The sequence below is a fragment of the Variovorax sp. CF313 genome, assembly GCF_000282635.1.
Lineage (GTDB): Bacteria > Pseudomonadota > Gammaproteobacteria > Burkholderiales > Burkholderiaceae_C > Variovorax.
On sequence record NZ_AKIW01000045.1, the window covers coordinates 1 to 53,168 of the forward strand.

Consider the following 53,168-nt stretch of genomic DNA (forward strand, 5'->3'; position numbering starts at 1 on the left):
ACTCTTTGCGAGCGTGCTGATGGCCGGCGGCCTGGCCGGCTGCATCATGCTGCCTCCGCCCCCTCCACCCATGCTCCATGGTCCCGCGCCGGGCTTTCGCGGCGAAGGGCCGCCGATGAACTACGGCGCGCGCAGGCCGCCGCCGCTCGGCTGGGAAGCCTGCGACGGCGCGCGGGACGGCTGCATGCGCGGCATGCCGGGCCAACCCGACGCCCAGGCTCCAGGAGCCCGTTGATGACCGGGGCGCAATTGCACTCCGGCAACCTCGGCACGGTCATCGCCGGCGTGATCCTCCTCGGCATGGCCGGCGTGGCCTGCATGATGTTTTCGCTGTTCATCACCAACCTGCGGCAGGGCGCGAGGGCGCGCGAGCTCGCGGCGCAGGCCCGCGACGAGGCGCAGCAAAGGCTGGGCGCGAGCCGCGTACAGGACCTGCGGCCGCTGCTCGATGCCGCCCCGGCCTGCCGGGGCATCCGCCTCGACATCCAATTGCCGCCAGAGGCCGTTCCCGTGCTGGCGATAGAGAACGAGCTGCGCGATCTGCTCGCCAAGGTCGCGGCATATGCGGCCAGCGTGATGCGCGCGGGCGCGACGCTGCAGGTTTGCGCCCAGGCGGAGGGCGGGCAGGCGGTGATCCACTGGCGCGACCTCGATGCCGTCGACGTGCGGCCGCCGCTGGCGAGGTTCTTCGACAACGCCCACACGGCGGCAGTCGGTGCCAGCGCCCGGACCTGCGAGCGCATCGCCAGCCACCATGGCGGACGCATCTACTCGGCGCCGCATGCAGGAGGCGTGCTGGGGCTGACGCTGCGCCTGCCGCTGCTGGCCGGCGAGCGCGTTCAGGGATTGACCGGCTGACTGATCGACGCCGGCCGGAACGGGCCTCCTGGAACTCCGCGCCATACTCGCGGTCCCACGGTGCCGCCGCCTTTCTTTCCCGATGCCGAACGTGCGATCCATTGCTTCTCCGACCTCTTTTCTCCGTGCGCTCGCCGCGAGCGCGGCCCTTCTCGCTGCCGGTGCACTGCATGCGCAGGCCTTGCCGGCGGGCGTGCACCTTGGCATGTCGGCCGAGGAACTGCGGGCCGTGCTGCCCGCGGCCGAGCGTGTGCAGCGCCCGCAGCGGCTGAGCGGCGGACTGGCCGGCAGCTGGCGCGCGGCCCCGGTCGAGATGGCGGGGCTGCTGTTCGAGCCGACCTTCTTCTTCGCCGCCTCGGAGCTGCGCCGCGTCGAATACGTGGCGACGGCGCAGGCCACGCCCGACAACGGCGCGGCGGCCTTCGCGGCGCTCGTGCGATGGGGCCGAGGGGCGTTCGGCAATGAACTCGCATCGCACGACCCGGGCAGCGCGTACGCCGCATGGGTGAGCAACGACACCGACGTCTACGTGCAGCAGCAGGCCGGCGATCCGCGCCGCGCGAGCGTGCGGCTGGTCTACAAGGCGCGGCAGCTGCGCGACGGCAGCGAACTCTGAGCGCCGCCGCGCCATGGGAAGTTGTCCTGCAAGCCGATTCGAATCCGTCCGGCCGGCGGCGCCCGGCAGGCGGAGAGACTGCCGTCTCCAAATTCTTCATGGAGACGACGATGCCCGAGGCCAGCGAGGTCCGCATTCCGCAGGACGATGAGCAGATTGATGTCACCGACCTGAAAGAGGTCGACTACTGGACAAAATGGTTCGGCGTGACCGAGGCTCGCCTGCGCACGGCCGTGGCGTCTGCCGGCACGCGCAGGGACGATCTGCGCGTCTACCTCGGGCTACCCTGAAGCGGCTGCAGCCGAGCTGCTTCAGGCTGCGGCCAGCATGCCCCGTTCCTCGATGAACGCGACCACCTCGGCCACGCCGGTGAGCGTCTTGAGGTTCGTCATCACGTAGGGCCGCTGGCGGCGCATGCGCTGCGTGTCCTGCTCCATCACGTCGAGGTTCGCGCCCACGTAGGGGGCGAGGTCGGTCTTGTTGATGACGAACAGGTCGCTCTTGGTGATGCCGGGGCCGCCCTTGCGCGGAATCTTTTCGCCGGCCGCCACGTCGATCACGTAGATCGTGAGGTCCGACAGCTCGGGGCTGAAGGTGGCCGCGAGGTTGTCGCCGCCGGATTCGACGAACACGATGTCGGCGTCCGGAAAATCCTCGAGCATGCGGTCGATGGCTTCGAGGTTGATCGACGCGTCCTCGCGGATGGCGGTGTGCGGGCAACCGCCCGTCTCGACGCCCATGATGCGTTCAGCCGGCAGCGCGCCAGACACCGTCAGCAGACGCTGGTCTTCCTTGGTATAGATGTCGTTGGTGATGGCGATCAGGTCGTACTTGTCGCGCATCGCCTTGCAGAGCATCTCGAGCAGCGTGGTCTTGCCCGAGCCGACCGGGCCGCCGATGCCTACGCGCAGCGGGGGCAGTCTCTTGGTGCGATGGGGGATGTGGTGCAGGGCGGAGGTCATGGAGGGGGTGTCCGGTTCAGCTTCGGAAGAGGCGGGAATATTGTGTTTCATGACGGGCCGACAACACCGCCAGCAGGGGCGCGAAGGCCTGGCGCTGGTCGTCGCCGAGGGCCATGGCGCGGGCCACGGCATCCGGGATTTCCTGCGCCAGCCGCCCCAGGATGCGCTGGCCCGCGCTCTGGCCGAGCGGCACGGCCTTGACGGCGGCGGCGACCATGTTCTCGGCCCAGCCGAAGGCGAAGGCCAGGCAGCCGTCGTGCACCGTGGCGCCGGTGCGGCCGACCGCGAAGGCGAAGGCGATGGGGTAGCTCGCGGGCAGGTCGGTGAATACTTCGGCCGTGTCGGCGTGGTGCAGCTTGAGCCACTCGACGAAGGAGCGGCCCATCTGTTCGGTCTGCAGGAAAAATTCGGCCGATTCGCGGGTGCTCATCACCCACTGATTGAGTTCGCGGATGCGCGGCATGTCGTTGGCGCGCCAGGCCGCGATGGCCTGCGCGAAGGCCGCGAGATCGCCGCGCGCGAAGCTCAGGTGCAATTGGTCGGCGAGCCATTCGGCGGCCTTGGCCTCCGAGTCGACGCCGGCCCATTCCACTGCCGCCTCGATGCCTTCGGAATACGAGAAGCCGCCCACGGGCAAGGCCGGCGAGGCGAGCCAGATGAGCTGCAGCAAGCTGTTGGCGCTGACTGGGTTGGGCATGTCAGTTTTTCACTGCGCGACTTTGTTCGGGGCGCGTGCACAGGCCACCGGGCGCTCCCCTCCGCGAATGTCCCCCGTCGGCGTGAGCGCGCCCCGGATCACGCATGGCCATGCTCGTCGAGCAGTTCCGGCGCGAGCACGAGCGGCTTCGGGCCTTTGCTGCCGCCATGCGAGTGCCCATGGCCGTGGCTGTGACCCCCGCTGTGCGAATGCTCATGCGAACCATAGGCGCCGTTCTCGGGTTCGAAGGCTTCTTCCACCGCCACGACGATCAGGTGCATCGAACGCAGCATGTCGGCCAGCACATGGTCGGGCTCGATCTTGAGATGGTCGGGCCTGAGCTCGATCGGCACATGCCGGTTGCCCAGGTGATAGGCCGCGCGCGTCAGGTCGAAAGGCGTGCCGTGGGCCGTGCAATGCGTGATGCGCAGCACGGGCTGCGGCGCGGCGATGACGCGGACCAGCGAGCCGTCTTCGGCCACCAGCACATCGCCACCCCGCACGGCGGTGCCGCGCGGCAGGAACACGCCGATCTGGCGGCCCTGCGAGTCGGTGGCGTCGAAGCGGCTTTTCTGGCGAATGTCCCAGTCGAGCTCGATGGTGGCGGCGCGCTTGAGCAGAACGGGCGCAAGGCCGCGGCCCTGGGGCATGAGTTTGTTGGCGGTGAGCATGGTGGCTTGCGGCTCCAAATGAGGCGGGCTAATATAACGTTCGTTATAACTTCTGTTCAACGGAGCGTTCAATGTCCGCCCTCAAACTGACTCAGATCGGTAACTCTGTCGGCATCATCCTGCCCAAGGAAGTGCTGGCGAGCATGAACGTGGGCAAGGGCGACACCGTCTACCTCACGCAGGCCGCCAACGGCGGGGTCACGATCACGCCGTACGACGACGAGTTCGAGCGGCAGATGGAGGCGGCGCGCCGCGTCATGAAGAAGCGGCGCAATGTTCTGCGCGAGCTTGCCAAGTGAACGCCGCCAACCAACACTGGGTCTGGCTGAACCTGAGTGTGATCCAGTTGGTCCATGAAGAACAGCTCGCCGAGCATGGTGGTCCCGCCGGTGTGCGTGACGAGGGAATGCTTGCATCCGCCATGGGCCGACCGCAGAACCGCGCGATGTACGAATCTCCCGATGCGGCCACGCTGGCCGCGAGCTACGCATTCGGCATCGCCCGCAACCACCCGTTCGTGGACGGCAACAAGAGAACCGCATTCGTTGCGATGGAAACTTTCCTCGATCTCAACGGATTCGAGCTCCTCGCGTCCGACGAGGACTGCGTACTGAAGACGCTCGGCCTCGCGGCGGGGGAGATCGACGAAGCCTCCTTTGCCCAATGGATTCGCGAGCACCTCGCACCGCGCAGCCCCTGACATTCAAAACAGGAAATACCGCTGCGCCATCGGCAGCAGCTTCGCCGGCTCGCAGGTCAGCAGGTGCCCGTCGGCGCGCACCGCGTAGGTCTGCGCATCGATCTCCATCCTCGGCGTGTAGCCGTTGTGGATCAGATCCTTCTTGCGCACGTTGCGGATGTTCTTCACCGCGCTGAGGTTCTTGCTCAGGCCGTAGCGTTCCTTGATGCCCGAGGCCAGACCGGCCTGCGAGACGAAGGTCAGCGAGCTTTTCGCGAGGGAACCGCCGTACGCGCCGAACATCGGCCGATAGTGCACCGGCTGTGGCGTGGGTATCGACGCGTTCGGGTCGCCCATCGCAGCCATCGCGATGGTGCCGCCCTTCAGGATGGTGAAGGGCTTCACGCCGAAGAAGGCCGGCTTCCAGATCACGATGTCGGCCCACTTGCCGACTTCGAGCGAGCCGACCTCGTGCGCGATGCCGTGCGCAATGGCCGGGTTGATCGTGTACTTGGCGACGTAGCGCCTGGCGCGGAAGTTGTCGTTGCGCTCGTTGTCCTCCGGCAGCGTGCCGCGCTGCAGCTTCATCTTGTGCGCGGTCTGCCAGGTGCGGATGATGACTTCGCCCACACGCCCCATGGCCTGGCTGTCGGAGCTGAACATGCTGATCGCGCCGAGATCGTGCAGCACGTCTTCGGCGGCAATCGTTTCCTTGCGGATGCGCGATTCGGCAAAGGCCAGGTCTTCGGCGATGCCGGCGTCGAGGTGGTGGCACACCATGAGCATGTCGACGTGTTCGTCGAGCGTGTTCACGGTGTAGGGCATCGTGGGGTTGGTGGAGGAGGGCAGGAAGTTGGCCTCGCCCACCACGCGCAGGATGTCGGGCGCATGGCCGCCGCCCGCACCTTCGGTGTGGAAGGCGCAGATGGCGCGCCCGCCCACGGCCGCGATAGTGTTCTCGACAAAGCCCGATTCGTTGAGCGTGTCGCTGTGGATGGCCACCTGCGTGTCGGTGGCGTCGGCCACGTCGAGGCAGTTGCTGATGGCCGCGGGCGTGGTGCCCCAGTCTTCGTGCAGCTTCAGGCCGATGACGCCGGCTTCGATCTGCTCGTGCAGCGCGTGAGGCAGGCTCGCATTGCCCTTGCCGAGGAAGCCCAGGTTCATCGGGAACGCATCGGCCGCCTGCAGCATGCGCTCGATGTGCCAGGGGCCGGGCGTGGCGGTGGTCGCGAAGGTGCCGGTGGCGGGGCCGGTGCCGCCGCCGAGCATGGTGGTCACGCCGGAGGTCAGCGCCTCCTCGATCTGCTGCGGGCAGATGAAGTGGATGTGGCTGTCGATGCCGCCGGCGGTGACGATGTTGCCCTCGCAGCTGATGATCTCGGTGCCCGGGCCGATGACGATGTCCACGCCCGGCTGCACGTCGGGGTTGCCGGCCTTGCCGATGGCGGCGATGCGGCCGTCCTTCAGGCCGATGTCGGCCTTGACGATGCCCCAGTGGTCGAGGATGAGCGCGTTGGTCAGTACCGTGTCGACAGCACCCTGCAAACGCGTGCGCTGCGATTGCGCCATGCCGTCGCGAATCGTCTTGCCGCCGCCGAACTTCACCTCTTCGCCGTAGCCGCCGGCGCGCAAGGTGTAGTCAGCCTCGACTTCGATCAGCAGGCCGGTGTCGGCAAGACGGACCCGGTCGCCCACGGTGGGGCCGAAGATTTCTGCGTAGGCACGTCGCCCGATGGTGGCCATGTTTAAAGCTTCCCTTGAACCAGGCCGCGAAAGCCGTAGACGATGCGATCGCCCGAAAAATCGACCAGTTCGACCGTGCGCTGCTGGCCCGGTTCGAAGCGCACCGCGGCGCCCGATGCGATGTTCAGCCGCATGCCGCGCGCGGCCTCGCGGTCGAAGCCGAGCGCGCCGTTGGTCTCGGCGAAGTGGTAGTGCGAGCCGACCTGGATCGGCCGGTCGGCGGTGTTGCGCACCACCAGCGTGAGGGTACGGCGGCCGGGGTTGAGCGTGTGCTCGCCGTCGCCGGTGAGGAGTTCGCCGGGGATCATGTTCAGACGGCCTGTGCCAGCAGCGACGCACCGAGCACCACGACCGCGGCGCCGGCCACGCGCGGCAGCCATGCGTTGGCGTGACGCAGCGCCCAGCCTACTGCGATGCCCGCGAGGTGCAGCAGCACGGTCGCGCCGGCCATGCCGGCCAGCGTGAGGGCCGCGCCTTCTTCGCTCGCCAGTTCGTGGCCGTGGGCCACGCCATGGAAAACGGCGAACACGCCGACGACCGCCATGGCGACCACGGCCGGCAGGTGAACGCGCGTGGCCACCAGCAGGCCGAGCACCAGCAGCGAGGCCGCGATCATCGGCTCGACCGCCGGCAGCTGCACGCCGGCCAGGCCCATCAGCGCGCCCACCAGCAGCATGCCGGCGAAGGCCAGCGGCGCCCAGAGCAGGTCGGGCCAGGCGCGGCGCGCGGCCAGCGCGCTCCAGAGGCCGACCGCGACCATGGCGGCGAGGTGGTCGGCGCCGGTCAGCGGATGCAGGAACCCCGTGGTGAAGCCGTGGTGCAGGCCGCCGTCGACGCCGGTGTGGGCGCTGGCTGCGAGGGGCAGCACGAGGGCGGAGAACAGTGCGAAGCTTCTGGAAGCAGTGGTCTTGCGCATGGAAAGAATCCTTCTTGTTCGGGGTGTGTCAGACGATCGGCTGGTGGACGGTCACCAGCTTGGTGCCGTCCGGGAAGGTGGCTTCGACCTGGATGTCCGGGATCATCTCGGCGATGCCGTCCATCACGTCGGCGCGGGTCAGCACGCCGCGCCCGTCGCTCATGAGCTCCGCAACGCTCTTGCCGTCGCGGGCGCCTTCCATTACAGCGGCCGAAATCAGGGCGATGGCTTCGGGGTAGTTGAGCTTCAGGCCGCGGGCCTTGCGGCGTTCGGCGAGCAGCGCCGCGGTGAAGATCAGCAGCTTGTCTTTTTCGCGCGGAGTCAGTTCCATGGGATCGGCATCGGGTGGCGGAGGGTGGCGGCCATTATGGGCAAGCCGGCTTCGTTGCAACAGTCGTGCCCTGTTCGCCAAAAGTCGTACGGGTGGCACGAAAGATGCACCGAAACGGTGTGAATCCCGATGCCACACCCACCAGCCCCGACGACGCCCCCCAGCGCATCGTCAAGGTGCGGCGCGACTACAACAGCTGGGTGGCCAGCGAGACGCTGGAGGACTACGCGCTGCGCTACACGCCGCAGCGCTTTCGCAAGTGGTCCGAATGGCGGGTGGCCAACACCGCCTTCGGGGCGGCGTCGTTCCTGATCCTGGAAGCGGTGGGCGCCACGCTGCTGGTGCAGTACGGCTTCGCCAACGCCTTCTGGGCGATCCTGGCGACCGGGCTCATCATCTTCCTGGCAGGCGTGCCGATCAGCGTGTATGCGGCGCGCTACGGCGTCGACATGGATTTGCTCACGCGCGGCGCGGGTTTCGGCTACATCGGCTCCACGCTCACCTCGCTGATCTACGCGAGCTTCACTTTCATCTTCTTTGCGCTCGAGGCGGCGGTGATGGCCTATGCGCTGGAACTGGCACTGGGCATCCCGCCTGTGTGGGGCTACCTGGTGTGCGCGCTGGTGGTGATCCCGCTGGTCACGCACGGCGTGTCGGCCATCAGCCGGCTGCAGCTGTGGACGCAGCCGCTGTGGCTGCTGATGCTGGTGGTGCCTTTTGCCTACGTGCTGGTGCGCGATCCTGGTGCATTTGCGGGCATCGTGCACTACAACGGGGTTCGCTCGGGCACGGGTGGCTTCAATTTGCACCTGTTTGGCGCTGCGCTCACGGTCGGCATCGCGCTGATCACGCAGATGGGCGAGCAGGCCGACTACCTGCGCTTCATGCCCGCGCGCACCGCGGCCACGGCGCGCCGCTGGTGGGGCGCGGTGCTGGCCGGAGGGCCGGGCTGGGTGGTGCTGGGCGTGCTCAAGATGCTGGGCGGGGCGCTGCTGGCCTACCTGGCGCTCACGCACATGGTGCCGGCCGACCGTGCGGTCGATCCGAACCAGATGTACCTCGCGGCCTACGAGTACGTGTTTCCGCACTACGGCTGGGCGGTGGCGGCCACGGCGCTGTTTGTGGTGATCTCGCAGCTCAAGATCAATGTCACCAACGCCTATGCCGGTTCGCTGGCCTGGAGCAATTTTTTCTCGCGCGTGGCGCACAGCCACCCGGGGCGCGTGGTGTGGGTGGTGTTCAACGCGCTGATCGCCTTCATGCTGATGGAGATGAACGTGTTCGAGGCGCTGGGCGACGTGCTCGGTCTGTTCGCCAACATCGCCATCGCCTGGATGATGGCCGTGGTGGCCGACCTCGTCATCAACAAGCCGCTGGGGCTGTCGCCGCCGGGCATCGAGTTCAAGCGCGCGCACCTGTGGGACATCAACCCGGTGGGCGTGGGCGCGATGGCGCTGGCCTCGGTGCTGTCGATCACCGCGCACCTGGGCATGTTCGGTCCGCTGGCGCAGGCCTTCTCGGCGTTGATCGCGCTCGGCACGGCGCTGGTGGCATCGCCGCTGCTGGCCTGGGCGACGGGGGGCAAGTACTACCTGGCGCGCGGCTCCGATGAACACCACGGTGCGGTGGCTTTCGCGCCTGCCGGAGGTCCGCGCACGGTGCGCTGGGCCAAGGTCGAGACCGGCAGCTACCAACGCCTGAAGGTGCAGCATTGCGTGATCTGCGAGCGCGAGTACGAGGGGCCGGACATGGCGCATTGCCCCGCCTACCAGGGCGCGATCTGTTCGCTGTGCTGCACGCTCGATGCGCGCTGCGGCGACCTGTGCAAGCCGCATGCGAGCCTCTCGTCGCAGTGGTCCGGCGTGCTGCGCTGGCTACTGCCGCGGCGCAGCTGGCGCTACCTCGACACGGGGCTCGGCCACTTCCTGCTGCTGATGCTGGTCATCGTGCCGCTGCTGGCCGTGGTGTTCGGCGTGCTCTACCAGCAGGAGCTGCGCGCGTTCGGCGAAGGCGCGCTGGAGCTGGCCTCCGAGGCCGACGTGGCTGCGGCGCTGGCAGGCGTGCAGAAGCTGTCGCTGCGCTCGGGCTTCCTCAAGGCGTACATGGCGCTGCTGGTCATCGCGGGCATCGTTGCGTGGTGGCTGGTGCTGGCGCACCAGAGCCGCAAGGTGGCGCAGGAAGAATCGAACCGGCAGACCCACCTGCTGGTGCGCGAGATCGAACTGCACCGCGAGACCGACCGCGCGCTGCAGGCCGCCAAGCAGGCGGCCGACGAGGCGCGCGAGATCGCGGAGCAGGCCAAGCTCGCGGCCGAGCAGGCCAAGCAGGCCGCCGACCAGGCCAACCAGGCCAAGAGCCGCTACATCAGCGCCATCAGCCACGAACTGCGCACGCCCCTCAACAGCATCCTCGGCTATGCGCAGCTGATGGGCGAAGACCATTCGGTGCCGCCGCACCGCCAGCAGGCGGTAGCGGTCATCAAGCGCGGCGGCGAGCACCTGCTGTCGCTCATCGAGGGCACGCTCGCCATCGCGCACATCGAGGCCGGCAAGCTCACGCTGCATGCGCGGCCGATGCGCTTCGCCGACACGATGCGCGAACTGGCCGATATGTTCGAGCTGCAGGCGGCGGAGAAGGGGTTGCAGTTCCACTTCGATGCTGCAGGCGCGTTGCCCGAGGTGGTGCGCGCGGATGAAAAGCGCGTGTGCCAGATCCTCATCAACCTGCTGGGCAACGCGATCAAGTTCACGGCGGCCGGGCAGGTCACGCTGCGGCTGGCCTATGCGCGCGAGTTCGCGTCGGTGGAGATCGAGGACACCGGACCGGGCATGCCGGCCGGGGACATCGAGCGGATCTTCGAGCCGTTTGCGCGCGGGAATGCAGCGGGCGCATCGGCCGCGCCGGGCGCGGGCCTGGGGCTCACCATCGCCAAGATGCTGACCGACCTGATGGGCGGCGAGATGAAGGTGCAGAGCACGCCTGGCGTGGGCTCGCTGTTCTGCGTGCGCCTGTTCCTGCCGCGCGTGCACGACGCCATGGCCGGCACCGGCCGGCCGCTGCCGGTGCAGCGCGCGCGGCGCGGCTACGAAGGCCCGCGCCGCCGCCTGCTGGTGGTCGACAACGAGGAGGCCGACCGCGACCTTCTGGGGCATGTGCTCGCGCCGCTGGGCTTCGAACTGCGCAGCGCGGCCAGCGGGCACGATGCGCTGGACCTCATCGCCGCCGGCTACCGGCCCGACGCGATGTTCGTCGACCTCGCGATGCCTGGCATCGACGGCTGGGAGACGATCCGCCGCGCGCGCAAGCTGGGGCTGACCGAGGCCTCGGTGGCCATCGTCTCGGCCAACGCCTTCGACAAGGGGCTCGACAACGACGTGGGCATTGCGCCCGAAGACTTCTTCGTGAAGCCCGTGCGCCACTCGGAGCTGCTCGACTGGCTCGAACGCCGGCTCGGGCTGCAATGGACCGACACCGCCGCCGGGCCTGCGCCGGTTGCAGTTGCGCGCCCGCTGCTGCCACCTTCGCTGGAGCGCCTGCGCGTGCTCGAGGAAGCGGTGGGGCTGGGCTACTTCCGCGGCATCATGAACCAGCTCGACGCCATCGACGCGGCGCAGCCCGAATGCAGTGCATGGACTGAGGCCCAGCGCACGCTGGCGCGCCAGTTCCAGTTCGAAGCCATGAGCCGTGCGCTCGCCGACGCCGTCGAAAGCGCCGCATGACACAGACGCCACCTCCCGCCGCGGAAACATCGCCGCTCGCCAGGACGCTGCGCGAGCAGCAGGGCGCCAACAGCGATCTCGTGCTGATCGTCGACGACGTGCCCGACAACCTCGCCGTGCTGCACGACGCGCTCGACGAATCGGGCTATACCGTGCTCATCGCCACCAACGGCGAACAGGCGCTGCAGCGCGCCGCCCAGGCGCGGCCCGACATCGTGCTGCTCGACGCGATGATGCCGGGCATCGACGGCTTCGAAGTGGCGCGCCGGCTCAAGGCCGATGCGGCCACGTCGCACATTCCCATCGTGTTCATGACCGGGCTCACCGAGACCGAACACCTCGTGGCCGCGCTGGAAGCCGGGGGCGTCGACTACGTCACCAAGCCCATCAAGCCGAAGGAAGTGCTCGCGCGCATGAACGTGCACCTGCAGGGCGCGCGCCGCGCGCGGCAGGACGCGCGGCAGGCCGGGCAGGCGCGCAACGCGCTCGATGCCTTCGGCTACGCGAGCATCACCGTGCGCCTGCCCGAAGGCCGGCTGATCTGGCAGACGGCCCTCGCGCGCGACCTGCTGCAGCGCTACTGCGACACGCGCGCGCCCGAGACGCCGCCCGCGGTGCTCGAATGGCTGCGCAGCCACACGCCCGACGCGCGCCAGCGCGGCATCGAGCCGCCGGCGCTGTCCATTGTGCAGGGCGCCAGCAGCCTCACGCTGCGCCTGCACCAGCAGACCAGCAGCGACGACGACGGCGACGAGTGGATGATCGTCATGCGCGAGGTGTCCGACACTGGCGTGATCGAGGCCATGAGCCTGAGCCTGAAGCTCACGGCGCGCGAGGCCGAGGTGCTGTACTGGGTGGTCAAGGGCAAGACCAACAAGGACATCGGCGAGATCCTCGGCAGCAGCCCGGCCACCGCCAAGAAGCACCTCGAGCGGGTGTACGTGAAGCTCGGCGTGGAGACGCGCACGGCCGCGGCCGGCGTGGCCATCAAGCGCATCCGCGAGCTGCAGCCGCAGTTCGAGATCTGAGGTTCGATGGCCGCCGGTTCCCCGCGCCGTGTCATGGCGCCTGCTTGCAGCGTCCCTAGAATGGTTCAAGGTCCACCGGACGCGCGCGATGAAGAACAACAGGCACAACAGGACAACAACCCGACCGACATGCCGCGGCTGGATGCTTGCTGCTTCCTGCCTGTTCGTGAGCCTGGGCGCGAGTCCTGGCGCACGGGCCGCCGGCCATTTCGACGTGGACGACGCCAGCACGCTCGACCCGGGCCAATGCCAGTACGAGACCTGGTGGAGCCGCACGGGCACGGAGCCGGTCACGGGGTTCCACCTCGGGCCCGCCTGCCGGGTGGGTCCCATCGAGCTGGGCCTGAACTTCGACCGCACCTCGGTGCAGGGCGTGCACTCGGTCATCGGCGGGCCGCAGGTCAAATGGAATTTCTACGGGCAGGCGGCGGATGCGCCGTTCAGCGCCGCCGTGTCGGCCGGCATCGTCTCGGACCTGCGGCGCGGCGGCCGCATGGGTGGGCAGTTCGTCGTGCCGATGACGTGGCGCCCGGCCAGCAGCCTGCAGGTGCATGTCAACTTCGGTGCCGACTGGGCGCTGGGCACCGGCCTTCGCACGCCGCGCGGCGGCGCGGGCGTCGAATGGGCGCTGAACGACACCGTGTCGCTCATCGCAGAACGCAACCGTGCGGCGGGCGTCTGGACTTCGCGCATCGGCGGGCGTTTCAGCCTCACGCCGCTGATCAGCGTGGACGTGAGCGCGTCGCGCACCGGGCCGCAGGGCGTGCGCGGCTTCGCGATCGGGCTGAACCACGAATTCACCTGGAAGTGAGCCTGCCGCAGGAGGCGCTGTATCCGATTTCCGCGAATCCCATCGATGGGCCTGGTTGTCGATCGAGTATCCGGCCCTGCGCAATTTTTGATTCCGACTGCAAAAGATTTGGTGACAACCTCCCATGCCTGATCCCGTGACGACATCGCCCGTGCTGGACTTCAAGTTCGCTGCTCCTCCCCTCGATTCCGCGGCTCATCCTTCGGGCAACCCCTTGGGCATGGCGGCACGCAATCGGACACCCAGGCCCGTGCGCAACCCGAACCTGCGCGGCCTGCAGTGCCTGCGGTGCGATGCGCTCTTCCCCCTCGCGCTGGCGCACGACGGATGTCCCGCGTGCAGGCGCGGAGGCCTTCACGTCGCGCTGCGCGCCAGCTACCTGTCCGGCAGCGCCGAAGCGATGCCCATGCCCTACACCTCCGGCTTCGCGCTGGGCGAAGGGCAGACGCCGCTGCAGGACGTGCCCGAGCTGGCGCGGCAGTTCGACGTGGGTCGGCTGGCCATCAAGGACGAGTCTTGCAATCCCACCGGCTCGCACAAGGACCGCATGACCGCGGTGGGCGTGGCGCAGGCGCTCGATTTCGACGTCCACACGCTGGTGCTGGCCTCGTCGGGCAACGCGGCCGTGTCGGCGGCGCACTACGCATGGGCCGCGGGCCTGGGCTGCGAAGTGGCCACCTACGAAGGCATGCCGGCCACCTATGCGCGGCAGCTCGATGCACTCGGCGCGCGGCGCTATGTATTCGCCGACAACGCGGGCCGCTGGGCCTTCGTGCGCGAGCGTGCGCAGCACCCCGGCTACTTCGCGCTGACCAACTACCGCCTGCCCGCGCTGGGCAGTGCGCCGCTGGCAATCGAAGGCTACAAGCCGATCGCGCTCGAATGCGTGGCCGATGGCGGGTTGCCGGACCACATCGTGATTCCCACCGCGCGCGGCGACCTGGCCTGGGGCATCTACGCGGGCTTTCGCGACCTGCTGGCCGCGGGGCGCATCGCACGCCTGCCGAGGCTCTGGCTCGTGGAGCCGTTCCCGCGCCTGGCGCGCGTGCTCGCGGGCGGCCCCCTCAACGACAGCTACCCGGGCCACACCGCGCAGTTCTCCACCGCCGGAGCCACCGTCACCTACCTGCAGTGGCAGGCCGCCGCCGCGACGGGCGGCGGCGCGGTGGTCGTGGGCGACAACGAAGCGCGCGCCGCGCGCCGGCTGCTCTCGGCGTCCGGCATCAGCGCCGAGCTGTGCGCGGCCGGCGGCCTGGCCGCCCTGCGGCAGCTGCGCGAGAGCAACGCCGTCGCGGCCGACGCGCATGTGGTGCTGATGCTGACCGCCAGCGCGGCCGGCGATCCGAGCTGGCCCGACCGTCCTGTCTAGCCTTCGGCCTGCAGCCGCAGTAGGAGGCGAGCCCCTTACTTCGCGTCGCTGTAGACCGTGGCGCGCGACACGCCCATGTGCGCCGCGGCAATCTCGGCGCCCCGGCGGACCTCCAGCATGCCGGCCTTCTTCAGTTCCTGCACCAGCTGCTTGCGGTCGGCGGGCTTCAGCGAGCGCGACGTGGTCGCGCGCGACGCCGCGAACTCGTCGATGCGCGCGTGGATGCGGTCCGAGTGGTTGCCGCCGCTCTCGAGGTGCTCGTGCACATCCTTGTCGTCGATCTTTGTGAACTGCGAGATCGCGCTCTGGAAGCTCTGGAACAGCGTGAGGTCGACGTTGAGGCACAGCGCGGCCACGTATTCGCCGCTGTCGTCCTTGATGCCGATGGACGTGCTCTTGACCTTGCGCCCGTCGGGAAAGGTGTTGGCGTAGTTCGCGATCACCGCCGGAAACTCCGGGTCGCGGATGCGAGCGAGGCCCAGCTCGGTGACCGGCTGGCCGACCTCGCGGCCGCTCAGGCTGTTCTCGATGGCGTAGATCGCGTTCTTCGGGTTGCTCAGGTCGTGCACCACCACTTCGCAGAAGGGCGCAAAAGTCTGGCCCAGGCCTTCGGCCATGTTGCGCAGCATGTCCAGGAGCTGCTTGTTCGGCTTCTTCTTCATGCCGTGGAATGTATCCAGCTCTGGACGGACAATCCAATTCATACAAAAAGTACAGTGTTGGATGTATTATCTAATTTTGTACTGGAGCCCGCGAATGACCGCGAGAGAACGCGCACGCTATGTCGATCCCCGCACCGGCAGGCACTACGACCTGTCCGAACGCCGATGGCGCTCCGACGACGGCCACCCGATGATGGTCACGCCGCTGCCCGGCATCGGGCGCGACGACATCGATTCGCGCGTCCGCTCGCTGTGGCGCTACCGCGCGGCGCTGCCCGTGGCGATCGACCAGCCCGCGAGCATGGGCGAAGGCTGCACGCCGCTGGTGCAGAAGCGGTGGGGCGGCTTCGAGCCTTACTTCAAGCTCGAGTGGTTCAATCCGACCTGCAGCTTCAAGGACCGAGGCGCGGCGGTGATGATGTCTTTCCTGCGGCAGATCGGCGTCGATGCGGTGCTGGAAGACAGCTCCGGCAACGGCGGCGCGGCGATTGCGGCGGCCGGCGCGGCGGCGGGCATGCGCGTGAAGGTGCTCGCGCCGAGCTACACGCCCGCGCCGAAGGTGGCGCAGATCCGGGCCTTCGGCGCGGAGGTACAACTGGTGCCGGGGCCGCGCGAAGAGTCCGAATATGAGGCGGTGCGCCAGTCGGAATCGATCTTCTACGCGAGCCACAACTGGCATCCGTTCTTCCTGCAGGGTACGAAGACGCTGGCCTACGAGCTGTGGGAAGACCTGGGCTTCACCGCGCCCGACAACGTCGTGATTCCGACCGGCGCGGGCAGCAATGTGCTCGGCTGCTGGATCGGCTTCAAGGAACTGCTGGCGGCGGGGCAGATCGCGAAGCTGCCCCGCATCTTCGTGGCGCAGCCGCTGAACTGCTCGCCGATCGATGCGAGTTTCATGGCGGGCGCCGAGACGCTGGTGGAGCGCATCGTGCGGCCGACGATTGCCGAAGGCACGGCGATCAGGCGGCCCGTGCGCCTGCAGGAAATCCTGCAGGCGCTGCGCGAGACGGATGGCAAGACGGTGGCGCTGACCGAGGAGCAGATCGCGGCGGCGGTGCGCCGGCTGGCAGCGAGCGGGCTCTACGCGGAGCCGACGTCCGCCTCGGCAGCGGCGGCCATCGAGGTGCTGGCGCAGCGCGGCGACATCAAGGCCAGCGAGACGACGGTCGCGTTGCTGACCGGCACTGGCCTGAAATCGACGCAGTTCATGACCGAGCTGTTCGGCGCCGCCGTCGCCGTGTAGCCAGCACTACCAGGGCCACGCGATGCGTGTGCCCGTTCCCGTTTCGTCGGCGCGCGCATGCAGCAGGCGAGCGACGGTCAGGTCCTGCAGCGCGAGGCCGGTCATGTCGAAGACGGTGATGTCGGCGAGGGCTCGCTCGAAGGGCGTCTTGCCGCTCAGCAGGTCGCCCAGTTCGATGCATGCCGTGTCGGGCGCCCATTGGGTTTCGCCGATCTGCTGCGCCTGCGTCCGGTCGTCGACGAACAGCCGCACGCGCGGCAGCAGGCCGTCGGGAAGTTCGCGCTTGCCCCGGGTGTCCGCGCCGACGCAGTTCAGGTGCGTGCCGGGCCGAACGGCTTCGAGATCGAAGAGCGCGCCGCCGCCCGGGGTGGCGGTGATCACGATGTCGCTCCGGGCGACTGCAGCGTTGCGGTCGGTGGCCGGCGCGATGTTGCAGCGGCCGGCGAAATGCGCCTCGAACGCCGCATTGCGCTGGCCGTTTGCGCTCACATAAAGAACCTCGCGCAGCGAGGGCATCAGCCGCAGCGCGAAGTCGAGCTGGATGCGCGCCTGTACGCCGGTGCCGAAGAGGCACAGCCGCGTGCTGTCGGCACGTGCGAGCTGCTGCAGGCCGAGCCCGCCTGCCGCGCCGGTGCGCACGGTCGTCACCGTGTTGCCGTCGATGACGCACAGCGGCCGGCCTGTCGCGGGGTCGATCAGCAGGATCGTCGCCTGGTGCGGCTCGCCGCCGCGCTGCCGGTTGTTTGGCCAGAAGCCGGCGGCCTTGAAGCCGAGCAGGTCCTGGGCCTGCACGTCGCCGGACTTGATGCCGAACACCCCACCCGTACGCAGCGGCTCGCGCACGACCGGAAAGACGCGGCCCTCGCGTTCGCTGTGCAGCACGAAGGCCTCGCGCACGGCCTGCAGCACGTCGTCGGGGGAGAGGAGGGTGTCGACCTGGTGCTTGTCGAGCAGCAGGAGCTGGGCATTGGAAGGCGCGATCGCGGATGTCATTTGGAAATATTATCTACTTCCAGACAAAACATCAAACCCCCGGGCATTGGCGGGCTGTCAGCGTCCGGTGTGAACCTTGATCCGGATGGTCGCCACGTCCCATCCCCGGTTCTTGAGCCGCGTCACCAGCATCGGCGACAGCTGGCGCAGCTTGGCGGCCGCGGCGCTGCCCTTGACCAGCAGGCACCAGACGTCGCCCTCTGCCGGTCCGGCCTGGATGGCGCTGCGCATGGCCGGCGGGATCAATCCCTCGACGGCCTTGAGCCGCTCCGCAGCGTCGCGTGCGCGCGCCATCAGGCTGCCCAGGGTGGGCGAGCCTTCCGCTGCGTCCTGCAGCGAGATGGGAGGGGGCGTGCGGCGATACATGGGTAATCCAGGGGTTAGAAACAAGACAGCTAAAATGCCCGGTTTGCCGGCGTTCGCGCCGGAAAAAGGCCGCTTGCTTTCAAGCTTGATTTTGAAGCGGGCGCGCCCAACTGCTTTCACCATATCTTAGGGAATCCGGTCGCAGTGCCTGCCGTATCAGGCGCCCGCCCATCTCCACCCAATGGCAACCAACTTCCTGACCCAGATCTTCGGCAGTCGCAACGACCGGCTCCTTAAGCAGTATCGCAAGACGGTGGAACGCATCAATGCGCTCGAACCCGAGTTCGAGAAGCTCAGCGACGATGCGCTGCGCGCCAAGACACAGGAGTTCAAGGACCGCATCGCCAAGGGCGAAACGCTCGACGACCTGCTGCCGGAAGCCTTCGCCACCGTGCGCGAAGGCTCCAAGCGCGTCATGAAGATGCGCCACTTCGACGTCCAGCTGCTCGGCGGCATGGCGCTGCACAACGGCAAGATCTCCGAAATGCGTACCGGCGAAGGCAAGACGCTGACCGCCACGCTGCCGGTGTACCTGAATGCGCTGTCGGGCCAGGGCGTGCACGTGGTCACGGTGAACGACTACCTGGCCAACCGCGACGCGACCTGGATGGGCCGCCTCTACAACTTCCTCGGTCTCTCGGTGGGCATCAACCTGCCGCAGATGCCGCGCGAGGAAAAGCAGGAGGCCTACCGCAGCGACATCACGTACGGCACGAACAACGAATACGGCTTCGACTACCTGCGCGACAACATGGTCTACGAGCCCGGCGACCGGGTCCAGCGCGGGCTGAACTATGCGATCGTCGACGAAGTGGATTCGATCCTGATCGACGAGGCCCGCACGCCGCTGATCATCAGCGGCCAGGCCGAAGACCACACCGACCTTTACCTTGCCATCAACAAGGTGGTGCCGCTGCTCACCAAGCAGGAAGGCGAAGCCGATCCGCGCACGGGCGAGGGCGTCACGGTGCCCGGCGACTTCACGGTCGACGAGAAGACCCACCAGGTGTTCCTGACCGAAGACGGCCACGAGAATGCCGAGCGCATCCTGGGCGAGCTGAAGCTGATTCCCGAGGGCGCATCGCTCTACGACCCGGCCAACATCACGCTGATGCATCACCTGAATGCGGCGCTGCGTGCACGCCACCTGTACCACCGCGACCAGCACTACGTGGTGCAGCAGGGCGAGGTGGTCATCGTCGACGAATTCACCGGCCGCCTGATGACGGGCCGCCGCTGGAGCGACGGCCTGCACCAGGCCGTGGAAGCCAAGGAAGGCGTGGAGATCCAGGCCGAGAACCAGACGCTGGCTTCCATTACCTTCCAGAACTACTTCCGCCTGTACGGCAAGCTGGCCGGCATGACCGGCACGGCCGATACCGAAGCCTACGAGTTCCAGGAGATCTACGGCCTCGAGACCGTCATCATCCCGCCCAACCGCGTCAGCAAGCGCGAAGACCAGCTCGACCGCGTCTACAAGACGACGCGCGAGAAGTACGAGGCGGCCATCCAGGACATCCGCGAGTGCTACGAGCGCGGCCAGCCGGTGCTGGTGGGCACCTCGTCCATCGAAAACTCGGAAATCATCGACGGCCTGCTCACGCAGGTGGGCCTGCCGCACCAGGTGCTGAATGCCAAGCAGCATGCGCGCGAAGCCGACATCGTGGCGCAGGCCGGCCGCACGAAGATGATCACCATCGCGACCAACATGGCCGGCCGCGGCACCGACATCGTGCTGGGCGGCAACATCGAGAAGATGATCGAGGCGATCGAGAACGACGAAGGCCGCGATGAAGCCACCAAGCAGGCCGACATCGAGCACGTGCGTGCCGAGTGGACCAAGGACCACGAGTTCGTCAAGTCGCTCGGCGGCCTGCGCATCATCGCGACCGAGCGCCACGAATCGCGCCGCATCGACAACCAGCTGCGCGGCCGTTCGGGCCGCCAGGGCGACCCGGGCTCCTCGCGCTTCTACCTGAGCCTGGACGATCCGCTGATGCGCATCTTCGCGGGCGACCGCGTGAAGGCGATCATGGACCGCCTGAAGATGCCCGACGGCGAAGCCATCGAGGCCGGCATCGTCACGCGCAGCATCGAGAGCGCGCAGCGCAAGGTCGAGGCGCGCAACTTCGACATCCGCAAGCAGCTGCTCGAATACGACGACGTGTCGAACGACCAGCGCAAGGTGATCTACCAGCAGCGCAACGACATCCTCGATGCGGGCGACCTCACGGCGCAGATCGCGGCGCTGCGCGAAGGCTGCTTCACCGACCTCGTGCGCCAGTACGTGCCCAGCGAATCGGTCGAAGAGCAGTGGGACCTGGGCGGGCTCGAGAAGAGCTTGTTCAACGAGTGGGGCATCGACATGCCGCTCAAGAAGGAAGTCGAAGCCTCGGACGCCATCGCCGACGATGACATCGTCGAGAAGGTGCTCAAGAACGCCAACGAAACCTTCGACGCCAAGGTCGCGCTGATCGGACAGGAGAACTTCACCCAGTTCGAGCGCATGGTGCTGCTGCAGAGCATCGACACGCACTGGCGCGAGCACCTGGCCTCGCTCGACTACCTGCGCCAGGGCATTCACCTGCGCGGCTATGCGCAGAAGCAGCCCAAGCAGGAATACAAGCGCGAAGCCTTCGAGCTCTTCGGCCAGCTGCTCGACTCGGTGAAGAACGAAGTCACGCGCCAGCTGATGACAGTGCGCGTGCAGTCGGGCGAGCAGCTCGAGGAAGCCGCGGAAGCGATGGAAAACCGTGGCGAGAACGTCTCGAACATCACCTACTCGGCACCGACCGAGACGGGCGAGGTCGAGATCCGCGTAGACGAGGAAAACCAGCGCCGCATCGCGGCTGCCGGCCTGGGCGCGCTCAGCGCGGAGGCCGCGGCTTTCGCGCGCGTCGGCCGCAACGATCCGTGCCCCTGCGGCAGTGGCAAGAAGTACAAGCAGTGCCACGGCAAGCTCAGCTGACCCCGCAACCCATTCGTTAGAGAAATCGCCATGCCAGTGAACCTGTCCGCTCCCGATCCTGCCGCCTTGTTCGCGGTGCCCGGCGTCCGCATCGGCGTGGCCGAAGCAGGCGTACGAAAGGCCAACCGCAAGGACCTGACGGTCGTGCTGATCGACGAAGGCTCGGCGGTCGGCGGGGTGTTCACCCAGAACCGTTTCTGCGCCGCGCCGGTGCAGGTCTGCCGCGACCACCTGGCCGCGAACTACGGCATCCGCGCGATGGTGATCAACACCGGCAATGCGAACGCCGGCACGGGCGAAGACGGCCTGATGCGCACGCGCTCCACCTGCATTGCGCTCGCGCGCAAGCTGGAGATCGCGCCCGAGCAGATCCTGCCGTTTTCCACCGGCGTGATCATGGAGCCGCTGCCCGTCGACCGCATCGAGGCGGGCCTGCCGGCCGCACTGGCCGATGCCGATGCGAACCACTGGGCGCGCGCGGCCGAGGGCATCATGACCACCGACACGATCCCCAAGGCCTTCAGCCAGCAGGTGCAGATCGGCGGTGCCACGGTCGCCATCACCGGCATCAGCAAGGGTGCCGGCATGATCCGCCCGAACATGGCGACCATGCTGGGCTTCATGGCGACCGACGCGAAGATCGATCCCTCGCTGATCCAGCCGCTGGCCAAGCTGTTGGCCGATGCTTCGTTCAACCGCGTGACCATCGACGGCGACACCTCGACCAACGACTCGTTCGTGGTCATCGCCACGCAGAAGGCGGCGCACGCCCCCATCACCTCGCTCGACTCGGCCGATGGCCAAGCGCTGGTGGCCGCGATGCAGAATGTGGCTCGCCAGCTGGCGCAGGCCATCGTGCGCGACGGCGAAGGCGCGACCAAGTTCATCACCATCCAGGTCGACGGCGGCAAGGACGTTGCCGAGTGCAGGCAGGTGGCGTACGCGGTGGCGCATTCGCCGCTGGTCAAGACGGCCTTCTATGCCAGCGACCCGAACCTGGGCCGCATCCTCGCGGCTGTGGGCTACGCGGGCATTGCCGACCTCGACCAGACCGGCATCGACCTGTTCCTCGACGACGTGCACGTGGCGGTCAAGGGCGGGCGCAACCCGTCGTACCGCGAGGAAGACGGCCAGCGCGTGATGAAGCAGAGCGAGATCACTGTGCGCATCGGCCTGGGCCGCGGCAATGCCAGCGAGACCGTGTGGACCTGCGACTTCAGCCACGAATACGTGACGATCAACGCCGACTACAGATCCTGATGACCCCCACGCTCCGCACTTCGTGTCGTCGCTGCCCCCCGAGGGGGCGCTCTACGCCCTTCGGACGGCCGGGCGGGCGCAGATGAACGAGCAGTTCCAGAAGCTGCTCGAGCGCGCCGAACAGCTGATCGGCCGCATCGAGTCGATCCTGCCGCAGCCCCTGGCCGCGCCCGCCGACTGGAACGCGTCGATCGCCTGGCGCTACCGCCGCCGCAGCTCGGGCCACGGCGTGCTCGAGCCCGTGAAGCACGTGGCCGCGATGGCACTCGACAGCCTGAAGGAAATCGACGTCCAGAAGGAAAAGATCGAGCGCAACACCCGCCAGTTCGTCGAAGGCAAGCCGGCCAACAACGTGCTGCTGACGGGCGCGCGGGGCACGGGCAAGTCGTCGCTGATCCGCGCCTGCCTGCAGGCCTACGCGCCGCAGGGCCTGCGCCTGATCGAGGTCGACAAGGCCGAACTGACCGACCTGCCCGACATCGTCGAGGTGGTCTCGCAGCGGCCCGAGAAGTTCATCGTATTCAGCGACGACCTGAGCTTCGACGAGGGCGAGCCGGGCTACAAGGCGCTCAAGTCGATCCTCGACGGCTCGATCGCGGCCTCGACGCCCAACGTGCTGATCTACGCGACCAGCAACCGGCGCCACCTGCTGCCCGAGTACATGAAGGACAACCTCTCGTACACCCACACCGAGGATGGCGAGGTGCATCCGGGCGAAGTGATCGAGGAAAAGATCTCCCTGTCGGAGCGCTTCGGCCTCTGGGTGAGTTTCTATCCCTTCAGCCAGAACGAGTACCTGGCGATCGTCGCGCAGTGGCTTTCGTCGTTCGGCGTGGACAAGGCTGCCATCGAGGCCGCGCGGCCCGAGGCGCTGGTCTGGGCGCTGGAGCGCGGTTCGCGCAGCGGCCGCGTGGCCTACCAGTTCGCGCGCGACTACGCGGGCCGGAGCAACGCGTGACCGAAGCGCGCAAGCACACCGAGGTCGCGGTTGGCGTGCTGATCCGCCTGTCCGACGACGCACTGCTGCTCTCGACCCGGCCCGAAGGCAAGGCCTATGCGGGCTACTGGGAGTTTCCCGGCGGCAAGATCGAGGCGGGCGAGACGGTCGAACAGGCATTGCGGCGCGAGCTGCATGAAGAGCTCGGCATCACCATCGACGGCGCCGAAGTCTGGAAGGTCACGGAGCACGACTACCCGCATGCGCTGGTGCGCCTGCACTGGTGCAAGGTCACGGCCTGGAGCGGCGAGTTCGAGATGCGCGAGGGCCAGCAGATGGCCTGGCAACAGCTGCCGCTGGAGGTGGCGCCGGTGCTGCCGGGTGCCTTCCCGGTGCTGCAGTGGCTGTGCGAAGAGCGTGGCCTGCCGTTCGTGGCGCCGCCGGTTGTCGCGCCGGCTTCCTGATTGATGCACCCCAAGTACCGTCCGGACATCGACGGGCTGCGCGCCATTGCGGTGAGCTCCGTGCTGGTTTACCACGCCTTCCCGAAGGCGCTGATGGGCGGTTTCGTCGGGGTCGACATCTTCTTCGTGATCTCGGGTTTCCTGATCACGACCATCATTCTCCAAAGCCTCGCGGCGGGCGACTTCACCTACCGCGACTTCTACGAGCGGCGCATCCGGCGGATCTTTCCGGCACTGATCGTTGTGTTGCTGGCAACGCTGCTTGCCGGCTGGTACCTGCTGCTGTCCGACGAGTTCGCCGAGCTCGGCAGGCAGACCGTGGGCGGCACGACGTTCGTCGCCAACCTGGTGTTCTGGGGTGAATCGGGCTACTTCGACACGGCCGCCGAAACCAAGCCGCTGCTGCACCTGTGGTCGCTGGGCATCGAGGAACAGTTCTACATCTTCTGGCCGCTGCTGCTTGGGCTCGCATGGCGCAAGCGCTGGCCGATCGTGCGCGTGGTGCTGGCGGTGGCGGCGGTCTCGTTCGTGGTGAACGTGGCGACGGTGCACCCGCTGCCGGCGGCGTCGTTCTACTCGCCGGCCTCCCGTTTCTGGGAGCTGATGGTCGGCGGCATCCTGGCCTGCATGCGGCTGCGCCCGCCGGCGCCCAGCGCATGGCGCAGCCATGTGCAGTCGGTGCTGGGCGTCGGGTTGATCGTGCTCGGTCTGGTGATGATCCGCAGCAACAAGGCGTTCCCGGGCTGGTGGCCGCTGCTGCCCACGCTGGGCGCGGTGAGCTGCATCGCGGCGGGGCCGGCCGGCGTGCTGAACAGGTACCTGCTGTCGAACCGCGTGATGGTGTGGGTCGGCCTCATCAGCTATCCGCTGTACCTGTGGCACTGGCCGCTGCTGGCGTTCGTGCGCATTGTGGAAGCCGATCCGCTGCATCCGGTGCCGGCCTACCGCGCCGCCGCGTTGGTGGCGAGCGTGCTGCTGGCCTGGGCGACGTACCGCTTCGTGGAGCGCTTCGCGAGGAATCGTCCGGGTGCAGGCACGTTGAAGGCGCTGGGCGCCGGCATGGTGCTGTTGGCCGTGGCGGGCGCCGCGATCTTCCTGGGCGTGCCCGAGCCGCGCAACAGCAGCCCCAAGCTGCAGACGGTGGCCAACGCCACGCTGGACGCCGATTACTACGGGGGCTTCAAGCTCGACCAGATCGGCGAGCAACTGATCTACAAGGTCGGTGGCGGGCCCAGGCGGGTGCTGTTCCTGGGCGACAGCCACGTGCAGCAGTACGCGCCGCGCGTGATGGAGCTCGCTCGCACGCTGGCGATGGAAGGCAAGTCGGCCTGGTTCGCGACCCAGGGCGCCTGCCCCGCGGTGCCCGGCGTGTATGCGGACAAGAACATCGGCTGCGCCGAACGGCGCGACGCGATGCTGGCCTATGCGCTGGGCCCCGAGGTCGACTCGGTGGTGATCGGCGGTTGCTGGAACTGCTACTTCGTCGGCCAGGGCGCCACCGACTACTACTTCCGCGACAGCAGCAACAAGATCCACCCGTTCCAGAACGGCGACGGCATCGAGCGTTCGCTGGCTTCGATGGAGTCCACGCTGCGCGAGCTGGCGCGCCACAAGAAGGTCTACCTGCTGCTCGACAACCCTGCCGGCACGGAGTTTTCGCCGAAGCGCCTGATCGAGGGCAGCCGCCTGACGCACATGGAGGTCATGACCTCGACGCCGACGGCGCCGCTGCCGGCCGACCAGAAGCAGCTCAATGACCGGCTGCGCGCGATCGCAGCCGCAAGCGGGGCCGAAGCCATCGACGCCATGGCGGTGCTGTGCAAGGCCGACCAGTGCTTGCGCACGATGCCCGACGGTTCGCCCGCCTACAAGGACGCCGACCACCTGCGCCCACGCTACACCCGGGAAGAGGCGAGCTACTTCGACCGCACGGTGCGCACCGCGCCTGCCGCACCGCAGCCGTCGCGCTGAGCGGGCCTTCGCCAACCATGCATCCCAAGTACCGCCCCGACATCGACGGCCTGCGTGCCATCGCGGTGGGCTCGGTGCTGGCGTACCACGCCTTTCCGAGCCTGCTGCCGGGCGGCTTCATCGGGGTCGACATCTTCTTCGTGATCTCGGGCTTCCTGATCACGACCATTCTTCTGCAGAGCCTGGCCGCGGGCGATTTCAGCTACCGCGATTTCTATGCGCGGCGCATCCGGCGCATCTTTCCGGCGCTGGTGCTCGTGCTGCTCGCCACGCTGGCTTTCGGCTGGTACGTGCTGCTGCCGGGCGAGTTCTCGCAGCTCGGCAAGCAGACCACCGGCGGGGCCGCCTTCTTTGCCAACCTCGTCTTCCTGGGTGAGGCGGGCTACTTCGATGCGACGGCCGAGACCAAGCCGCTGTTGCATCTGTGGTCGCTGGGCATCGAGGAGCAGTTCTACATCTTCTGGCCCCTGCTGCTGGGGCTGGCCTGGCGCAGGCGCTGGCCGATGCTGCGCGTGACGCTGGCGGTGGCGGTGATCTCGTTCCTGGTCAACGTGCTGACCGTGCAGCCGCACCGCGCGGCGGCGTTCTATTCGCCGCTGTCGCGTGCGTGGGAGCTGATGGCCGGCGGCCTGCTGGCGGCGATGCGGCTGCAGGCCGCCAGCAATGGTTCGGCGCAGCCGCGTCCGTGGACGAAGCATGTGCAGTCCGTCGTCGGCATGGGCCTGATCGTGCTCGGCCTCTTCATGACGCGCAGCACCAAGGCGTTTCCGGGCTGGTGGGCGCTGCTGCCGGTGCTGGGCGCGGTGAGCTGCATCGCCGCCGGTCCCAACGGCGTGCTCAACCGGTATCTGCTGTCGAACCGCGTCATGGTGTGGATCGGGCTGATCAGCTATCCGCTGTACCTCTGGCACTGGCCGCTGCTTTCGTATGCACGCATCGTGGCGGGCGGGGAACCGCCGCTGCAGGTGCGCATCGTGCTGGTGGTGGCGGCAGTGGTGCTGGCCTGGGCCACTTATCGTTTCCTGGAACGCTTCGTCAAGCTTCATCTCTCGCAAGGCATGCTGCGCGGACTGGCGGGCGGCGGCGCGGCGCTGGCGCTGGCCGGCGCGCTGGTCTTCCTGGGCATGCCTCCTCCGCGCAACGACAGCCAGGCCCTGCAGGCGGTGGCCGACGCGACGCGCGAAGACAACTACTACGGCGGCTTCGAGGAGACCGCGCTGGGCGGGCAGTTCGTCTACCGCACCGGCAGCGGCAGGCACAACGTGCTGCTGATCGGCGACAGCCACGTCGAGCAATACGCACCGCGCGCGCTCGAGCTGGTGCGCACGCAGCCCGGCAAGGCCCGCACGGTGTACTTTGCGACCAAGGGCTCGTGCCCGCCCGTGCCCGGCCTGTTCAGCAGCGCCGACACGGGGTGCGAGGAGCGGCGCCAGGCCGTGCTCGACCTGGCGCTCAAGCCGGACATCGATTCGGTGGTGATCGGGGGCTGCTGGAGCTGCTATTTCACCGGCGCCGGGCCCACGGTGAACTACTTCCTGGACGACAGGAAGGCCGTGCACCCGTTCCTCAACGGGGACGGCATCGAGCTGTCGCTGAAGTCGCTGGGCGAGGTGCTGAAGCGCCTGTCGGCGCACAAGACGGTCTACCTCGTGCTCGGCAATCCGGTCGGGATGGATTTCGATCCGCTCAAGCAGATCCAGGGCAGCCGGCTCGGGGGCATGACGGCCGCCGGCGGACAGCTCAAGGCCCCGATGCCGCAAGACCAGGCCGTGCTCAACGCGCGGCTGAAGCAGGTGGCCGAGGCCAACGGCGCACGGGTCATCGAGCCTTTTGCGAGCCTGTGCGCCGACGGCCAGTGCATTCGCAGCATGCCCGACGACGGTTCGCCGGCCTACAAGGACATCGGCCACCTTCGGCCCAGGTACGCACGCAGCTTTGCGACGTACGTCGACCCTGCATTGCTCGACGAGGACGCCGGCGGCAAGTAGTCCTGCGGCCGCCTACTGGATCTTCGGGTCGCCGAAAGGCTCGTCGTCCGGTGGCGCTTCGGCCGGCATGCGGAATTCTTCGCTGGCCCAGGCGCCCAGGTCGACGCCCTTGCAGCGCGCGCTGCAGAAGGGCCTGTAGGCGTTGCTCGGCGCGTAGATGCTGTCGCCGCCGCATGTGGGGCAGCGGACGATCCGCTCGCCCTTGCTGTTCAACCGCGTTGTCATGCGCAGAGGGTCAGCTCGAAGGGCGCGTCGTTCGAGCTTTGATGAAGGCGGTCGTCCGCGTCGTGGTGCATCAGGCGCACCGAGACCATGAGGCGGTTGCCGCTGATTTCAGGGATCAGGCCGAGCTTGGGGTCGATGCGCAGGCGCAGCAGCTGGAAGCTGCGGCCCTGCGGCAGGTTCTGCTGGAACTGGCCATTGCTGGCGATCACCTTGTAGGGCACGTCGGCGTCGCGCAGCAGCTTGAGCAGCAGGTAGATCGACGAGGCCAGCGGTGAGAGGGTGTTCGACCAGCGTTCGAGATCGGCGCGGCGGCTGGCGGCGGGGCGGTGCTGCCAGGCGTAGTAGGCGGGCAGGTCGAACTCGCAGGTGCCGCCCGGGATGCCGGCGCGGCTGCGAATGCTCATGAGCCACTCGTTCTCGGTCAGCGCCTGGCCGGCTTTGCCGGCCACGCTGTTGAGGGCGGTGAAGTTGCCTTCGAGCTGGCCGACGACCTGGTCGAGCACGGCCTCGGCGATGGCCGGATTACCCCGGTAGCTGTTGAAGACGTTCTTGTGCTTGTCGAGGTCGCGCAGCACGTCGGCCTTGAGGTCGGCGCGCGCGGCGACGTCCATGATCTCGAAGATCGTGACCAGGGCGTAGTGATGGGACAGCGGCGATTCAGCGGGCACCAGCTCGCCGAGGCGGCGAAACAGGTGCTCCAGCCGCAGGTACGTGCGGATGCGCTCGTTGAAAGGGTACTCGTAGAGGATCACGCGTATCGGTTTTTCACGTCGGGTTCGGGCTCATTGCGATTTGGCGACCGGTGGCGGGAACACCTCGCGCACAGCCTCCAGCATACGCTGCCCAAAAAGAATGTAACCCCGGGTCGAAACGTGGGTCTCGTTGGCGGGGAAAAGATCCTTCACCTTGAATCGGTTCTGCTCGGCCAGCGCAAACAGGTCCGGCCCGATATTTTGCGGGTTGAATGCGGCGCGGAATGCATCGGCATGGTTTTGTTGCAAATACACGGTGGTCTTGTTGGGCACGACCATCCACATCACCTTGTAGGGTGCGGCCGTGCGCTCGAAGCGCTTCATGAATTGCGCGGACTCGGCTGTCAGCGCCGCGTTGACACGGTCTTCGGCGGTCATCAGCAGTTTGTCGCAGGCGCGGTGGCTGAACTGCTTGCAGCCATCGGGCACCACGCGCGCGTCGATCAGCGGACCCCAGCGCTCGGGCGTGTTGGTCCAGCTGTCGGAGGCCAGGATGGCCTTGGTGTTGTGGTACGTGAACCAGCCGCTGAGCAGCTGGGCATCCCAGTTGAGCTGGAAGCCGGGCGCCGGCCTGGCCGGGTTCTCGAACGGCGGCGGCGTCGGCTTGAAGGCGTGCTTCATCGCCTTGCAGCTCTCGGACTTCTCGATGCGGTCCTGCAGCAGGCGCTCGATGCTCTCGACGATCACGACCTTGCCCTTGAAGCCCGACTTCTCGAGCCAGCCCGGGAAGTCGTCGCACAGCGTGCCGCCGAGATTGTCCCAGTGGGTGGTCGTCATCTTGTAGCCTGCGCCCACGAGGGACGCCTGCCAGGCGTAGCGCACGGAGAAGCTGTCGCCGATCACCAGGATGTCGGATTCGTTGATTGGCCAGGTCTTGACGTCGGCGTCGGGAATCGGCGGCGGTGGCACTTGCCAGCCGAATTCGCGCTCCGAGATGCGGCCGATGCGGGTCAGGTCGCCGTAGGGAACGGGGGTGAAGAGGCTGGCGACCAGCAGCGCGCAGCACACCAGGTAGCCCGCGGCGAAGATGCGAAGCCAGGTCCTGGCCGATTTCGTGTCTTCCATCTCAGCTCTCCACTGCACTCCGAATGGTCTCCAGCGCATGAACCGGGCATGCTCCATTCGCGGGACGCCGTGGAACCGGCTTTGCCGGGCCACCGGCGTCGCCCCCGGCGAGGGGGTAGGAGAAGCGACACGAAGTGCGCGAAGCCTGGGGGAGATTCATTTCAGAACTGGAAATAGAGGAACGGGCTGTAGCTGCCGAACTTCGACACGCACAGGCCAAAAAGATAGACGCAGCCCAGGCCCGTGACCCAGGTGGCCAGGCGCTGGAGGCGGGGGCGTCCGGCCAGGCCCGCGACGTTGGGAATCCAGCGGTCGAGCGTGATGGTGGGCGGCAGCGCCAGGCAGATCACCAGGCCGGCGAAGACGGTCTGGAAGAACTCGGGCTTGCGGAACGGCACGCGGAATTCGCTGAAGGCCGACACGGGCGCGCCGTGCAGGCCCAGCATGCCCTTGTAGATCTCGACGGCGGCCGTCATGCTGTCGGCCCGGAACACAACCCAGGCGATCATGACGCACAGGAAGGTGATGAACCAGCCGGCCACGCGGCCGAGCACCGTGCTTCCGGTCTTGCCGCGCCGGACCTTCGCGTTCCAGAAGTGGTTGACCATCAGGTACGCGCCATGCAGCGCGCCCCAGATGACGAAGGTCCAGGCCGCGCCGTGCCACAGGCCGCCCAGCAGCATCGTGAGAAAGAGATTGATGTAGCGCCGCGCCGGGCCCTTGCGGTTGCCGCCGAGCGGCACGTAGAGATAATCGCGCAGGAAAGTCGACAGCGAGATGTGCCAGCGCCGCCAGAACTCGATCATGTTGGTCGACTTGTAGGGCGACCTGAAGTTGAGCGGCAGCTGCACGCCCACGCACAGCGACAGGCCCACCGCCATGTCGGAGTAGCCCGAGAAGTCGAAATAGATCTGCAGCGTGTAGGCCAGCACACCGAACCAGGCCGTGTACAGCGAGGGCATCACGCCTTCGTGCACGCCCTTGAACATCATGTCGGCGTACTGCCCCAGCGGGTCGGCGATCAGCATCTTCTTGGCCAGGCCGAAGACGAAGATGCCCAGTCCGAGCGCCACGTTGTTCGCGTTGAATCGGTAGGTGGCCGGATTGTTGAACTGCGGCATCATCTGCGCGTGATGCAGCACCGGGCCCGCGATCAGGTGCGGGAAATAGGTCACGAACAGCGCGTAGTGGACAAAGCTGCGCTCGTGCACCTTGCCCTGCCAGCAGTCGACCAGAAAGGCGATCTGCGTGAACGTGTAGAACGAGATGCCGATCGGCAGCACGATGTGCACCAGATCGATCTGCGAGAAGCCCGCAGCCGCCAAGCCGGCATCGACGTTTTCCAGGAAGAAGTTGGCGTACTTGAAGACGGCCAGCACCCCGAGGTTGACCACCAGCGCGATGATCAGCAAGGCCTTGCGATACTTGTCCTCGCGGCCCGGAGAAGGCGTCAGCCGCAGCCCGAACCAGTAGTTGATGCAGATCGACCCCAGCAGGAGGGGCAGTGCCTTGACGCTCCACCACCCGTAGAAGAACAGTGACGCCAGTGCCAGGAAACCCGCCGCCGACCGGGGGCTGCGCGTACCGATCAGGAAGAAGCCGATCAGGACCAGCGGGAAGAAAACGAAGATGAAGGAATACGAATTGAAAAGCATCGTGAGGGGCGCTGAGGCGTGCGCCGTTTGACGTGGTCGTCGTGTAGCCGTCGCGGCGTCAACGCCAAATTATCGCGTGCCTGCCCGAATCCACCGTTCCCAGAGACCCTGAACCTGCTGGCCGAGTTCCTCCAGCGTCAGGGACTCGTTGAAAATGACCGCATCGGCGGCGGCCCGGCGTGCCGGGCGCGTGGCCTGCTGGGCAATCACCGCCTTGACCGCTTCGGGTGCCCAACCCGAGCGTGCGACGACGCGTTTCAGCTGCGTTTCCTCGGTGGCGTCGACCACCAGCACCCGGTCGACGAGGGCGCGCCAGCGGCCGGATTCAACGAGCAGGGGAACATCGAACACGACGACCGCGTCCTCGCCGGCCGCCGCGGCCAGGCGCTGCGTTTCGGCGCCGATCAAGGGGTGGAGGATGGATTCGAGGCGGGCCTTGGCGCCTGCATCCGCGAACACGATCTGCCGCATGGCGGCCCTGTCCAGGCCGCCGTCGGGGGCAATGATTTCGGCGCCGAAAGCGGCTTCGAGGGCTGGCATGGCAATGCCGCCCGGGAGCGCGATGGCCCGCGCGATGGCGTCGGTGTCCACCAGCACCGCCCCCTGGGCAACCAACAGCCCCGCGACGGTACTCTTGCCGCTGCCGATGCCGCCCGTCAGGCCGATGCGCCGCACCATGCGGTGTGTCAATGGATCAGTGCGCCGAGGGGAAAGGCGAACGGAATCCATTGCCTCACGATTTCGGGGCCCGCCACGAGGCAGACGAGGCCCGCGCCGGCCAGGAAGGGGCCGAAGGCGATGGGAATGTCCTTGTGCGCCAGTTTGCCGGCGACGCGCAGCGTCACACCGATCACCGCGCCCACCAGAGAAGAGACGAGGATGATCGCGATGAGGTAGTCGGCGCCGAGCCAGGCGCCCAGCGCGGCGAGCAGTTTGAAGTCTCCATAGCCCATGCCTTCCTTGCCCGTAATCAGGCGAAAGCCATGGTACACAAGCCAGAGGCTCAGGTAGCCGAACACGGCACCCCAGACGGCGGAGCTCAGCGGCACGCCGGTCCAGCCCATGGCCGCACCGACCAGGCCGAGCCAGAGCAGGGGGTAGTTGAGCGAGTCGGGCAGGAACTGGGTGTCGAAATCGATCAGGAACTGGCAGATCAGCAGGGCGCCGAATGCGGCCCAGAGCACCCCGGCCGGTGTGATGCCGAAACGCCAGGCGCAGAGCGCGAACAGCACGCCCGTGACCAGTTCGACCAGCGGGTAGCGAGGACTGATCGAAGTCTTGCAAGACGCGCAGCGCCCGCGCAGCACGAGATAGCTCAGCACGGGGATGTTCTCGTACCAGCGGATCTTGTGCCCGCAGTTTCCGCAGCGCGATGCGGGACGGGTCAGGTCGAAAGGGGGCTGCGCTTCGAGGACTGCGGCGGCCTTGTCGGCAGCCGCTTCCAGCCCCGCGGGAGGCGACACCTTTGGACCGAAGGCCAGCGACCACAGCGAGGGCGCATCCTTCGACGGCATGAGGTTGGCAACGGCATCGGCGAGCCAGTCGCGATACATCATCACTGGCGTGCGGTAGATGACGACGTTCATGAAACTGCCGATCAATAGCCCCAGCACACCGGCGAACGCGGTGTCGAACTCCCTCGAAACGAGCATCAGACGACCTGGCCGAGCTTGAAGATGGGCAGGTACATCGACACCACGATGCCGCCGATGATGGTGCCGAGGAACACGATGATGATGGGTTCCATCAGGCTCGAGAGGCCCGCGACCATGTCGTCCACTTCCGATTCGTAGAAGTCGGCGGCCTTGCCCAGCATGTGGTCGATGGAGCCCGATTCCTCGCCAATCGCGGTCATCTGGATCACCATCGACGGGAACAGGTTGGCGTTGGTCATGGCCGAGGTCAGGCTGGTGCCCGTGGAAACCTCCTGCTGGATCTTCGCCGTGGCGTCGCCATAGACACTGTTGCCCGAGGCGCCGCCCACCGAGTCGAGGGCTTCGACGAGGGGGACGCCTGCCGCGAACATCGTCGCAAGCGTTCGTGTCCAGCGTGCAACGCAGGATTTCTCGATCAAGGTGCCGAAGATCGGAATGCGAAGCAGCAGGCGGTCCATGACCTTCTGCACGCGCTCGTTGCGCTTCCACGCCTGCATGAAGAAGTAGAGGCCGCCGCCGATGCCGCCGAAGATCAGCCACCAGTACGAGACGAAGAATTCGCTCATGGCCATCACGAACAGCGTTGGTGCGGGAAGGTCGGCCCCGAACGAGGTGAACACCTGCTTGAACGCGGGAATCACGAAGATCATGATGATCGCGACCACCACAAAGGCCACGACCACCACCGAGGTCGGGTACATCAACGCCGACTTGATCTTGGATTTGATCGCCTCGGTCTTCTCCATGTACGTGGCAAGGCGGTCCAGCAGATCTTCCAGAATACCGGCCGCTTCGCCGGCCTCCACCAGGTTGCAGTAGAGGTTGTCGAAATACTTCGGGAACTTGCGGAAGGCGGCCGACAGCGAGGTGCCGGTTTCCACGTCGCTGCGGATGTCGTTGAGCAGCTTGGCCACGCTCGCGTTCGCATTGCCGCGCCCGACGATGTCGAAGGACTGCATCAAGGGCACGCCGGCCTTCATCATGGTCGCCAGCTGGCGCGTGAAGATGGCGATGTCCTTGGGCTTGATCGCCTTGCCGGAGCGCATGCGGCGTTTCTTGATCTTGGAGGCGAGCACGCCCTGGCGGCGCAGTGCAGCCTGTACCTGGTTTTCGCCGGCGGCCCGAAGTTCGCCGCGCACCGCCTTGCCGTTGCGGTCCTTGCCTTCCCATTCGAAGACAAATTCCTTGTGCGTGGGCTGGGAGCGGGTGGATGCCACTGTTGCCATTCGATCTCCGGTTCTCAGTGTGTGTTCGTTATTCGTTGGTGCAGGCCACCACTTCTTCCAGCGAAGTGAGACCTTGCATGACTTTTCGCAGACCCGACTGGCGCAGCGAACGCACGCCTTCTTTTTCGGACTGCTGAGCGATGTCGAGCGCGCTGCCGTCGCGCAGGATGATTTCCTGGATGGCTTCCGAGATCGGCATCACCTGGTAGATGCCCACGCGGCCCTTGTAGCCGCCGTTGCAGGCGGAGCAGCCGACGGGGCGGTAGGGCTTCCAGGTGCCGTCCAGATCTTCTTCCCTGAACCCTGCGTCGAGCAGCGTTTCGCGCGGAACGTCGGCCGGCATGCGGCAGAGGGTGCACAGCCGGCGGGTCAGGCGCTGCGCGGTAATCAGGATCACGCTCGATGCGATGTTGAACGGCGCGATACCCATGTTGCGCATCCGCGTGAGCGTCGTCGGCGCGTCGTTGGTGTGCAGCGTGGAGAGCACCAGGTGGCCCGTTTGCGCGGCCTTGATCGAGATGTCGGCGGTTTCGAGGTCGCGGATTTCGCCGACCATGATGATGTCCGGATCCTGCCGCAGGAAGGCGCGCAGTGCGGCCGCGAAGGTCAGTCCCGCCCGTTCGTTGACGTTGACCTGGTTGACGCCGGGCAGGTTGATTTCCGACGGATCTTCCGCCGTCGCGATGTTGACGCCCGGCTGGTTCAGCAGGTTCAGGCAGGTGTAGAGCGACACCGTCTTGCCGGAGCCCGTGGGACCGGTCACCAGGACCATGCCGTAGGGCCGGCCGATGGCGTGAAGGAGCCGTTCCTTTTCGTCTGCGTCGTAGCCCAGAGCGTCGATGCCCAGGCGCGCGCTGCTGGGGTCAAGGACACGAATGACGATCTTCTCGCCGAACAGCGTGGGCAAAGTGCTCACGCGGAAGTCGATGACGCGATCGGGCCCGATCTTGAGCTTCATGCGGCCGTCCTGCGGCACGCGCTTCTCCGAGATGTCGAGCCGCGAGATGACCTTGATGCGCGACGCCAGTTTGTCCTTGATGACGGTGGGCGGGCTGGCGATTTCGCGCAACTCGCCGTCGATCCGGAACCGTACGCGGTACTGGTGCTCGTAGGGCTCGAAATGGATGTCCGATGCGCGCATGCCGATCGCGTCGAGCAGCATCTTGTGGAGAAAGCGCACGACCGGCGCGTCTTCGACTTCGGCGACCGCCTGCTCGTTGCTGTCACCCGAGGTTTCGGCCGTGACGTCGTCGAACTCGAACTCGCTGCCGACGATGTTGTTGATCGTTTCCGCTGCACTGACGGCGGCGGCTTCGATCATTCGCGACAGCTTGTCGTATTCCGCGATGACCCAGTCGACGCCCATCTGGGAAGCGAACTTGATCTTCTCTGCCGCCTGTTGGTCCGAGGGGTCGGCTGTTGCAACAATCAGACGGTTGTTGCGCTTGCTGAGGACGACGATGCGGTACGCATGGCACAGCTTCGGGTCGAGCAGGTCCTTGGGCAGGCGCTGGGGATCGATTGCGTCGAGGTCGAGCAGCGGGGCGCCGAAGGCGGTGGAAAGGGTGTGGGCGAGATCGGCGGCCGAGACGGCGCCAGAGCCGGTCAGCTCCGCGATGAAGCTGGTGCGGCCGCTCAGGGACTTCTGGTAGATGTCCTCGGCCACCCTGGCAGGAAGCTTGCCTGCCGACACCAGGGCGCGTGCAAGCCCTGGGAGGGCAATCTGCGAGGTTTCTTTAACTGGAAGTTCGGCTGCGGCCATTCAACGGATGAAAAAGATGTGAAAAAATGCTTCACGATCATCGCTGAACAGTCCTTTGCTGTAAATCGCTACACAGCAACAGGCATGGCCATTTATTTATGCCAGCCAATGGCTGGTCGGGGTGAGAGGATTCGAACCTCCGGCCTCTACGTCCCGAACGTAGCGCTCTACCAGGCTAAGCTACACCCCGATGGTTGCAAGAAAAAAGAGAAATCGTCCTAGATGCCAACTCAGGTGAGGTGTTCAGGCACGTCGCTCAAGCAACTGAGCCGCCAATTGTAGCAAACCTGAAGCATGCAAATTGGACGGGAGGCCCTTCAATGCATGAATTGCTCGCTGTGCCTCGGCGGCGGCGGCGGCGCGCGAGGCAGCAAGGGCGCCGGTTTCGCGCACGATCTCGACGATCTTGCCCAGCTGGGCGGTGTCGCCCGCTTGGATGGCGGCGCGCACCAGTTCGCTCTGCGCCGGGGTTCCGTGCTGCATCGCGAAGATGAGCGGCAGCGTGGTCTTGCCTTCGCGCAGGTCGTCGCCGACGTTCTTTCCTGTCTCGTTGGCATCGCCCGCGTAGTCCAGTACGTCGTCGATCACCTGGAAGGCGGTGCCGAGCGCCTGTCCGTAAGTGGCGCAGGCTTCTTCCATTTCGGCGGTGGCGCCCGCCAGCACGGCCGCCAGGCGGGTACTGGCTTCAAACAGCTTCGCGGTCTTGGAGCGGATCACGCGCAGATAGGCGGCCTCATCCAGCGATGCGTCGTGCATGTTCATCAGCTGGAGCACCTCGCCCTCGGCGATCACGTTGGTTGCTTCGGCCAGGATCTGCATGACGCGCATGTTGTTGGCATCCAACATCATCTGGAACGCGCGCGAATAGAGAAAGTCGCCGACCAGCACGCTGGCCGGGTTGCCGAACGATTCGTTGGCAGTCGCCCGGCCGCGCCGAAGGGTCGATTCATCGACCACGTCGTCGTGCAGCAGGGTGGCTGTGTGGATGAACTCCACGACGGCCGCCAGATTGAAGCGCTGCTCGCCCGTATAGCCCAAGGCGCCCGACATCAGCAGCAGGAGCGCCGGCCGCAGGCGCTTGCCGCCAGCCGAGATGATGTATCTTGAAACTTGGCTGACCAGCGGCACGCCCGTGTCGAGGCGGCGGGCGATCACACGGTCGACTTCGACCATGTCGCCAGCAATCAGGTCCAGCACGGTGGCGGTGGGGGAGGTGTCGGCGGCGGGAACTGGCAAAGCGGAGGCGCGGAGCGCTGCGGAGGATGAGGGCGACCCAGGCTGGGGAAGGGCCGGAAGGCGCAAATTATAGGGAGCCGCCACGGTTTGCCGGGAGCGCTTGGGCTGGAAGTGGTTAGCAAGCACAAACCGCGCTATAATCTTGGGCTCTGCGGAATTCGCTGCGGAGACTCATTTCTAAGAGGTTTACATGTACGCGGTCATAAAAACCGGCGGCAAGCAGTATCGCGTTGCTTCCGGCGAAAAAATTAAAGTAGAACAGATTGCTGCGGACGTAGGCCAGGAAATCGTGATCGACCAGGTTCTGGCCGTCGGAAACGGCGCTGAAATCAAGGTTGGCACGCCCCTGGTGTCCGGCGCAACGGTGACAGTCACGGTACTGTCGCACGGCAAGCACGACAAGGTGCACATCTTCAAGATGCGCCGTCGCAAGCACTATCAGAAACGTCAAGGCCATCGCCAGCAGTTCACCGAACTGCAAATCGGCGCGATCGCCGGCTAAGGAGCACATTCCATGGCACAGAAAAAAGGCGGCGGCTCAACGCGAAACGGGCGCGATTCCAAGCCCAAGATGCTCGGCGTGAAGGCTTTCGGCGGCGAACTGATCAGCGCAGGCTCGATCATCGTGCGCCAGCGCGGCACCCAGTTCCATCCCGGCGTGAACGTCGGCGTGGGCAAGGACCACACGCTGTTTGCCCTGGTCGACGGCCACGTGTCGTTCGGTCACAAGGGTGCACTCAACAAGCACACGGTCAACGTGACCCCCGCGGCGTAAGCCTCGAGTCACTTCGAACTGCCCGAGGCCCCGCATTGCCGGGGCTTCTTCATTTGTAAACTGGACATCCCATGAAGTTCGTCGACGAAGCCTTCATCGACATCGCCGCGGGCGATGGCGGCAACGGCTGCGTGTCGTTCCGTCATGAGAAGTACAAGGAATTCGGCGGCCCCAACGGCGGCGACGGCGGCCGTGGCGGCCACGTGTTCGCGGTGGCCGACTCGAACCTCAACACCCTGGTCGACTTTCGCTACTCGCGCCGGCACGAAGCCAAGCGCGGCGAGCACGGCATGGGCTCCGACATGTTCGGTGCCGCTGGCGACGACATCACGCTCAAGATGCCGGTTGGCACGATCATCTCCGACGCCGAAACGGGCGAAGTGCTGTTCGAGCTGTTGAAGGAGGGCGAGGTCATCACCATCGCCAAGGGCGGCGACGGCGGCTTCGGAAACATGCGCTTCAAGAGCGCCATCAACCGCGCGCCGCGCCAGAAGACCCCGGGCTGGCCCGGCGAGAAGCGCAGCCTCAAGCTCGAACTCAAGGTGCTGGCCGATGTCGGCCTGCTCGGCATGCCGAACGCAGGCAAGTCGACGCTGATCAGCGCGATTTCGAACGCCCGCCCGCGCATCGCGGACTATCCCTTCACCACGCTGCACCCGAACCTGGGCGTCGTGCGCGTGGGCCCGGAACAGAGCTTCGTGGTGGCAGATCTTCCCGGCCTGATCGAAGGCGCTTCCGAAGGCGCAGGCCTGGGCCATCTCTTCCTGCGGCACCTGCAGCGCACGCGCCTGCTGCTGCATGTGATCGACATGGCGCCGTTCGACGACAACGTCGACCCGGTCGCACAGGCCAAGGCCATCGTCGGCGAGCTCAAGAAGTACGACGCCGCACTCTACGAAAAGCCGCGCTGGCTCGTGCTCAACAAGCTCGACATGGTGCCGGCCGAAGAACGCGCAGCGCGCGTCAAGGACTTCGTGAAGCGCCTGCGCTTCAAGGGGCCGGTGTTCGAAATCTCGGCGCTCACGCGCGAAGGCTGCGAACATCTGGTGCAGGCCATCTATCAGCAGGTCAAGGCGCAGCAGGTGGCCGAGCATGCGCCGGTGGTCGTCGACCCGCGCTTCACGCCGCTGCCTCCCGAGGGCGCTTAGCGGCACCGCAGCATTGCCCGTGATGCTGCCAACGGACAGATAGACAGACAAAAGCAACCTCGCAGCATTCACCGCAAAATGACCTCGAACTCCGGATCCACAGCCTTGCGGGATGCCCGCCGTATCGTCGTCAAGGTGGGCTCCAGCCTCGTGACCAACGAGGGGCGCGGCCTCGACGAGGCAGCCATCGGCGAATGGTGCCGGCAACTGGCCGCGCTGGTGCGCGAGGGTCGCGAGGTCGTCATGGTGTCGAGCGGAGCGATCGCCGAAGGCATGAAGCGTCTCGGCTGGCGAACCCGGCCGCACGAGGTCCATGAACTGCAGGCCGCCGCGGCTGTGGGGCAGATGGGCCTGGCCCAGATGTACGAAACCAAGCTGCGCGAAAACGAGATAGGCAGTGCGCAGGTGCTGCTGACCCATGCCGACCTGGCCGATCGCGAGCGCTACCTCAATGCCCGTTCGACGCTGGTCACGCTGCTCAAGCTGGGCGTGGTGCCGGTCATCAACGAGAACGACACCGTCGTCAACGACGAGATCAAGTTCGGCGACAACGACACGCTCGGCGCGCTCGTGGCGAACCTCGTCGAGGCCGACGCACTGGTCATCCTCACGGACCAGAAGGGCCTGTACACGGCCGACCCGCGCAAGGACGCCGACGCGAAGTTCGTGCACGAAGCCGCCGCCGGCGACCCGGCGCTCGAGGCCATGGCGGGCGGCGCCGGCTCCAGCATCGGCCGCGGCGGAATGATCACCAAGATTCTTGCGGCCAAGCGCGCGGCCGGCTCGGGCGCCTCCACCGTCATCGCCTGGGGGCGCGAGTCCGATGCCCTGCTGCGCCTGGCACGAGGCGAGTCCATCGGTACGCTGCTGGTGGCGCAGACAGCCAAGCACCAGGCCCGCAAGCGCTGGATGGCCGATCACCTGCAACTGCGCGGCGCCGTCGTTGTCGACGCGGGCGCTGCCGCCAAGGTGCGGACCGAAGGCAAGAGCCTGCTGCCGATCGGCATGACCAGCGTCTCGGGCGAGTTCTCGCGCGGCGACGTGATTGCGGTGCGCGACGTCGATGGCGTCGAACTGGCCCGGGGCCTGGCCAACTATTCGAGCGTGGAAGCGCGCCTGCTGTGCCGCAAGCCCTCGAGCGAATTCGAGCGCCTGCTGGGCTATGTCGCGGAACCGGAGATGGTCCATCGCGACAACATGGTGCTGATGCCCAACTGATGAAAACAACAACGGGGCGCAAAGCCCCGTTGATGGATTGACTACTGCACTTCCCGTATCGGGTTGCGTATGTTCTGGACCATTTCCCCGATCGAGGCGCGAGGCGCATTGCCGCGGCACAGGGCCTGGCGCGACAGCGCCCGGGTGTAGCTCGAATTCAGGTCGTTCAGGCGCTTCCACTCGGGCTTGGCGACGTCTTGCCAGGCGCCGTTGTTGTAGCGCGCATAGCTCTTCATTTCCGCGGTCGAGCAGCGCACGCCTTCATAGAAGGCATTGACGGCGCCGCCATTGCGGTTGTGCGCCACCACCACGTAGCGCACGATGCCGTCGCCCGTGATCGCGATCGTGTTCGGGTCGATGCCGAACTTCAAGCTCATGTACGGCGGCATTTCAATCGGCAGCAGGCGGCTTTCGCTGAAGGCCGGCGGTGGGGGCGTTGCGGTTTCCTCCCACTCCTTGTCCGTCTCGTAGCGCTTGGGCGGCAGCGGCATGCCCCCCTGGGCCCAGTCGGGATTGTCCGTGTCGTGCGGTCCCGAGGCGCATCCCGCAAGGATGCCGAAGCAGGCCAGAAGAAGGACGCGTTCAGCGTTGCGTCGGAAGGAACGGCGCTTTGTTGTCGTGGACAGGAGGTTCATCGCTCGCAGAAGGAATGTCGGGATGCGGATCGAAACTGCCGCCGGGCGGCAGGTCCAGTCCGGGAGGCGCCCCGGCGTCCAGCGAATGGCGCTCGAATTCTCGGGCGCGCACGTTGCTGCGCAGGAAGCGGTTGCGGAAATCCTGCCGTGGCAGGTAGCGAGCAAGCTCGGTCAGCGCCATCTCATAGACGCCGCGCTTGAACTCGACGACCACGTCGAGCGGCACCCAGTAGTCATGCCAGCGCCAGGCGTCGAATTCGGGATGGTCGGTGGCACGCAGGTTGAGATCCCAGTCGTGGCCGGTGAGTTGCAGCAAATACCAGATTTGTTTCTGGCCCTTGTAGTGGCCCCGTGCGTCACGGCGGATGAACCGATCCGGCACCTCGTAGCGCAACCAGTCGCGGGTACGGGCCACGATGCGCACATGCTCCGGATGGAGCCCCACTTCCTCGTGCAGTTCCCGGAACATGGCTTGCTCGGGACTTTCGCCGCGGTCGATGCCGCCTTGCGGGAACTGCCAGGAATGCGTGCGTATGCGTTTGCCCCAGAAAACCTGGTTTCTCTGGTTGAGCAGGATGATGCCGACGTTGGGCCTGAAGCCGTCCCGGTCGAGCATAATCAAACCCCAATTTTTGAACTGAGTCGATTATGCATGCCGGGTTGCCGTCGGCAAGCTGCCGATGCCAGGCTCTCAGGGTCTCTCCGGGGGAGCAGTCCCCCACTTCCAAACTTCGAATCCAGCGAATCCATCACCGCAATCCCGATGAAAGCTTCCCGATTTTTTGTCTCCACCCTCAAGGAAGCGCCCGCTGACGCCGAGGTCGCGAGCCACCGGCTCATGATGCGCGCCGGCATGATCAAGAAGCTCGGCACGGGCATCTACACCTACATGCCCATGGGACTGCGCGTGATCCGCAAGGTCGAAGCCATCGTGCGCGAGGAGATGAACCGCGCCGGCGCCGTCGAGATGACGATGCCCGTGGTGCAGCCTGCCGAGTTCTGGCAGGAGACCGGCCGCTTCGAGAAGATGGGCCCCGAGCTGCTGCGCATCAAGGACCGGCACGACCGCGACTTCGTGATCCAGCCGACCAGCGAAGAGGTGGTGACGGACATCGCGCGCCAGGAAATCCGCAGCTACAAGCAGCTGCCGAAGAATTTCTACCAGATCCAGACCAAGTTCCGCGACGAGCGCCGCCCGCGCTTCGGCCTGATGCGCGGGCGCGAATTCATCATGAAGGACGCCTACAGCTTCGACCGCGACCTCGACGCGGCCAAGGCCAGCTACCAGGTCATGGCGCAGGCCTACCGCAACATCTTCGACCGCTTCGGCCTGCGCTATCGCGCCGTGGCGGCCGACAGCGGCGCCATCGGCGGGGACCTGAGCGAAGAGTTCCAGGTGATCGCCGCCACGGGCGAGGACGCCATCGTCTACTGCCCCGACAGCAATTACGCCGCCAACATGGAAAAGGCCGAGGCCCTGGCCCCGGCCGGCCCGCGCCCTGCCGCCGCCAAGGCGCTCGAGAAGACGCCCACTCCGGGCAAGGCCACCTGCGAAGACGTTGCAGTGCTGCTCGGCGTGCCGCTGTCGATCACGGTCAAGTCGCTCGTGCTGGCCACCGACATTGTCGACGACGCAGGCAACCCCAAGGGCTCGCAGGTCTGGCTGCTGCTGCTGCGCGGCGACCACGAGATGAACGAGATCAAGGTCGGCAAGCTGCCAGGCCTGGACAAGGGCTTTCGCTTCGCGACCCTGGCCGAGATCGACGAGCACTTCGGCTGCAAGCCGGGCTACCTTGGCCCGCTGAACCTCAAGAAGCCCGTCAGGATGGTGGCCGACCGCGAGGTGGCCGTGATGGCCGACTGGATCACGGGCGCCAACGAGATCGACTTCCACATGACCGGCGTCAACTGGGGCCGCGACCTGCCCGAGCCCGACCTGGTCGCCGATCTGCGCAACGTGGTCGCCGGCGACGCCTCGCCCGACGGCAAGGGCGTGCTGGCCATCGAGCGCGGCATCGAGGTCGGCCACGTGTTCGTGCTCGGCACCAAGTACAGCAAGGACATGAACGCCACCTACCTCGACGAAGGTGGCAAGCCGCAGTTCCTCGAGATGGGCTGCTACGGCATCGGCATCACGCGCCTGCCGGCGGCGGCCATCGAACAGAACCACGACGAGCGCGGCATCATCTGGCCCGACGCGCTGGCACCGTTCACGGTGGTGGTCTGCCCGATCGGCATGGACCGCAGCCCTGAGGTCAAGGTGGCCGCCGAAGCGCTGTATGAGCAACTGCTCGCTGCCGGCGTCGACGTGCTGCTCGACGACCGCGGCGAGCGCCCCGGCGCGATGTTCGCCGACTGGGAGCTCATCGGCGTGCCGCACCGCGTAGTGATCTCGGACCGCGGTCTGAAGGAAGGCCAGCTCGAATACCAGCACCGCCGTGACACGGCGGCCACCAAGGTGCCTGCGGCCGGCATTGCGGAGTTCATCACCGGCAAGCTCGCAAAATGAGCGTGGAGGGCGGCCTCTCGCGACGCCAGTGCCTGGGCGGCGCCGTGACGGCAAGCGCCCTCGCCATGCTGTCGCTGCCACAGACCGCCCTGGCCGGTGCGCAGATCGAGGAGCCGCTGATCGACTCGGTGCGCACTGCGCTCAGCTCGGCCATCCACAACAAGGCACCGCCGGTGCCCCAGTTCGCGAACACCGAGGCCCGGCTCGCCTACCTGCGCTGGTTGGGCGAGATGAGCGAGCGGCTGCGCAAGAAGGTTGCCGACGCGCCATCGCGCATCGAATTCCTGCAGACCGCCTGGTACGAAGCCAAGCGCTCGGGGCTCGACGTGAGCCTGGTGCTCGGGCTCGTCCAGGTCGAGAGCAATTTCCGCAAGTTCGCGGTGTCGAGCGCCGGTGCGCGTGGCTACATGCAGGTCATGCCGTTCTGGACGCGCGTGATCGGCGACGCCGACCCGGCCAAGCTGTTTCACATGCAGACCAACCTGCGCTTCGGCTGCGTCATTCTTCGCCACTACCTCGACCGCGAGAACGGCGACCTGTACATGACGCTGGGTCGCTACAACGGCAGCCGCGGCAAGTCGCCGTACCCGAACGCGGTATTTGCCAACCAGCGGCTCTGGGTGTTCAACGACAGGGAGCGCGAGCGCGAGAAGGACCCCGCCTCCGCAGGCTGAGCCTCCGTCAGCCGGCCGGCGCCTTGGCGGTGGCCGAGCCCTTCGTGACCATCACCTGGTCGATGCGGTAGCTGTCCACGTCCATCACCTCGAAGGTGTAGCCGCCCCAGGTCACGCTGTCGGTGCGCTTGGGTACGCGGCGCAGCATCACCATCAGGAAGCCGGCCAGCGTCTCGTACTCCTCCGAGTGAGGCAGTTCGTCGATGTGCAGTGCGCGCTGCACGTCCTGGATGGGCGTGATGCCATCGATCAGCCACGAGTTCTCGTCGCGCTGCACGATCTGCTCCTCGTCGGGCATGGAGACGAGGTCGCCCATCACCGTGCTCATCACGTCGTTGAGCGTGATCACGCCCACCACGAGGCTGTATTCGTTGACGATGATCGCGAAGTCCTCGTGCGCCTGCTGGAACTGTTCGAGCACCTCGGTGAGCGACAGGCGATCGGGAATCACCAGCGCCTTGTGCAGCGGCAGGCCCTGGTCGAAGGCCAGCGGCTGGCCGCTCAGCACACGCTGGAACATGTCCTTGGCATCGACGTAGCCGAGCACGTGGTCGATGTCGCCGTCGCACACCGGATACGCCGAGTAGGGCTCGGCCACGATGCGCGCACGCAGCACCGTCTCGGGGTCGTCGTGCAGGAACCAGGCGATGCTGTCGCGCGCCGTCATCACGCTGCTGACCAGGCGCGTCTCCAGTTCGAACACGTTGGCGATCACCTGTTGCTCGCGCACCGCGAGCACGCCGGCCCGTGCGCCGGCCTCGGTCATCGCGAGGATGTCGGCCGAGGTGATCTTGTCGTCGCGCGCCATCGGCATGCCGAGCACTTTGAAAAGCAGGTCGGTGCAGCGCGTGAAGAACCACACCAGAGGCTTGAAGGTGGTGATCAGCACCTGCATCGGCCCGACCATGCGCACCGCCAACTGCTCGGGGTTGCTCATGCCCAGCCGCTTGGGGAACAGGTCGGCGAACACCAGGAACACCGCGATGATGATGACGAACGAGCACAGGAAGGCCGCGTTGGCGGAGGCCTCGACGCTCAGCCATTTCTCGAAGAACACCGCGAAGTAGGGGCTGAGCGAGCCCTCGCCGACCACGCCGCCGAGGATCGCCACCGCGTTCAGGCCGATCTGCACCACGGTGAAGTAGTGGCCGGGTTGCTCCTGCACGCGCAGCACCTTCTCGGCCCGGGGGTCGCCCTCGTCGGCCATCTGGCGCAGGCGCAGGCGGCGCGAGGCGGCCAGGGTGATTTCGGCAAGTGAGAAGAACGCGCTCATCGCGATCAGCATGGCGATGATGAGCAGGCTTTGGGTCAGGGTCATGGTGGCACGTCGAAGACGGCCACCATGGTGCCATGACTCTACACCCGAAAAGTGCTCAGACCCCGCCCTGCGGATGCGTGGGGTCGACCCAGAGTACCGATTCGGGCTTTTCGACGGGTTCGATGTCGAGGTTGACCGCCACCGCTTCGCCATCGCTGCGGCACAGCACGCATTCGAGCGTCTCGGTCGCGCTGGCGTTGATCTCCTGGTGCGGCACGTAGGGCGGCACGTAGATGAAGTCGCCCGGTCCGGCCTCGGCCGTGAACTCGAGCTTTTCCCCCCAGCGCATGCGGGCCCGGCCGCGCACGACGTAGATCACCGATTCGAGATGCCCATGGTGATGGGCGCCGGTCTTGGCGTCGGCGTGGATGGTCACGGTGCCGGCCCAGAGCTTCTGCGCGCCCACGCGGGCGAAGTTGATGGCCGCTGCCCGGTTCATGCCGGGCGTCTGGGCGGTGTTGGCGTCGAGCTGGTTGGCCGCGATCACGCGCACGCCATCGTGCTTCCAGGCCGACTCGCCTTCTTCATGCGAATGGCCGTGATCCGCGTGATCGTGGCTCATTGCGGGTCCCGTGGAATCAGGCTGCGCCGCCGCCGATGACCTGCTGCAGTTCGCCTGATTCGTACATCTCCATCATGATGTCCGAGCCGCCGACGAACTCGCCCTTCACGTAGAGCTGCGGAATCGTGGGCCAGTTGCTGTATTCCTTGATGCCCTGGCGGATGCCGTCGTCTTCGAGCACGTTGACGGTCTTGAGCGTTCGGGTGTCGACGCCGACCGCCTTCAGGATCTGGATCGCGCGGCCCGAGAAGCCGCACATCGGGAAGCTGGCGTTGCCCTTCATGAAGAGCACGAGGTCGTTGGTTTTGACGAGGTCGTCGATGCGTTGCTGGGCGTCGGACATGGGGACTCCTGAAAAGTGGGCTGGGGGGATTATTTCACCGTGCGCCAGATTCCGCCGGAGCAGCGCTGGATGCCGGCGAGGTCGTCGCGGCTTTGCACTTCGGCGAAACCGCGCGCGGCGAGCAGTTGACGCACGGCCGCGGCCTGGTCGTGGCCGTGTTCGAGCAGCAGCCAGCCGCCTTCGGCGAGGTGGCCGGGAGCGTTCTGCACGATCTGGCGGATGTCGTCGAGGCCGTCGGCGCCCGCGACCAATGCGGAAACGGGTTCGTGGCGCAGGGCGGGCAGGTGCGGGTCGCCGGCGGCGATGTACGGCGGGTTGCTCGCGATCACCGTGTAGCCGCTGCCGGCGCCGTCGAGCCAGTTCGCTTCGGTGAAGCACACCGGCAGGCCGAGGCGCTGCGCGTTGGCCTGGGCGACCGCCAATGCGTCGGCGCTGGCGTCGACCGCGTCGACTTGTGCATCGCGGCGGGCATGTTGCAGGGCCAGTGCGATCGCACCGCTGCCCGTGCCGAGATCAAGCACGCGCGGGGCGACACGGCCTTCGAGGCACTGCAGCGCCCATTCGACCAGCGCCTCGGTGTCGGGCCGCGGCACCAGCACGCGTGGGTCGACGTGCAGGGCGAGGCCGTGGAACTCCTTCTCGCCGAGCAGATACGCGACCGGCTCGCCCGCGAGGCGGCGCGACAACTGCGCGCAGAGCGCGGCCCACGCCGCGTCGGGCATCGCATCGGTGTCGTGCGCCAGCAGCCAGGCGCGGTCATGCGGCGCCCGGCCCAGCGCGTGCAGCAGCAGCAACTGCGCGTCGAGCCGCTCCACGCCCAGCGCGACGGCCGCGGCCAGTGCCTGCGCCACGGTGGACGGCTTCGGGTCGTCGGCGGTCATCACGCTGGCAGGCTCGATTCCAGCTCGGCCAGCTGTTCGGCCTCACGCGCGGCGCGCAGCGCGTCGAGCACGTCGCCAAGGTCGCCTTCCATGATCGCGAGCAGCTTGTAGAGCGTGAGGTTGATGCGGTGGTCGGTGAGCCGGCCCTGCGGAAAGTTGTAGGTGCGGATGCGGTCCGAGCGGTCGCCGCTGCCGATCAGGCCCTTGCGCATGGCCGCGTCCTTGGCCGCTCGCTCGCTGCGGTCCTTCTCCTGGATGCGCGCCGACAGCACCTGCAGCGCCTTCGCCTTGTTGCGGTGCTGGCTGCGGTCGTCCTGGCACTCGGCCACGATGCCGGTCGGGATGTGCGTGATGCGCACGGCCGAGTCGGTCTTGTTGATGTGCTGTCCGCCCGCGCCGCTTGCGCGGTAGGTGTCGATGCGCAGGTCGGCCGGGTTGATCTGCACGGCCACGGTTTCGTCGGGCTCGGCCAGCACGGCGACCGTGCAGGCGCTGGTGTGGATGCGGCCTTGCGTTTCGGTCGCCGGCACGCGCTGAACGCGGTGGCCGCCCGACTCGAAGCGCAGGTGGCCGAACACCTCGTCGCCGACGATGCGGATCACCACTTCCTTGTAGCCGCCGAGCTCGCTTTCGCTCTCGCTCACCACCTCGCAGCGCCAGCCGGCGCGCTCGCAGTAGCGCGTGTACATGCGCAGCAGGTCGCCCGCGAACAGGGCCGATTCGTCGCCGCCGGTACCGGCGCGGATTTCGAGGAAGGCGTTGCGCGCGTCGTCGGGGTCCTTCGGCAGCAGCAGGCGCTGCAGTTCTTCTTCGAGCTGCACCAGCTCGGCTTCGGCGCCCGCGATTTCTTCCTTTGCCATCTCGGCCATGTCGGGGTCGTCGAGCATCTCCCTGGCACCGGCGATGTCGGCCTCGCGCTGCCTGTAGCGCTCGTAGCGGCCGGCGATCTGCGTGACTTCGGCATGCTCGCGCGAGATGGTGCGGTACTGCGCCATGTCGCTCATGATGTCTTCGCGCGAGAGCAGGAAGTCGAGCTCGCCGAGGCGTTGGGCGTAGCGTTCGAGTTGGTGGCGCAGAAAGGATTTCACGGAGGAACGGGACTCGAAAAATATGGAGGTGCTGCCGCAAAAGGGCAGCGCGCATGAAGACCGCGGCCGATCGGGCCTGGCGACGACGAGCGTCGCTAACGCTCTTTGCGCAGGAACAGGCGCGAGATGGCCTGCGCCGTCTGCTCGCGCGAGGCAGCATCGCCCGCGTGCAGTTCGGCCATGGCGCCGTGCATGATCTTCTGCGTGAGCCCGCGCGACATGGCCTCGAGCACGGCATCGACCGATTCGCCCCTGGCCAGCAGCTTGCGTGCGCGCGCCATCTCGGCGGCACGCCATTCGTCGGCCTGCGCATTGAGCTGCTGGATCAGCGGCACGGTGCCGCGCTGGCCCAGCCAGTGCATGAAGCTCTGCACGCCGGCGTCGATGATGACTTCGGCCTGCGCGACAGCCGCCTGGCGGTTGGCCTGGCCCTGTTGCACGACCTGTGCGAGGTCGTCGACGGTGTAGAGGTAGATGTCCTCGAGCGCCTTCACTTCGGGCTCGATGTCGCGCGGCACGGCCAGGTCGACCATGAACATCGGGCGGTGCTTGCGTGCCTTGAGCGCGCGCTCCACGGCGCCCAGGCCGATGATCGGCAGCGTGCTCGCCGTGCAGCTCACGATGATGTCGAACTCGGCGAGTCGCGCCGGCAGGTCGGCCAGGCGCATCGCTTCGGCGCCGAAGCGCGAAGCCAGTTTTTCGCCGCGCTCGAGCGTGCGGTTGGCAATGGCGATCGACCTGGGTTCCTTGGCTGCGAAGTGCGTGGCCGCGAGGTCGATCATCTCGCCCGCGCCGACGAACAGCACGCGCGTTTGATGAAGGTCTTCGAAGAGCTGGCCAGCGAGCCGGACCGCCGCGGCGGCCATGCTGATGGAGTGCGCGCCGATCTCGGTGGCGGTGCGGACTTCCTTCGCCACCGCGAAAGAGCGCTGGAACAGCTGGTTCAGCGTGCTGCCGAGCGCGCCGGCGGTTTCGGCCGCGCGCACGGCATCTTTCATCTGGCCGAGGATCTGAGCTTCGCCGAGCACCATCGAGTCGAGCCCGCTGGCCACGCGGAAGGCATGGCGGGCGGCTTCGTCGTCCTGAAGCGTGTAGGCGTGCGATCGCAGCAGGGCCGGGGCCACGCCGCCGCTTTGCGCCAGCCAGCCGAAGGTGTGGTCGAGTGCGGCCTGTTCCGAGGCGCAATAGATCTCGGTGCGATTGCAGGTGGAGATGATCGCGGCCTCGACCTGGGGGTGGCGGCCGGAGGCAAAGGAACTGCGCAGGCTCTGCAGCGTGGGGGCGATTTGGTCGAGCGCGAACGCGAAACGACCGCGCAGGTCGAGCGGCGCGGTCGTGTGGTTCAAGCCGAGAGCCCAGACTGACATGGCCGTGATTATAAAATCAGCAGCCGCATGAGCCTTGCGGAGGGACAAATGGCTTTCCCTATGACAGCCATATCCTTCGCCGCATGTCCCGGCGCACGCGCAATTCCCTCCGATGGACCTGCTGGCCCTCCTCGATCACCTGTTCAATTTCGTCGCTCCGGCGGCCTTCCTGGCCCTGGTGCTGGCTCTTGCCGGCCGGTTCCTGGGCGGCGGGCGCGCCGGCGTCCCGCGCTGGTGGGTGCAGTGGGCGCTGACCTTTGCCGTGGGTGTCGGCGTGTCGGTGATCGGCCTCGTGGTGTTCGGGCGCGACGGGATGATGGCGACCTACGCTGCGCTTGTGGTGGCCTGCGGCACCGTCCAGTGGCTGGCGATGCGCGGCTGGCGCCGATAGGGCCGATCGACTCCGGGCTGCGGCGGCGTGCACCGCGGCGCCGCCGCCGCAGCGAGGCTCAGGTCGGCATGCCGGGGATCGGCGAGTTGGACGTCGCGGGTGCCGGCGCCGCCGCGGCCGGCTCGGAGGGCGCCATCATGAAGGTGGTCGGCGTCGCCATCGGCAACGCGGCTTTCCTGAGCTCGTCGAGGATCACGAACAGCAGGTCGCTGCGCACGCCGCCCGCGAGCCGGGGGCTCGCCACATAGGCGATCGCCTGGAAGATCAGCAGCCCGTTCTCGATACCCTCGAGCGTGAGCGACGGCGCCGGCGTTTCCAGCACGCCTTCGTGCCCCCTGCAGGCCGCGAGGATCAGATCGCGCACGCGCTGCGCGTCGGTGGTCAGCGGCATCGGCAGGCGGATCAGCACGCGGCCCTCGGCATTGGCCAGCGTCATGTTGCGAACCGTCTTGGTGATGAACTCCGAGTTCGGCACGATGAGTGTCGAACGGTCGCCAAGCTGGATCTCGGTGGCGCGCACGTTGATGCGCCGCACGTCGCCCTCGGCCGTGCCCAGTACCACCCAGTCGCCCACCTTCACCGGCTGCTCCGCCAGCAGGATCAGCCCGGAGATGAAGTTCTGCACGATCGCCTGCAGCCCGAAGCCGATGCCCACCGACAGCGCGCTCGCCACCCACGCGATGCGCTCGATGCCGATGCCCAGCGCCGACAGGGAGAACGCAATCACCATGATGCCGCCCACGTAGCCCAGCAGCGTGGTGATCGAGTTCTGCATGCCCGGCTCGAACTGCGTGTTCGGCAGGTAGCTGCGCGTGAGCCAGCGCTTGAAGATGCGCAGGACGATGAAGCCCAACACCGCCACCGCCACCGCGCTCAGGATCGCGCCCGGCACCAGCTGGAATTCGCCCACCTTCACGCCGGTGCCGAGCTTGCCGCTGCGCTGGAACACTTCGCTCGGAGATGTGCCCAGCGGCGCGGCCAGCGCGATCAGCATGTAGACGAACAGCGCCACGCGGCTGATGCCCGACAGCACCGTGGCCGCCTGGTCCAGCGTCTGCGGTGCGAGGCTGAAGCTCTTCTGCAGCTTCTGGCCGAAGGTGCTGCGCGAGGCGACGCTGGCCATGAACACGTCGTCGGCGAACTTGAACAGCACGTAGAAGGCAGCGGCCACGATGCCGCTCCAGGTCAGCTGCGAGGCCAGGAAGCTGCCCAGCGCCACGTAGCCCAGCGCCACCAGCACCCAGATGGCGATCATCAGCATGCCGATCAGCGCCACCAGCAGGCCGACCCACATCGGCCGCTCGGGCAGGCCGGCCTCGGGCGCATCGGCGCGCAGCGCCTTGAGCCGGTAGATCACCGTGCCCACCAGGGCCGTCAGCACCAGCGCCGTCAGCACATGCGTGGTCACCACGGCGGCGAAGCTGGCGTCGATCAGCGCATTGATCTCGGCCGGCGTCCAGGCCAGTGCCGCCACCAGCGCCACCAGCCAGGGCAGCGCGGCAAGCCGGCTGGCCGTGGCGTCGGGGATCGGCGGCAGCCGCCACGAGGGGCGCGAAGTGGCCAGCAGCGCGCGGCCCAGGCCGATGACGAAGGCCATGAAGGTCAGCGCCTGCGCCGCCGATTGCAGCGCCTTGCGCGCCTGCGGGTCCCAGGTGCCGTAGGTCTTGAGCACTTCCACGAAGCCGTGCGCGGCTACCGCCACCAGCAGCACGTGGCTCGCGACGATGGCGATCACCAGCAACGAGCGGCGCAGCCTGCCGGCCGGCAGCACCCGCATGGAGAGCCGCGCCAGCAGGTGCTCGGCACCCCAGACGCCCAGGAAGGCCAACAGCAGCGCGCCTATCAGCGCGGCGATCACCGCCGTGCGCGATGCGGGTGCCAGCGCCTGTTCGATGCCGTCGCCGAGGGCCGTGCCCATGGCCTGCAGCCGCGCCAGGTCGTCGGGCCAGGCCTCCTGCAGGTCGTTCCAGAAGGCCTCGGTGAGCGGCGAGGCCGCGCGCTCGGTGAGCTGGGCCTCGAACAGTGCGCGGCGCTGCGTGACCAGGTCGGCGCCGCGCTGGCGCACGTCGATGGACAGAAGCTTCGCAAGCCGGATGTCGGCGTCGAGCGCGTTGCGCTCCTTCGTCAGCTGCGCGCGCTGGCGCGTGATGCCGGGGTCTTCGGTGCTGCCGGCAGCGGGCGGGTTGCCGAGCTCGCCCAGGCGTGCGTTGAGGTCTGCGAGGTCGCCGGTGCGCGCGGCGACGAATTTGTCCGCCTGCGCGCCGATGTCGTTGATCTGCCCGATCTGCTTGCGCGGGTCGTCCTCGGCGTCGCCGCCCTTGCCCGGGTCGGCGGTGAGCTTGTTGAATTGCGCCCGCAGTTCAGCCACGGTGGGCGCGGGGGCTGCCGCGGCGGCGGTGTTGGCGCTGTTGTTGGGATTGCCGGTGCCGGCGTTCATGCTGGCATCGGGCTGCGCGAACGCGCCGCACACCGACAGGGCCAGCAGGATGGCGAGGCCGAAGCCCGCCAGGCGAGAGGTCCGATTCATGGCCGCATCATAGAAGCGGCCATGAGGTAAGAGCCTGTAAGAAACGTGCGCCTCAGCCGGCCGGGCTGAACAGGTCGACCCGGTCGGTGATGATGCCGTCGGTACCCAGGCCGATCAGCCGCTGCGCCGCCCATTCGTCGTTCACCGTGTAGCTCAGCGCGCGCATGCCGGCGCCGTGCACCTGCGCGACTACTGCGGCGTCCCACAGCGCGTGATTGCAGACGATGGCCACGCAACCCAACTGTTGCGCGGCTTCGAGCCAGCCGTTCCACAGCGTGTCGAGCAGCAGACCGCGCGGCAGCTCTGGCTGCACCGCTTGCGCGCCTTTCAGCGATTCGACCTGGAAGGACGTGAGCAGCGGCGGTACGGCCGCGCCTTGCCACAGGCGCGCAGCCTCACGCGCCACCACCTCGCCGGTTTCGCGCTCGACGCCCGGCGTCGGCTTGATCTCGATGTTCAGCAGGTGGCCGTTCGCCAGGCAGTAGCGCGCGAGGTTCTCCAGCGTGGGCAGCGGTTCGCCCGCATGGGCGCGTGAGTGCCAGCTGCCCGCATCGAGCTGCGCCAGCGCGCTCCAGGGCTGGGCGCCGCCGGTGCCGTGGCCGCTGGTGGTGCGGTCCAGTGTGGCGTCGTGCATCAGGAAGGGCACGCCGTCGGCGCTGAGCTTGGCGTCGCACTCGAACATGCGGTAGCCGTATGCCGCGCCGAGCCGGAACGCGGCAAGAGTGTTCTCGGGAGCCAGCTTGCCGGCGCCGCGGTGAGCGACCCAGCGGGGGTAGGGCCAGGAATTCATGAGCATTTGCTGAGTTGGCTTTCGGCTTCTTCGTGGGACACCGCGGAACCGGCTTTGCCGGGCCGCTGGTGTCGCCCCCGGTAGGGGTTAGGAGAAGCGACACGAAGTGCG

52 protein-coding genes, 1 tRNA gene and 1 pseudogene are annotated in these 53,168 nt (G+C 67.0%); 24 read left to right on the top strand and 30 right to left on the bottom strand.

The genetic code is table 11. The features are described 5' to 3' along the window. From PMI12_RS13495 to PMI12_RS13510, 4 genes and pseudogenes are all read left to right on the top strand, one after another. Window positions 1–235 (top strand): annotated as a pseudogene (locus PMI12_RS13495) (hypothetical protein); the annotation flags it as partial. Then, window positions 235–858 carry a hypothetical protein gene (locus tag PMI12_RS13500; RefSeq protein ID WP_007833180.1) on the top strand — a complete coding sequence of 208 codons (624 nt, stop codon included), beginning with the start codon at window positions 235–237 and terminating at the stop codon, window positions 856–858. The pseudogene PMI12_RS13495 and the gene PMI12_RS13500, both read left to right, overlap by 1 nt. Before the next feature lie 82 nt (window positions 859–940). Further along, entirely contained in the window at window positions 941–1,474 is a 534-nt protein-coding gene (locus PMI12_RS13505) for a hypothetical protein (protein ID WP_042673368.1), read from the top strand. Between the two features lie 98 nt (window positions 1,475–1,572). Further along, window positions 1,573–1,764, top strand: coding sequence for a DUF3606 domain-containing protein (locus PMI12_RS13510; protein WP_235507977.1), 192 nt, complete (start codon window positions 1,573–1,575; stop codon window positions 1,762–1,764). Between the two features lie 21 nt (window positions 1,765–1,785). Here the strand turns inward: PMI12_RS13510 and ureG are convergent, their stop codons facing one another. From ureG to ureE, 3 genes are all read right to left on the bottom strand, one after another. Continuing rightward, window positions 1,786–2,436, bottom strand: a complete 651-nt coding sequence (gene ureG / locus PMI12_RS13515; RefSeq protein WP_007833183.1) for an urease accessory protein UreG — start codon at window positions 2,434–2,436, stop codon at window positions 1,786–1,788. A gap of 16 nt (window positions 2,437–2,452) precedes the next feature. After that, complete coding sequence (locus PMI12_RS13520) at window positions 2,453–3,133, bottom strand: urease accessory protein UreF (protein WP_007833192.1); 681 nt, start codon at window positions 3,131–3,133, stop codon at window positions 2,453–2,455. 98 nt (window positions 3,134–3,231) lie between these two features. Then, complete coding sequence (gene ureE / locus PMI12_RS13525) at window positions 3,232–3,804, bottom strand: urease accessory protein UreE (protein WP_007833194.1); 573 nt, start codon at window positions 3,802–3,804, stop codon at window positions 3,232–3,234. Window positions 3,805–3,875: 71 nt separating this feature from the next. Here ureE and PMI12_RS13530 point away from each other — a divergent pair, with 71 nt between their 5' ends. Then, complete coding sequence (locus PMI12_RS13530) at window positions 3,876–4,103, top strand: AbrB/MazE/SpoVT family DNA-binding domain-containing protein (RefSeq protein WP_007833196.1); 228 nt, start codon at window positions 3,876–3,878, stop codon at window positions 4,101–4,103. Further along, window positions 4,100–4,504: a type II toxin-antitoxin system death-on-curing family toxin gene (locus PMI12_RS13535; protein ID WP_007833199.1), complete on the top strand. Its 405-nt coding sequence runs from the start codon at window positions 4,100–4,102 to the stop codon at window positions 4,502–4,504. The genes PMI12_RS13530 and PMI12_RS13535 overlap by 4 nt, the downstream gene beginning before the upstream one ends. Before the next feature lie 3 nt (window positions 4,505–4,507). Here PMI12_RS13535 and ureC read toward each other — a convergent pair whose 3' ends face one another. The 4 genes from ureC to PMI12_RS13555 are packed head-to-tail and all read right to left on the bottom strand — an operon-like array spanning window position 4,508 to window position 7,473. Next, window positions 4,508–6,226 carry an urease subunit alpha gene (gene ureC, locus PMI12_RS13540; RefSeq protein WP_007833200.1) on the bottom strand — a complete coding sequence of 573 codons (1,719 nt, stop codon included), beginning with the start codon at window positions 6,224–6,226 and terminating at the stop codon, window positions 4,508–4,510. 2 nt (window positions 6,227–6,228) lie between these two features. Further along, window positions 6,229–6,534 carry an urease subunit beta gene (locus PMI12_RS13545; RefSeq protein WP_007833201.1) on the bottom strand — a complete coding sequence of 102 codons (306 nt, stop codon included), beginning with the start codon at window positions 6,532–6,534 and terminating at the stop codon, window positions 6,229–6,231. Between the two features lie 2 nt (window positions 6,535–6,536). After that, window positions 6,537–7,142: a HupE/UreJ family protein gene (locus PMI12_RS13550; protein ID WP_007833202.1), complete on the bottom strand. Its 606-nt coding sequence runs from the start codon at window positions 7,140–7,142 to the stop codon at window positions 6,537–6,539. Between the two features lie 28 nt (window positions 7,143–7,170). Further along, a complete protein-coding gene (locus PMI12_RS13555) occupies window positions 7,171–7,473 on the bottom strand; it encodes an urease subunit gamma (protein WP_007833203.1) in 303 nt (100 codons plus the stop codon). A 104-nt stretch (window positions 7,474–7,577) separates the two neighbouring features. Between PMI12_RS13555 and PMI12_RS13560 the strand changes: the two genes are divergently transcribed. The 4 genes from PMI12_RS13560 (at window position 7,578) to PMI12_RS13575 (ending at window position 14,400) form a co-directional block, all read left to right on the top strand. After that, a complete protein-coding gene (locus tag PMI12_RS13560; protein ID WP_007833204.1) occupies window positions 7,578–11,192 on the top strand; it encodes a hybrid sensor histidine kinase/response regulator in 3,615 nt (1,204 codons plus the stop codon). Next, window positions 11,189–12,220, top strand: a complete 1,032-nt coding sequence (locus PMI12_RS13565; RefSeq protein WP_007833205.1) for a response regulator transcription factor — start codon at window positions 11,189–11,191, stop codon at window positions 12,218–12,220. Before PMI12_RS13560 ends, PMI12_RS13565 begins: the two co-directional genes overlap by 4 nt. Window positions 12,221–12,362: 142 nt before the next feature. Further along, window positions 12,363–13,031, top strand: a complete 669-nt coding sequence (locus PMI12_RS13570) for a hypothetical protein (RefSeq protein WP_007833206.1) — start codon at window positions 12,363–12,365, stop codon at window positions 13,029–13,031. A gap of 124 nt (window positions 13,032–13,155) precedes the next feature. Continuing rightward, on the top strand, window positions 13,156–14,400 hold the full coding sequence (locus tag PMI12_RS13575) for a threonine synthase (RefSeq protein ID WP_007833207.1): 1,245 nt from the start codon (window positions 13,156–13,158) through the stop codon (window positions 14,398–14,400). A gap of 35 nt (window positions 14,401–14,435) precedes the next feature. Here PMI12_RS13575 and PMI12_RS13580 read toward each other — a convergent pair whose 3' ends face one another. Next, window positions 14,436–15,062, bottom strand: a complete 627-nt coding sequence (locus PMI12_RS13580) for a helix-turn-helix transcriptional regulator (RefSeq protein WP_042673369.1) — start codon at window positions 15,060–15,062, stop codon at window positions 14,436–14,438. Between the two features lie 94 nt (window positions 15,063–15,156). Here PMI12_RS13580 and PMI12_RS13585 point away from each other — a divergent pair, with 94 nt between their 5' ends. Continuing rightward, window positions 15,157–16,308, top strand: a complete 1,152-nt coding sequence (locus PMI12_RS13585) for a threonine synthase (protein ID WP_007833215.1) — start codon at window positions 15,157–15,159, stop codon at window positions 16,306–16,308. Between the two features lie 6 nt (window positions 16,309–16,314). On the opposite strand, the gene PMI12_RS13590 is transcribed toward PMI12_RS13585, so the two are convergent. Then, a complete protein-coding gene (locus tag PMI12_RS13590) occupies window positions 16,315–17,301 on the bottom strand; it encodes an ornithine cyclodeaminase family protein (protein WP_007833217.1) in 987 nt (328 codons plus the stop codon). Between the two features lie 57 nt (window positions 17,302–17,358). After that, the gene (locus PMI12_RS13595) at window positions 17,359–17,667 is read right to left on the bottom strand and encodes a hypothetical protein (RefSeq protein WP_007833220.1); all 309 of its coding nucleotides are present in this window, start codon (window positions 17,665–17,667) and stop codon (window positions 17,359–17,361) included. A 181-nt stretch (window positions 17,668–17,848) separates the two neighbouring features. Here PMI12_RS13595 and secA point away from each other — a divergent pair, with 181 nt between their 5' ends. The 6 genes from secA (at window position 17,849) to PMI12_RS13625 (ending at window position 27,255) form a co-directional block, all read left to right on the top strand. Next, on the top strand, window positions 17,849–20,635 hold the full coding sequence (gene secA, locus PMI12_RS13600; protein ID WP_007833222.1) for a preprotein translocase subunit SecA: 2,787 nt from the start codon (window positions 17,849–17,851) through the stop codon (window positions 20,633–20,635). A gap of 30 nt (window positions 20,636–20,665) precedes the next feature. Then, window positions 20,666–21,895, top strand: a complete 1,230-nt coding sequence (argJ, locus tag PMI12_RS13605; RefSeq protein WP_007833223.1) for a bifunctional glutamate N-acetyltransferase/amino-acid acetyltransferase ArgJ — start codon at window positions 20,666–20,668, stop codon at window positions 21,893–21,895. An 82-nt stretch (window positions 21,896–21,977) separates the two neighbouring features. After that, on the top strand, window positions 21,978–22,853 hold the full coding sequence (locus tag PMI12_RS13610; RefSeq protein WP_042673371.1) for an ATP-binding protein: 876 nt from the start codon (window positions 21,978–21,980) through the stop codon (window positions 22,851–22,853). Continuing rightward, window positions 22,850–23,296 carry an NUDIX domain-containing protein gene (locus PMI12_RS13615; RefSeq protein ID WP_007833225.1) on the top strand — a complete coding sequence of 149 codons (447 nt, stop codon included), beginning with the start codon at window positions 22,850–22,852 and terminating at the stop codon, window positions 23,294–23,296. The genes PMI12_RS13610 and PMI12_RS13615 overlap by 4 nt, the downstream gene beginning before the upstream one ends. Before the next feature lie 3 nt (window positions 23,297–23,299). After that, window positions 23,300–25,267, top strand: a complete 1,968-nt coding sequence (locus PMI12_RS13620) for an acyltransferase family protein (protein WP_007833226.1) — start codon at window positions 23,300–23,302, stop codon at window positions 25,265–25,267. Between the two features lie 17 nt (window positions 25,268–25,284). Next, a complete protein-coding gene (locus PMI12_RS13625; protein WP_007833228.1) occupies window positions 25,285–27,255 on the top strand; it encodes an acyltransferase family protein in 1,971 nt (656 codons plus the stop codon). 12 nt (window positions 27,256–27,267) lie between these two features. Here PMI12_RS13625 and PMI12_RS13630 read toward each other — a convergent pair whose 3' ends face one another. From PMI12_RS13630 to PMI12_RS13675, 10 genes are all read right to left on the bottom strand, one after another. Beyond that, on the bottom strand, window positions 27,268–27,480 hold the full coding sequence (locus PMI12_RS13630; RefSeq protein WP_007833230.1) for a DNA gyrase inhibitor YacG: 213 nt from the start codon (window positions 27,478–27,480) through the stop codon (window positions 27,268–27,270). Then, window positions 27,477–28,232 (bottom strand): cell division protein ZapD, encoded by a 756-nt coding sequence (gene zapD, locus PMI12_RS13635; protein ID WP_007833232.1) that lies wholly within the window; start codon window positions 28,230–28,232, stop codon window positions 27,477–27,479. The genes PMI12_RS13630 and zapD overlap by 4 nt, the downstream gene beginning before the upstream one ends. Before the next feature lie 30 nt (window positions 28,233–28,262). Next, window positions 28,263–29,297 carry a hypothetical protein gene (locus PMI12_RS13640; RefSeq protein ID WP_007833234.1) on the bottom strand — a complete coding sequence of 345 codons (1,035 nt, stop codon included), beginning with the start codon at window positions 29,295–29,297 and terminating at the stop codon, window positions 28,263–28,265. Window positions 29,298–29,458: 161 nt separating this feature from the next. Continuing rightward, entirely contained in the window at window positions 29,459–30,952 is a 1,494-nt protein-coding gene (locus PMI12_RS13645; protein ID WP_007833236.1) for an MBOAT family O-acyltransferase, read from the bottom strand. A gap of 69 nt (window positions 30,953–31,021) precedes the next feature. Further along, entirely contained in the window at window positions 31,022–31,630 is a 609-nt protein-coding gene (coaE, locus tag PMI12_RS13650; RefSeq protein ID WP_007833238.1) for a dephospho-CoA kinase, read from the bottom strand. A gap of 8 nt (window positions 31,631–31,638) precedes the next feature. Next, the gene (locus PMI12_RS13655) at window positions 31,639–32,604 is read right to left on the bottom strand and encodes a prepilin peptidase (protein ID WP_007833239.1); all 966 of its coding nucleotides are present in this window, start codon (window positions 32,602–32,604) and stop codon (window positions 31,639–31,641) included. Further along, on the bottom strand, window positions 32,604–33,833 hold the full coding sequence (locus tag PMI12_RS13660; RefSeq protein WP_007833240.1) for a type II secretion system F family protein: 1,230 nt from the start codon (window positions 33,831–33,833) through the stop codon (window positions 32,604–32,606). The genes PMI12_RS13655 and PMI12_RS13660 overlap by 1 nt, the downstream gene beginning before the upstream one ends. 28 nt (window positions 33,834–33,861) lie before the next feature. Further along, entirely contained in the window at window positions 33,862–35,595 is a 1,734-nt protein-coding gene (gene pilB / locus PMI12_RS13665; RefSeq protein ID WP_007833241.1) for a type IV-A pilus assembly ATPase PilB, read from the bottom strand. A gap of 113 nt (window positions 35,596–35,708) precedes the next feature. Continuing rightward, window positions 35,709–35,785, bottom strand: a tRNA-Pro gene (locus PMI12_RS13670). A 53-nt stretch (window positions 35,786–35,838) separates the two neighbouring features. After that, entirely contained in the window at window positions 35,839–36,831 is a 993-nt protein-coding gene (locus PMI12_RS13675) for a polyprenyl synthetase family protein (RefSeq protein ID WP_007833242.1), read from the bottom strand. Window positions 36,832–37,021: 190 nt separating this feature from the next. Here PMI12_RS13675 and rplU point away from each other — a divergent pair, with 190 nt between their 5' ends. The 4 genes from rplU to proB all read left to right on the top strand — a co-directional run bounded on the left by rplU (window position 37,022) and on the right by proB (window position 39,972). Next, entirely contained in the window at window positions 37,022–37,333 is a 312-nt protein-coding gene (rplU, locus tag PMI12_RS13680) for a 50S ribosomal protein L21 (RefSeq protein WP_007833243.1), read from the top strand. Between the two features lie 12 nt (window positions 37,334–37,345). Then, a complete protein-coding gene (rpmA, locus tag PMI12_RS13685; RefSeq protein WP_007833244.1) occupies window positions 37,346–37,606 on the top strand; it encodes a 50S ribosomal protein L27 in 261 nt (86 codons plus the stop codon). Window positions 37,607–37,677: 71 nt separating this feature from the next. Then, window positions 37,678–38,754: an Obg family GTPase CgtA gene (cgtA, locus tag PMI12_RS13690; RefSeq protein ID WP_007833246.1), complete on the top strand. Its 1,077-nt coding sequence runs from the start codon at window positions 37,678–37,680 to the stop codon at window positions 38,752–38,754. Window positions 38,755–38,832: 78 nt separating this feature from the next. Next, window positions 38,833–39,972 (top strand): glutamate 5-kinase, encoded by a 1,140-nt coding sequence (gene proB / locus PMI12_RS13695; RefSeq protein WP_042673374.1) that lies wholly within the window; start codon window positions 38,833–38,835, stop codon window positions 39,970–39,972. A gap of 41 nt (window positions 39,973–40,013) precedes the next feature. Here proB and PMI12_RS13700 read toward each other — a convergent pair whose 3' ends face one another. Together PMI12_RS13700 and PMI12_RS13705 are read right to left on the bottom strand one after the other, a co-directional pair. Then, entirely contained in the window at window positions 40,014–40,463 is a 450-nt protein-coding gene (locus PMI12_RS13700; RefSeq protein ID WP_237726091.1) for a CNP1-like family protein, read from the bottom strand. A gap of 91 nt (window positions 40,464–40,554) precedes the next feature. Next, the gene (locus PMI12_RS13705) at window positions 40,555–41,223 is read right to left on the bottom strand and encodes an RNA pyrophosphohydrolase (RefSeq protein ID WP_007833253.1); all 669 of its coding nucleotides are present in this window, start codon (window positions 41,221–41,223) and stop codon (window positions 40,555–40,557) included. A gap of 147 nt (window positions 41,224–41,370) precedes the next feature. On the opposite strand from PMI12_RS13705, the gene PMI12_RS13710 reads away from it, so the two are divergent. Together PMI12_RS13710 and PMI12_RS13715 are read left to right on the top strand one after the other, a co-directional pair. Next, a complete protein-coding gene (locus PMI12_RS13710; RefSeq protein WP_007833255.1) occupies window positions 41,371–43,116 on the top strand; it encodes a proline--tRNA ligase in 1,746 nt (581 codons plus the stop codon). Next, a complete protein-coding gene (locus PMI12_RS13715) occupies window positions 43,113–43,790 on the top strand; it encodes a lytic transglycosylase domain-containing protein (protein ID WP_007833257.1) in 678 nt (225 codons plus the stop codon). Before PMI12_RS13710 ends, PMI12_RS13715 begins: the two co-directional genes overlap by 4 nt. Before the next feature lie 7 nt (window positions 43,791–43,797). Here the strand turns inward: PMI12_RS13715 and PMI12_RS13720 are convergent, their stop codons facing one another. The 6 genes from PMI12_RS13720 to hemA all read right to left on the bottom strand — a co-directional run bounded on the left by PMI12_RS13720 (window position 43,798) and on the right by hemA (window position 49,349). Beyond that, window positions 43,798–45,108, bottom strand: coding sequence for a hemolysin family protein (locus PMI12_RS13720; protein WP_007833260.1), 1,311 nt, complete (start codon window positions 45,106–45,108; stop codon window positions 43,798–43,800). A 55-nt stretch (window positions 45,109–45,163) separates the two neighbouring features. Next, entirely contained in the window at window positions 45,164–45,670 is a 507-nt protein-coding gene (locus tag PMI12_RS13725; RefSeq protein WP_007833262.1) for a cupin domain-containing protein, read from the bottom strand. A 16-nt stretch (window positions 45,671–45,686) separates the two neighbouring features. After that, window positions 45,687–46,013 carry a Grx4 family monothiol glutaredoxin gene (grxD, locus tag PMI12_RS13730; protein ID WP_007833264.1) on the bottom strand — a complete coding sequence of 109 codons (327 nt, stop codon included), beginning with the start codon at window positions 46,011–46,013 and terminating at the stop codon, window positions 45,687–45,689. A gap of 29 nt (window positions 46,014–46,042) precedes the next feature. Further along, window positions 46,043–46,894: a peptide chain release factor N(5)-glutamine methyltransferase gene (prmC, locus tag PMI12_RS13735; RefSeq protein WP_007833266.1), complete on the bottom strand. Its 852-nt coding sequence runs from the start codon at window positions 46,892–46,894 to the stop codon at window positions 46,043–46,045. After that, on the bottom strand, window positions 46,894–47,982 hold the full coding sequence (gene prfA / locus PMI12_RS13740; RefSeq protein ID WP_007833268.1) for a peptide chain release factor 1: 1,089 nt from the start codon (window positions 47,980–47,982) through the stop codon (window positions 46,894–46,896). Before prfA ends, prmC begins: the two co-directional genes overlap by 1 nt. Window positions 47,983–48,077: 95 nt before the next feature. Next, the gene (hemA, locus tag PMI12_RS13745) at window positions 48,078–49,349 is read right to left on the bottom strand and encodes a glutamyl-tRNA reductase (RefSeq protein WP_007833271.1); all 1,272 of its coding nucleotides are present in this window, start codon (window positions 49,347–49,349) and stop codon (window positions 48,078–48,080) included. Window positions 49,350–49,461: 112 nt separating this feature from the next. Here hemA and PMI12_RS13750 point away from each other — a divergent pair, with 112 nt between their 5' ends. Then, the gene (locus PMI12_RS13750; protein WP_007833272.1) at window positions 49,462–49,740 is read left to right on the top strand and encodes a hypothetical protein; all 279 of its coding nucleotides are present in this window, start codon (window positions 49,462–49,464) and stop codon (window positions 49,738–49,740) included. Between the two features lie 58 nt (window positions 49,741–49,798). Here the strand turns inward: PMI12_RS13750 and PMI12_RS13755 are convergent, their stop codons facing one another. Further along, the gene (locus PMI12_RS13755) at window positions 49,799–52,267 is read right to left on the bottom strand and encodes a DUF3772 domain-containing protein (protein ID WP_007833274.1); all 2,469 of its coding nucleotides are present in this window, start codon (window positions 52,265–52,267) and stop codon (window positions 49,799–49,801) included. 52 nt (window positions 52,268–52,319) lie between these two features. Further along, window positions 52,320–53,063 carry a glycerophosphodiester phosphodiesterase gene (gene ugpQ / locus PMI12_RS13760; protein WP_007833276.1) on the bottom strand — a complete coding sequence of 248 codons (744 nt, stop codon included), beginning with the start codon at window positions 53,061–53,063 and terminating at the stop codon, window positions 52,320–52,322. Window positions 53,064–53,168 lie beyond the last annotated feature (105 nt).

Excerpts from the sequence above, each read along its gene's own strand:
- PMI12_RS13500 (WP_007833180.1), top strand. The coding sequence starts at position 235 with ATGACCGGGGCGCAATTGCACTCCGGCAACCTCGGCACGGTCATCGCC.
- PMI12_RS13505 (WP_042673368.1), top strand. The coding sequence starts at position 941 with ATGCCGAACGTGCGATCCATTGCTTCTCCGACCTCTTTTCTCCGTGCG.
- PMI12_RS13510 (WP_235507977.1), top strand. The coding sequence starts at position 1,573 with ATGGAGACGACGATGCCCGAGGCCAGCGAGGTCCGCATTCCGCAGGAC.
- ureG (WP_007833183.1), bottom strand. The coding sequence starts at position 2,436 with ATGACCTCCGCCCTGCACCACATCCCCCATCGCACCAAGAGACTGCCC.
- PMI12_RS13520 (WP_007833192.1), bottom strand. The coding sequence starts at position 3,133 with ATGCCCAACCCAGTCAGCGCCAACAGCTTGCTGCAGCTCATCTGGCTC.
- ureE (WP_007833194.1), bottom strand. The coding sequence starts at position 3,804 with ATGCTCACCGCCAACAAACTCATGCCCCAGGGCCGCGGCCTTGCGCCC.
- PMI12_RS13530 (WP_007833196.1), top strand. The coding sequence starts at position 3,876 with ATGTCCGCCCTCAAACTGACTCAGATCGGTAACTCTGTCGGCATCATC.
- ureC (WP_007833200.1), bottom strand. The coding sequence starts at position 6,226 with ATGGCCACCATCGGGCGACGTGCCTACGCAGAAATCTTCGGCCCCACC.
- PMI12_RS13545 (WP_007833201.1), bottom strand. The coding sequence starts at position 6,534 with ATGATCCCCGGCGAACTCCTCACCGGCGACGGCGAGCACACGCTCAAC.
- PMI12_RS13550 (WP_007833202.1), bottom strand. The coding sequence starts at position 7,142 with ATGCGCAAGACCACTGCTTCCAGAAGCTTCGCACTGTTCTCCGCCCTC.
- PMI12_RS13555 (WP_007833203.1), bottom strand. The coding sequence starts at position 7,473 with ATGGAACTGACTCCGCGCGAAAAAGACAAGCTGCTGATCTTCACCGCG.
- PMI12_RS13560 (WP_007833204.1), top strand. The coding sequence starts at position 7,578 with ATGCACCGAAACGGTGTGAATCCCGATGCCACACCCACCAGCCCCGAC.
- PMI12_RS13565 (WP_007833205.1), top strand. The coding sequence starts at position 11,189 with ATGACACAGACGCCACCTCCCGCCGCGGAAACATCGCCGCTCGCCAGG.
- PMI12_RS13570 (WP_007833206.1), top strand. The coding sequence starts at position 12,363 with ATGCTTGCTGCTTCCTGCCTGTTCGTGAGCCTGGGCGCGAGTCCTGGC.
- PMI12_RS13575 (WP_007833207.1), top strand. The coding sequence starts at position 13,156 with ATGCCTGATCCCGTGACGACATCGCCCGTGCTGGACTTCAAGTTCGCT.
- PMI12_RS13580 (WP_042673369.1), bottom strand. The coding sequence starts at position 15,062 with ATGAAGAAGAAGCCGAACAAGCAGCTCCTGGACATGCTGCGCAACATG.
- PMI12_RS13585 (WP_007833215.1), top strand. The coding sequence starts at position 15,157 with ATGACCGCGAGAGAACGCGCACGCTATGTCGATCCCCGCACCGGCAGG.
- PMI12_RS13590 (WP_007833217.1), bottom strand. The coding sequence starts at position 17,301 with ATGACATCCGCGATCGCGCCTTCCAATGCCCAGCTCCTGCTGCTCGAC.
- PMI12_RS13595 (WP_007833220.1), bottom strand. The coding sequence starts at position 17,667 with ATGTATCGCCGCACGCCCCCTCCCATCTCGCTGCAGGACGCAGCGGAA.
- secA (WP_007833222.1), top strand. The coding sequence starts at position 17,849 with ATGGCAACCAACTTCCTGACCCAGATCTTCGGCAGTCGCAACGACCGG.
- argJ (WP_007833223.1), top strand. The coding sequence starts at position 20,666 with ATGCCAGTGAACCTGTCCGCTCCCGATCCTGCCGCCTTGTTCGCGGTG.
- PMI12_RS13610 (WP_042673371.1), top strand. The coding sequence starts at position 21,978 with ATGAACGAGCAGTTCCAGAAGCTGCTCGAGCGCGCCGAACAGCTGATC.
- PMI12_RS13620 (WP_007833226.1), top strand. The coding sequence starts at position 23,300 with ATGCACCCCAAGTACCGTCCGGACATCGACGGGCTGCGCGCCATTGCG.
- PMI12_RS13625 (WP_007833228.1), top strand. The coding sequence starts at position 25,285 with ATGCATCCCAAGTACCGCCCCGACATCGACGGCCTGCGTGCCATCGCG.
- PMI12_RS13630 (WP_007833230.1), bottom strand. The coding sequence starts at position 27,480 with ATGACAACGCGGTTGAACAGCAAGGGCGAGCGGATCGTCCGCTGCCCC.
- PMI12_RS13640 (WP_007833234.1), bottom strand. The coding sequence starts at position 29,297 with ATGGAAGACACGAAATCGGCCAGGACCTGGCTTCGCATCTTCGCCGCG.
- PMI12_RS13645 (WP_007833236.1), bottom strand. The coding sequence starts at position 30,952 with ATGCTTTTCAATTCGTATTCCTTCATCTTCGTTTTCTTCCCGCTGGTC.
- coaE (WP_007833238.1), bottom strand. The coding sequence starts at position 31,630 with ATGGTGCGGCGCATCGGCCTGACGGGCGGCATCGGCAGCGGCAAGAGT.
- PMI12_RS13655 (WP_007833239.1), bottom strand. The coding sequence starts at position 32,604 with ATGCTCGTTTCGAGGGAGTTCGACACCGCGTTCGCCGGTGTGCTGGGG.
- PMI12_RS13660 (WP_007833240.1), bottom strand. The coding sequence starts at position 33,833 with ATGGCAACAGTGGCATCCACCCGCTCCCAGCCCACGCACAAGGAATTT.
- pilB (WP_007833241.1), bottom strand. The coding sequence starts at position 35,595 with ATGGCCGCAGCCGAACTTCCAGTTAAAGAAACCTCGCAGATTGCCCTC.
- rplU (WP_007833243.1), top strand. The coding sequence starts at position 37,022 with ATGTACGCGGTCATAAAAACCGGCGGCAAGCAGTATCGCGTTGCTTCC.
- rpmA (WP_007833244.1), top strand. The coding sequence starts at position 37,346 with ATGGCACAGAAAAAAGGCGGCGGCTCAACGCGAAACGGGCGCGATTCC.
- cgtA (WP_007833246.1), top strand. The coding sequence starts at position 37,678 with ATGAAGTTCGTCGACGAAGCCTTCATCGACATCGCCGCGGGCGATGGC.
- proB (WP_042673374.1), top strand. The coding sequence starts at position 38,833 with ATGACCTCGAACTCCGGATCCACAGCCTTGCGGGATGCCCGCCGTATC.
- PMI12_RS13700 (WP_237726091.1), bottom strand. The coding sequence starts at position 40,463 with ATGCCGCTGCCGCCCAAGCGCTACGAGACGGACAAGGAGTGGGAGGAA.
- PMI12_RS13705 (WP_007833253.1), bottom strand. The coding sequence starts at position 41,223 with ATGCTCGACCGGGACGGCTTCAGGCCCAACGTCGGCATCATCCTGCTC.
- PMI12_RS13710 (WP_007833255.1), top strand. The coding sequence starts at position 41,371 with ATGAAAGCTTCCCGATTTTTTGTCTCCACCCTCAAGGAAGCGCCCGCT.
- PMI12_RS13715 (WP_007833257.1), top strand. The coding sequence starts at position 43,113 with ATGAGCGTGGAGGGCGGCCTCTCGCGACGCCAGTGCCTGGGCGGCGCC.
- PMI12_RS13720 (WP_007833260.1), bottom strand. The coding sequence starts at position 45,108 with ATGACCCTGACCCAAAGCCTGCTCATCATCGCCATGCTGATCGCGATG.
- PMI12_RS13725 (WP_007833262.1), bottom strand. The coding sequence starts at position 45,670 with ATGAGCCACGATCACGCGGATCACGGCCATTCGCATGAAGAAGGCGAG.
- grxD (WP_007833264.1), bottom strand. The coding sequence starts at position 46,013 with ATGTCCGACGCCCAGCAACGCATCGACGACCTCGTCAAAACCAACGAC.
- prmC (WP_007833266.1), bottom strand. The coding sequence starts at position 46,894 with ATGACCGCCGACGACCCGAAGCCGTCCACCGTGGCGCAGGCACTGGCC.
- hemA (WP_007833271.1), bottom strand. The coding sequence starts at position 49,349 with ATGTCAGTCTGGGCTCTCGGCTTGAACCACACGACCGCGCCGCTCGAC.
- PMI12_RS13750 (WP_007833272.1), top strand. The coding sequence starts at position 49,462 with ATGGACCTGCTGGCCCTCCTCGATCACCTGTTCAATTTCGTCGCTCCG.
- PMI12_RS13755 (WP_007833274.1), bottom strand. The coding sequence starts at position 52,267 with ATGAATCGGACCTCTCGCCTGGCGGGCTTCGGCCTCGCCATCCTGCTG.
- ugpQ (WP_007833276.1), bottom strand. The coding sequence starts at position 53,063 with ATGCTCATGAATTCCTGGCCCTACCCCCGCTGGGTCGCTCACCGCGGC.